This window comes from Kitasatospora aureofaciens (genome assembly GCF_001188955.3).
Classification (GTDB): Bacteria; Actinomycetota; Actinomycetes; order Streptomycetales; family Streptomycetaceae; genus Kitasatospora; species Kitasatospora aureofaciens.
This window is the reverse complement of the sequence record NZ_JPRF03000032.1, coordinates 1-57671: the sequence shown is the minus strand read 5'-3', so window position 1 is coordinate 57671 and position 57671 is coordinate 1. Positions and strand designations below refer to the sequence as shown.

Sequence of the window (57671 nt, the reverse complement as noted above, 5' to 3'; positions counted from 1 at the left end):
GAACACCTGCTCGGCGGTGCGCCGCACCACGTCGTAGGTGGTCTCGCGGTCGCCGGAGGAGGCGGTGATGTCGAGGAAGGTCAGCTCGTCGGCGCCCTCGGCGTCGTAGAGCTTGGCCATCTCGACCGGGTCGCCGGCGTCGCGCAGGTTCTGGAAGTTGACGCCCTTGACCACCCGCCCCGCGTCGACGTCCAGGCAGGGGATGACACGTACTGCAAGGGTCACGGCTGATTGCCTTCCGGGGCTTCCAGGGTCTTTGCCAGCCCGGTGCGGTACGCGTCGATCTCGACCTCGACCATCATCCGGGAGTCGATCAGCCCGTCGACCACCACCATGGTGGTCACCGGGCGTGCGGCGACGAAGAGTTCGCGGTGGGCGCGGCCCACCTCCTCGGCGTCGCGGGCGTGGGTGATGTACATCCGGGTGCGGACCACGTCGTCCGCGGTCAGACCGTACGCGGCCAGGGCCCGGAGCCCCACGCCGAACGCGGCGAGGGTCTGCCGGTACGGGTCGCCCTCGTGCTCGATCCGGCCGTCCACCCAGGCGGTGGAGCCGGCCACGTGCACGTGGTCGCCCGCGGCGACCGCCCGGGAGTAGCCGAACTCCTCCTCCCAGGGGGAGAACCCGGTGATCCGGCCGCGTACGATCCGACCATCGGTCATCCGGAAACCGCCTCCAGGGCCTCTTCGAGGGTGAACTTCTGCTCGTAGAGTGCCTTGCCCACGATGGCGCCCTCGACACCCTCGCCGACGAGAGTGGCGATGGCGCGCAGGTCGTCCAGCGAGGAGACGCCCCCGGAGGCGACCACCGGGCGGTCGGTGGCGCCGCAGACGTCGCGCAGCAGCTGCAGGTTGGGGCCGGTCAGGGTGCCGTCGCGGTTGACGTCGGTGACGACGTAGCGGGCGCAGCCCTCCTGGTTCAGCCGCTCCAGCACGTCGAAGAGCTGGCCGCCGTCGCGGGTCCAGCCGCGGCCGCGCAGGGTGGTGCCGACCACGTCCAGGCCGACGGCGATCTTGTCGCCGTGCTCGGCGATGGCCTTGGCGACCCACTCGGGGGCCTCCAGGGCGGCGGTGCCGAGGTTGACCCGGGTGCAGCCGGTGGCGAGCGCGCGGGCGAGCGACTCGTCGTCGCGGATGCCGCCGGACAGCTCGACCTTGATGTCCAGCTGACCGGTGACCTCGCGCAGCAGCTCGTAGTTGCTGCCGGTGCCGAAGGCGGCGTCCAGGTCGACCAGGTGCAGCCACTCGGCGCCGGCGTTCTGCCAGGCGAGGGCGGCGGCGAGCGGCTCGCCGAAGGAGGTCTCGGTGCCGGAGGCGCCCTTGACCAGGCGGACGGCCTGGCCGTCCCGGACGTCGACGGCAGGCAGCAGTTCCAGGCGGCTGTTCAGGCTCATCAGTTGCAACTCTCAGACGGTCAGAGGGTGTTGACCCAGTTGGTCAGCAGGGCGGCACCGGCGTCGCCGGACTTCTCGGGGTGGAACTGGGTGGCCCACAGCGGGCCGTTCTCGACGGCGGCGACGAACGGCTGCCCGTGGGTGGCCCAGGTGACCAGCGGCGGGTTGATCCGCGCGCTGTGGGTCTCCAGCTCCCAGTGCCGCACCCCGTAGGAGTGCACGAAGTAGAAGCGGGTCTCCGGGTCCAGGCCGGCGAACATCCGGCTGCCCTCGGGCACGTCCACCGTGTTCCAGCCCATGTGTGGGACGACCGGGGCGTCCAGCGGCTCGACGGTGCCGGGCCACTCGTCGCAGCCGGGCGTCTCGACGCCGTGCTCGACGCCCTTCTCGAAGAGGATCTGCATGCCGACGCAGATGCCCATGACCGGGCGGCCCCCGGCCAGTCGGCGGCCGATGATCCAGTCCCCGCGGACCGACTTCAGCCCGCGCATGCAGGCCTCGAAGGCGCCCACTCCGGGGACGAGCAGGCCGTCCGCAGCCATCGCGGTGTCGTAGTCGGAACTGACCGTGACGTTCGCCCCGGTCCGTTCCAGGGCGCGCTGCGCGGAGCGGAGGTTGCCGGAGCCGTAGTCGAGGACGACGACGTTCTTGCCCATGTTCAGGTGTCCAGTCTCTCTACAGGGCCGGGCGGTTCTACAGGCGCATGAGGCCGGAGCCCAGGCACATCACTGCGCCGATGGCCAGCACCAGGATGACGCCCTTCGGCAGCTTCTGCTTCCAGAAGGAGATCACTCCGCCGGCCAGGAAGAGGCCGACGAAGAGGAGGATCGTGGCGGACTTGCTCACAGCGCACCCTTGGTCGAGGGGAGGATTCCGGCCGCGCGCGGGTCGCGCTCGGCGGCGTAGCGCAGCGCCCGGGCCAGCGCCTTGAACTGGCACTCCACGATGTGGTGGGCGTTGCGCCCGTACGGGACGTGCACGTGCAGGGCGACCTGGGCCTGGGCCACGAACGACTCCAGGATGTGCCGGGTCATCGTGGTGTCGTAGCTGCCGATCATCGGCGCCATGCCCTCGGGCTCGGTGTGCACCAGGTAGGGCCGGCCGGAGAGGTCGACGGTGACCTGGGCGAGCGACTCGTCCAGCGGCACCGTGCAGTTGCCGAAGCGGTAGATGCCGACCTTGTCGCCGAGCGCCTGCTTGAAGGCGGCGCCGAGCGCGAGGGCGGTGTCCTCGATGGTGTGGTGGGTGTCGATGTGCAGGTCGCCGTCGGTCTTGACGGTGAGGTCGAACAGACCGTGGCGGCCGAGCTGGTCGAGCATGTGGTCGTAGAAGCCGACGCCGGTGGAGATGTCGGTCTTGCCGGTGCCGTCGAGGTCCATCTCGACCAGGACGGAGGTCTCCTTGGTGGTGCGCTCGACGCGTCCGATGCGGGACATGGGGTGGTTACAGCTCCTGACTGGCAGCGCGCGCGGAGCGAGCTCGATCAAGGGTGGGGGTGGGCCTGGGCCCCTCCTGTCCGATGGCGGGCAAGGAGGGAGGGAGGGCGGTTCGGACGGCGTCCAGGAAGGCGTCGTTCTCGGCGGGCGTGCCGGCGGTGACGCGCAGCCACCCGGGGACGCCGTTGTCACGGACCAGGACACCCTGGTCGAGGATGGCCTGCCAGACGGCGTGGGTGTCGGCGAAGCGGCCGAACTGGACGAAGTTGGCGTCCGAGTCGGTCACCTCCAGGCCCATCGCGCGCAGCGCGTCCACCAGCCGGTCGCGCTCCTGCTTGAGTCGGCCGACGTACCCGAGCAGGGTGTCGGTGTGCTCCAGGCAGGCCAGCGCGGTGGCCTGGGTGACGGCCGACAGGTGGTACGGCAGGCGCACCAGCTGGACGGCGTCGACGACGGCCGGGTCGGCGGCCAGGTAGCCCAGGCGCAGGCCGGCGGCGCCGAAGGCCTTGGACATGGTGCGGCTGACGACCAGGTTGGGGCGGCCCTCGACCAGCGGCAGCAGGGAGGCGCGGTGCGAGAACTCGACGTACGCCTCGTCCACCACCACCAGGCTGGGCCGGGCGGCCTGCGCGGCCTCGTACAGCCGCAGCACGGTGTCGGCGGACACCGCCGTCCCGGTCGGGTTGTTCGGCGAGCAGATGAAGACCACGTTCGGCCGGTGCTCGGCGATGGCGGCGAGCGCCGCGTCGACGTCGATGGTGAAGTCGTCGTGGCGCGGGCCGGAGATCCAGGCGGTGCCGGTGCCCCGGGAGATCAGCGCGTGCATCGAGTACGAGGGCTCGAAGCCGAGGGCGCTGCGGCCGGGGCCGCCGAAGGTCTGCAGCAGCTGCTGGAGGACTTCGTTGGAGCCGTTGGCGGCCCACACCTGCTCGCGCGCGACCGGGAAGCCGGTGGTGCGGGTCAGGTAGGCGGCGAGGCCTTCGCGCAGCTCGACCGCGTCCCGGTCGGGGTAGCGGTTGAGGCCGCGGGCGGCCTCGGCGACGCGCTCGGCGATCCGGGCGACCAGCTCCTCGGGCAGCGGGTACGGGTTCTCGTTGGTGTTCAGCTGGACGGGGACGTCCAACTGCGGCGCGCCGTACGGGGACTGGCCGCGCAGCTCGTCCCGGATGGGCAGGTCGTCGATGCGAGTCGTACGAATGGTCACGAGCCGGGAACCGTCCAGTCGAAGCGCGCCTTGATGGCGTCCCCGTGTCCGGGGAGGTCCTCGGCGTCGGCCAGGGTGACCACGTGCGCGGCGACCTCCGCCAGGGCGTCCCGGTCGTACTCGACGACCTGGACGCCGCGCAGGAAGGTCTGCACCGACAGCCCGGAGGAGTGGCAGGCGCAGCCGCCGGTCGGCAGCACGTGGTTGGAGCCGGCCGCGTAGTCGCCCAGCGAGACCGGGGTCCAGCGGCCGATGAAGATCGCGCCGGCGTTGACGACCCGGGCCGCCACCGCGTGCGGGTCGCGGGTCTGGATCTCCAGGTGCTCGGCCGCGTACGCGTTGACCACGGCGAGGCCCTGGGTCAGGTCGTCGACCAGGATGATGCCGGACTGCCGGCCGCCCAGCGCCTCGGCGACCCGCTCGGTGTGCTTGGTCCGCGCGACCTGCACGGCCAGCTCGGCCTCGACCGCGTCGGCCAGCTCCGGGGAGTCGGTGACCAGCACCGAGCCGGAGGTCGGGCCATGCTCGGCCTGGCTGATCAGGTCGGCGGCGACGTCGCTGGGCAGCGCGCTGTCGTCGGCGAGGACGGCGATCTCGGTCGGGCCGGCCTCGGAGTCGATGCCGATCCGGCCGGCGAACAGCCGCTTGGCGGCGGCCACGTAGATGTTGCCGGGGCCGGTGACCATGTTGACCGGCGCGCACTCCTCGGTGCCGAGGGCGAACATCGCCACCGCCTGGGCGCCGCCGACGGAGTAGACCTCGTCCACGCCGAGCAGGGCGCAGGCCGCCAGGATCGTCGGGTGGACCCGGCCGCCGAACTCCTTCTGCGGCGGGGAGGTGACCGCGATGCCCTTGACGCCCGCCTCCTGGGCCGGCACCACGTTCATCACCACGGAGGACGGGTAGACCGCCAGGCCGCCCGGCACGTACAGGCCGACCCGCTCGACCGGCACCCAGCGCTGGGTGACCGTGCCGCCCGGCACCACCTGGGTGGTGTGCCCGGTGCGGCGCTGGTCGGCGTGCACGGCCCGGGCCCGGCGGATCGACTCCTCCAGCGCGGCCCGCACCCGCGGGTCCAGCGTCTCCAGGGCGGCGGTCAGCTGCTCGGCCGGGACGCGGGTGGACTCCAGCCGGACGCCGTCGAAGCGCTCGGTGATCTCGATCAGCGCCGCGACCCCGCGATGGCGTACGTCCTCGGCGATCGGCCGCACCTTCTCCAGGGCGGCCGCCACGTCGAACTCGGCACGGGGCAGCAGGTCACGCGGGTCGTCGAGCGAGCCGCGGAGGTCGATTCGAGAGATCACGCCACCCAGTGTAAGGAGTGGCCGGAACGGGTGGTCGCACATTTCAGTCCGTGATACGAAAGGCGAGACGACCGGGGGGACGGGAAAACATGGCGGAAAGCGCTCCAGAAAGCTGGACCGACACGGAACGGGCGCTCTGGGCGGCCTTCCGCGAGGGCGAGGTCTTCGACCGTCGCTGTGGCCAGGACGACATCGACGACCCCTTCGGGGACGCCCCCTGGGGGCCCGGCCGGACGGTCGGCGCCGAGGTGCTCGCCCACCTGCTGCTGGCCGGCCCGCAGCCCACCGCCGGGCGTGTCGCCTCGCTGCGGATGAGCGGGGTGAACATCACCGGCTCGCTCAACCTGGCCGGCGGCCACATCGAGCGGTACGTCGAACTGCGCGGCTGCCGCTTCGAGCACAAGATCCTCCTCTCGGAGGCCTCCGCCACCACCGTGCGCATGGTCGACTGCCTGTTCCCCCGGCTCGAGGCCTCCCGGCTCTCCACCACCGGCGACCTCCACCTGGCCCGTTGCCGGATCCCCGAGGGCATCCGGCTCACCGACGCCAAGATCGGCACCGATCTGCTGCTCAACCTCGCCCACATCGGCGCCGACCGCTACGGCCGCGCGGTGTCCGCCGACGGGATGACCGTCCACCAGGACTTCGAGGCCGAACGCGTCGAGGTGCACGGCGAGTTGAGCGTCCGCACCGCCCGAATAGGCGGCCGCTTCTCGCTCCGCGGCGCCCAGCTGCACGCCGACCCGCAGAACCGGGTCTGCCTCAACGCCGTCCGGATCGTCGTCGGCCACACGCTCTACCTGACCAGCTCCTCCGACGACGGCTGGGCCGGCTCCCGCAGCTACTACGGCTCCGGCTACGGCGAGAACCCCCAGCCCGGCTCCACCAGCACCCCCTTCCGCGCCTTCGGCCAGGTACGGCTCTCCGACGCCCGCTTCGACGCCGCCTGCCTGATCTCCGGAGAATTCCACCTGGAGGGTGACGACGAGCTCTCGCTGCGCCGCATCCACACCCCCGAGCTCCGCTTCACCTGCGGCTTCCGGCCCACCGGCACCGTCTCGCTCTCCCGCGCCCGGGTCGGCAACCTGGTCGACCACCCGGAGTCCTGGCCGCTCGGGAAACACCTGGGCCTGACCGGCTTCGTCTACGAGAACCTCCGCCCGGTCGAACAGTTCACCGTCCAGCAGCGGATCGCCTGGCTGGAGGGCTCCGCGGTGGAGTTCCAGCCGGAGTCCTACGAGCAGCTCGCCGCCGCCCTTCGCCGTGACGGCGCCGACGACGACGCCCGCGAGGTGCTCTACGCCAAGCAGCGCCGCCGCCGGGAGACCCTTCCACTGCCCGCCCGGATCTGGGGCCTGGTCCAGGACGTCACCGTCGGTTACGGCTACCGCCCCGGGCGCGCCGGCCTGTGGCTCCTGCTGGCCTGGGCGCTCGGCAGCATCTGGTTCGACACCCACCGCCCGGACCCGCTCAAGCCCGACGAGAAGCCGCACTGGAACGCGGTGCTCTACACCCTCAACCAGCTGCTGCCGATCATCGACCTCAACCAGGGCGCCTGGAACCCCGGCGGGGCCGGCCAGTGGATCGCCGCCGGCCTGGTCGTGGTCGGCTGGCTGCTCGCCTCCACCGTCGTCGCCGGCGCCACCCGCCTCCTCCAGCGCGGCTGATGAGAACTTCGGTCGAAACGAATCTGCTGAGTGGTCTCTCAGGGACACCGGTTGCGGGCCAAGTGAATTCCCACATTCACGGTGAACAGATCTTCTTCGGGTGGGCCCGTGCCCAAGCACACGGGCCCACCCACACATCGGATTCCCTAAAACGCTGATCAGCGGGAGAGCGGCCGATCTGAGGAGTCCTCAGACCGGCCGCTCTCCCGCTGAACCCGGGCCCGTGTCCAGGGAGCCCCTTGGACACGGTCCGTGCAACCGTCGAGCGGCGAGACCGGACCGCTCTCCAGCGCGGCTGAGGCCGTCCACCACGTCAACCGGGCGACAAGGTGCGGCCCCGAAGAACTACGCTGTCGGCCGTGACAGAACGGCTGCCGCTCTTCCCGCTGAACACCGTGCTCTACCCGGGCCTCGTGCTGCCCCTGAACGTCTTCGAGGAGCGCTACCGCCGTCTCGTCGCCGACCTGCTCGAACAGCCCGAGGACGAGCCGCGCCGGTTCGGCGTGCTCGCCATCAAGGACGGCCGCGAGGTCGCACCGGTCCGGCCCGAGGACGGCCCGGCCGGACCGCTCGACGGCCTCGGCACCGCCACCGGGGACCCGCTGGAGGCGATCTACCACGTCGGCTGCGTCGCCGACGTCTCCTCGGCCCAGCCCCAGCCCGACGGCCGGTACGAGCTGCTGGTCACCGGCACCACCCGGTTCCGGCTGCGCTCGGTGGACGTCAGCGGGCCGTACCTGACCGGTGAGATCGAGCCGATCGAGGAACGCCCCGGCGAGGGCTCCGGCGCCCTCGCCTCCGAGGTCGAGCGGGCCTTCCGGGTCTACCAGAAGCGCCTGGCCGGCGCCCGCGAGGCCACCACCCACGGCCGCCAGCAGCTCCCCGACGACCCCCAGGTGCTCTCCTACCTGGTCGCCGCCGCCTCGGTGTTCGAGACCCCGGTCAAGCAGCAGCTGCTCGCCTGCCCGGACACCGCCCGGCGGCTGCGTGCCGAACTCGACCTGCTGCGCCGCGAGAGCGCCGTCCTCAGCTGGCTGCCCTCGTTGCCCGCGGTCGACCTCACCCGCCAGTCGTTCAGCCCCAACTGAAGCCCGGGACCGAAGCCCGGAACCGAAGCCCGAAGCCCGAAGCCCGACCGATCCAGGAACCGCCGCATGGCCAAGAAGCCGAAGAAGGGCGGCCAGGGCACCCCCGCCACCGTCGCCCTGGAGACCGCCGCCGTCCCCTTCACCGTCCACGCCTACGAGCACGACCCGGCCGCCGCCTCCTACGGCGGCGAGGCAGCGGAGGCCCTCGGGGTGGCCGCCGAGCGCGTCTTCAAGACCCTGGTGGCCGACGTGGACGGCACCCTGACCGTCGGCGTGGTCCCGGTCGCCGGGCAGCTCGACCTCAAGGCCCTGGCGGCCGCGGTCGGCGGCAAGCGGGCCGCCATGGCCGACCCGGCCGCCGCCGAACGCAGCAGCGGCTACGTCCTCGGCGGGATCTCCCCGCTGGGCCAGCGCCGTCCGCTACGGACCGTGATCGACGCCAGCGCCCTCACCCACCCCACCGTCTACGTCTCGGCGGGCCGCCGCGGCCTGGAGGTGGAGCTGACCCCCGCCGACCTGATCGCCCTCACCCGGGCCCGCACCGCCACCATCGCCCGCTGACGCGCCGGGGGCACGGGAGAGCACCGGGAAGCACAAGGGGCGGAGGGTCGGCGGCCTGTACCCGACCGCCGACCCTCCGCCCCACCGCGCTACCGCCCGACTCAGCTCTTGCCCTGCTCCTCCGCCCCCGGCCGCACGTCCACCGGAGCCGGACCTGTAGCGGGATCCAGACCCGGAGCCGGAGCCCCCTCCGCAGGAGGCCCGTACGTCCCCGCCGGCACCCCCCAGTACGGCGGCGGGTCCTCCTCCCGCTTCCCGAACGCCGCCGACAGCGCGAGCAGCACCACCATCGCCGCCATCGGCCACACCAGCAGCGCTCCCAGCGCCCCCAGGTCGATGCCGGCGTCGAAGTGCCCGCCGTTGCCGACCCGCCGGGCCTCCGCGATCAGGTTGTCGCTGGGCCCGAGCCACCGCCCGAGCTTCCAGGCGCCGATCGAGCCGAGCAGTCCGCCGATCGCCAGCCCCAGCGCGACCGAGATCCCGCCGCCGCGCTTGCGGGTCAGCAGGAAGGCGCCGAGCGCCGTGAGGATGCCCGCGCCCAGCCCGATCAGCACGAACACGGCGTCGGCGCCGGCCCGCTGTTCGCCCTCGGGGTCGACGTAGAGGATCCGGTCCCCGTCCACGACCAGCGGCACCTTGGGCGCGAGCCAGGCCCACAGCCCGGCCATCACCAGTCCGAGCAGCAGGCAGGCGAGCACGACCCCGGAGCCGATCCGCAGCTCGGCCGGCAGCGGGTGCTGCGCGGCGGGCGGGGCGGCCGGCAGGCCGGCGGGCGGTTCCCCGTCGGAGACCGGCGGCGGTGCGAACGGGTCGGGTGCGGCGCCCGGCTCGGCCGCCGCGTCGGCGCGGGCGGGTTCCGGAGGTGTGTTCGGTACGGTCACGCGCCCCATCGTTTCACGACGGCCGTCCGAACGGCCCACCCACCCGAGCGGCCGCCGGGCGGGCCCCCGGGCACGCCCTACCGGGCGACGGCCCGCCGGTAGGCCCAGGTGGCCAGGGCCAGCGACGCCACGCCGACCGCCGCGCAGACCCCGAGGTCGGCGAGCACCATCCCCCAGTCCGGGCGCGGCGCGAAGGTCCGGGCGAAGGCCTCGACGCCGTACGTCGAGGGCAGCAGGTCGCGCAGCCACACCACCGGCTGCGGCAGGTGGTCGACGGGCAGGACGCCGAGCAGCAGGGCCGCCGACATGCCGAGCTGCCCGAGCATGGTCGCGATCTCCTGCCGCGGCGCCAGCAGCCCGCAGGCGGCGCCGAGCCCGGACAGCGCGGCCCCGGCCAGCGGTACGACGGCGAGCAGCACCCACAGCTGGCCGAGCGGCAGCCCGAACATCACCGCGCCGATGCCGGCCGTGACGAGCGTCCCGGGCAGGGTGAAGGAGGCGTACGCGGCGGCCGCGCCGAGCACGACCGAGGCGGCGGGCACCGGCAGGGTCGCGTAGTGGTCGAGGCCCCCGGTGGCCCGCAGCTTCCCGAAGTACTGCGCCAGCAGGTTCAGTGCGACGAAGGCCACCACCAGCACGCTGGACCCGGCGACCACGGACCGCGCGGCCGAGGTCTGCCCGGCGTCCACGACGCCCCGCATCATGACCAGGATGCCGACGGACTGGAAGGTCGCCACGAACAGCAGCGGGATGCGCGCCACCTTGGCACGGGCGAGCTGCGCCCGGTACACGGCGGCGAGCGCGGGCAGCAGCCGCGCCGCGGGGGCGAGCGGCGCCGGGGAGACGGCGGACCGGCGGGCCTGCGGGGGCACAGAGAGCAGCGTCACTTGGCCAGTCCTCCGTGGCGGCCGCCCAGCTTGAGGTAGGCGTCCTCAAGGCTCGGGGTGGCGAGGGTGAAGTCGTCGAGGGCGGCGAAGGCCGGGCCGGTGGTGACGGCGGCGACCAGTTCGCGGGCCTGCTCCGGGGTGGTGCGGACGGTCCAGCGGCGCCCGGTGCGCTCGGCCCGGTCGGCCAGCTCGGCGACGGCGGGCACGCCGATCGGCGCCTCGTCCCGCCACACCAGGTCCAGCCGGACGTCGCCGTCGACCAGCGCCTTGAGGCCGCCGGGCGTGTCGCAGGCGATGACCCGGCCCTCGTCCACCACGGCGACCCGGTCGAGCACGGTCTCGGCCTCGATCACGTTGTGGGTGACCAGCAGTACCGTCGTGCCGTGCTCGGCCCGCCGCCGGTCGACGGCCGACCAGACGGCCCGCCGGGCCACCGGGTCCATGCCGGTGGTCGGTTCGTCCAGGACGAGCAGCGGCCGGTCCCCGACCAGGGCGGCGGCGAAGCAGGCGAGCCGCCGCTGTCCGCCGGAGAGCTTGGCGAGCGGCCGCGCGGCGATCGCCTCCAGCCCGAGTTCGGTGAGGACGTCCGCCGCGGCGGCCCGGGCCGCGGACCGGCTGAGCCCGCGCAGTCGCCCGGTGGTCTCGGCGGCCAGGGCGACGGTCAGCTCGTCCAGGGCGGTGGATTCCTGCCCGAGGTAGCCGAGCAGCCGGGCGGCCCGCTCCGGGTGGCGGACGATGTCGTGCCCGAGCAGTTCGACCGTGCCGGAGTCCGGCCGCAGCAGGCCGGTGAGCTGGCGGACCAGGGTGGACTTCCCGGCGCCGTTCGGCCCGAGCAGCCCGAAGATCTCGCCCTGCCGGACGGTCAGACTGATCCCGTCGTTGGCCCGGATCACGGTGGCGGCGGCGCCGCGCCCGCTGCGGTAGGTCCTGACCAGCTCGCGTACGGCGACGCACGGCGGGGTGTCGTGGGGTGCTCTCCCGGCCGTCTCGTTCACGACCGGAGACTTTACGCGCTCACACGGGCGAACCGGACAACGGGGGCTGATCACCGGCCCCCTGACCGAGCGGTGCGGCGCCGACGGTGGTCAGTCGTCCACCACCATCGACCCGCCCGGCACCCGGAGTGCGAGTTCCTTCCAGAAGCCCGCCCGGATGGCGTAGCGGTCGTGTTCGTCGATCTGGTCGTCCTTGTGCGCGAGCAGACCGAAGCGGGCCGCGTAGCGCAGCAGCTCCCCGTCGACCCGGTGCGGGATGCGGGGGTAGTCGGGCCAGAGCACGGTGAGCCGTTCGGGGTCGCCGAGCCGGTCGCTCCAGCGCCGGGCGAAGACCTGGCCGACCTCGTGGGCGTCACCGCCGATGGTGGTGATGTCCTCCTCCCGGTCGGCCCAGCGCTGTTCGGCGGTGGTCAGCTGGGCCAGCGTCGGCAGGCCGTCGCCGGCGGTGACGGAGGGCTCGGGCGCGGGCCGGTCGACCCAGCCCCGGTCGGAGGACCAGCGCAGCACCGGCCCGCCCGCGGCGTGCCCGTTGGCCGGCTGTCCGACCGCCGCGTGCCCGGCCGCGTGCCCGTTGGCCTGGCCGTTGACCGGCAGGCCCGCCGCCAGGTTGATCGGGGTGACGGCCGAGACCCGCCCGGCGAGGTCCTTCGGGGTGGGCACCACCCGCAGCGCCGCGGCCGGCTGCGGCCGCCCGTTGGCGGCGGGCTCCTCGGGCGCCGCCGCGGCGGCCGGCCGGACGACCGGGGGCACCACGCTGGGGAGGGAGGCGGGCGGGGCGGCGAGGATCTTGGCGATCTCCTGCCGGGCGCCGCCCGTTCCGGGGGCGGGGAACACGGTGGAGTGGTCGCGCAGCGAGAAGGACGCCTCGATCCACTCGCGGTCCAGCACCCGCCGTTCGTCGGCCTCGCCGACCAGGTCCTCGGACTGGTTGAAGTCGCCATCGGCGGCCTGCAGCGCCCACAGGTGCACGGCCACGCCGTGTTCCTTGGCGGTCATCATCCCGGGCAGCAGGTCGCCGTCGCCGGTGATCAGCACGACGTCGGCGCAGGCCCGGTTGCGGGCGAGTTCGGAGAGTTCGGCGTGCATCGCGGCGTCCACGCCCTTCTGCACCCAGCGCCCCTCGGCCCGGGTGAGGGCGCCCAGCCGTACGGTGACCCGGGGCAGCACGCGCAGCCGTCGGTGTTCGGGCATCGGGCGGCGGTCGGGGGCCGCGTCGAACCAGTAGATCCGCAGCAGGGGCAATCCGGTCTCGGCCTCGGCGCGTTCCCGCAGGGCGCTGATCAGCGCGGTGTGGTTGACGGTGACCTTGGAGCGGGAGGGGTCACCGGCGAGCAGACTGGCAGCGGCGCCCAACAGGTATCCGGCATCCACCAGGACGACACAGCGGTCCATCTGCGCACCTCTTTTCGCTCGCCCTCGAAGGTCGGTCTGGGTGGGCGGTCCGCCCGTCGTCCGAACGTGTGGGGTGAGGGGCCCCCGTGACCGCCCGATCGTTGGGTCACCTTTTCCCCACGGTTCGAGCGCCGAACCTCGGGGGATGTCCCGGTCCCGCAACAGCCGCCCCAACGAGTCGCAAAGAAACACGAAGGCGGGCCCCGTTCAACGACGGGGCCCGCCAAACGTCACGCGTGGCGGACCAGGGTCCCGGGTCGGCCCTCGTCAGCCCTTGAGCTCCTTCGCCACCAGCTCGGCCAGCTGGACGGCGTTGAGGGCGGCGCCCTTGCGCAGGTTGTCGTTGGAGACGAACAGCGACAGGCCGTTCTCCACGGTCTCGTCGGCCCGGATGCGGCCGACGTAGCTCGGGTCCCGGCCGGCCGCCTGCAGCGGGGTGGGGATGTCGGACAGCTCGACGCCGGGGGCGCCGGTGAGCAGCTCGACGGCCCGCTCGGGACTGATCGGGCGCTCGAAGCGGGCGTTGATCTGCAGCGAGTGGCCGGAGAAGACCGGGACGCGCACGCAGGTGCCGGCGACCTTGAGCGCGGGGATCCCGAGGATCTTGCGGCTCTCGTGGCGCAGCTTCTGCTCCTCGTCGGTCTCGTTGGAGCCGTCCTCGACGATGGCGCCGGCCAGCGGCACCACGTTGAAGGCGATCGGGCGCCGGTAGACCCTGGGCTCGGGGAACTCGACGGCGGAGCCGTCGTGAGCGAGCGCGGAGGCGCCGTCCACGACCTTGGCGGCCTGGTCCTGCAGCTCGGCCACCCCGGCCACGCCGCTGCCGGAGACGGCCTGGTAGGTGGAGACGACCAGGGCGGCGAGCCCCGCCTCCTCGTGCAGCGGGCGCAGCACGGGCATGGCGGCCATGGTGGTGCAGTTGGGGTTGGCGATGATGCCCTTGGGGCGGTCCGCGACGGCCTCCGGGTTGACCTCGGAGACGACCAGCGGGACCTCGGGGTCGCGGCGCCAGGCGGAGGAGTTGTCGATGACGACGGCACCGGCCGCGGCGACCTTGGGGGCCAGGGCCTTGGAGGTGGAACCGCCGGCCGAGAAGATCACGATGTCCAGGCCGGTGTAGTCGGCCGTGGCCGCGTCCTCGACGGTGATCTCGGTGCCCTGCCAGGGCAGCGTGCGCCCGGCCGAACGGGCCGAGGCGAACAGCCGCAGCTGCGCCACCGGAAAGTTGCGCTCGGCCAGGATCTCGCGGACCACGCCGCCGACCTGGCCGGTGGCCCCGACAATGCCGATCTTCATTCCGACTACTCCTCTGAATGGTGCTGTCTACAGCCGCACACTGCCCATCATGCCTTGTCACGGGCGCCGTACGAGCTGGTGTTCCAGGGTGTGAGAGGGACTCCGGACGCCGCTACTGGTCCAGACCACTTGCGAGGGCGAGCGCGGCTGCCACCTCCGTCTCCCCCGCCGGAAGCAGCGGCAGCCGTACGTTCGGGGTGGGGATCCGCCCCTGGGCGTGCAGCACGCCCTTGGTCACCGTCGGGTTGGGCGCCGTGAACGCGGACAGCGCGAGCGCGGTCAGCCGGTGCCCGAGCGCCCGGGCCCGCTCGACATCCCCGGCCTGCCAGGCCTCGTACAGCTCGACGAACCGGCGGGTCGCCAGGTGCGCGGAGGCCAGGATGCCGCCCGCCGCGCCGAGCGCCAGCATCGGCGCCAGGAACGCGTCCTCGCCGGTCATCAGCGCGAACCCGGCCGGGGTGTCGGCGAGCAGTTCGACGGCCGACCGGTCCAGTCCGCCGGTCGCGTACTTGACGCCCACCACGCCGTCGATCGCGGCCAGTTCGCGCATCGCGGCGGTGGAGAGCTGCTGCCCGGTGCGGTACGGGATGTGGTAGACGACCAGCGGCAGCGGGCTGCTCGCGGCCAGCGCCCTGAAGTGGGCGACCGTCCCGGCCTCCCCCGCCCGGACGAAGGCCGGCGTGGTGACCAGCGCCGCCGCCCGCGGCACCCGCGCGCCGAGCGCGGCCAGCGCCTCGCCGACGGCCCGGGTGTCTCCGCCGGAGGCGCCCACCGTCAGCTGCGCCCCGCGGTCGGCGCAGACGGCCGCGGCGACGTCCACCACCGCGTCCCGCTCCTCGGCGGTCAGCGCGGCGGGCTCGCCGGTGGTGCCGAGCGCGACCAGGCCGGCCGCCCCGGCGTCCAGGACCTCGTGCGCGAGCTTCTCCAGCGCGTCGAGGGCGACGCTGCCGTCGGCGGCGAAGGGGGTGATCAGCGGGATGTGGATGCCCTTGAGTTCCATGCCCATGATCCTGCGGCCCGCCGATCACCCAGGTCCAGTTCACATTTCCGACGCTTCTCGTAAGCTGAACCGATGCTCGACGTCCGACGCCTGCGCCTGCTGCGCGAACTCGCCCACCTCGGCACCATCGCGGCCGTCGCCGAGGCGCTGTCCTTCAGTCCTTCGGCGGTGTCCCAGCAGCTGTCCGTCCTGGAGAAGGAGGCCGGCGTCCCGCTGCTCGAGCGGACCGGGCGGCGGGTCGCCCTCACCCCGGCCGGACGGGGCCTGGTCCGCCACGCCGAGTCCGTGCTCGCCCTGCTGGAGCAGGCGGGCGCGGAACTCGCCCACGCCAAGCGGGGGTTGGCCGGACCGCTGCGGATCGGCACCTACCCCTCGGCGGCCCGCGCGATCATCCCGGTGGTGCTCGGCGGCCTGGCCGCCTGGCACCCTGGGCTGGAGCCGATGGTCACCGAGGTGGACCCGGCGGCCGTCGGGGCGGCGCTGCGCGCGGGGGAACTGGACGTGGCACTGGTCCACGAGTACGACCTCGTCCCGGCCGACCCGGAACCGGGCCTCGCGGTGACCCGCCCGGTCTTCACCGAGCCGATGTACCTGGCCGCCCGTGCGCCGGGGACGGTCGCCGAGCAGCGCGGGGCGCCGTGGATCCTGTCCCCGCCCGGCACCCTCTGCCACACCATGGCCGTCCGGGCCTGCGAGGCTGCGGGCTTCGCTCCCCGGATCCGGCACCAGATCGACGACTTCACCACCGTGCTCGCCCTGGTCGCCGCCGGTCAGGGCGTCGCCCTGGTCCCCCACCTCGGCACCGCCGAGCCCCCGCCCGGCGTCGTCCTCACCCGCCTGCCGATGTACCGCCGCACCCGCGCCGCCTTCCGGGCCGGGGCGGGCTCCCACCCGGCCATCTCCGCCTTCGTCTCCGCCCTGCACACGGCCGTCCCGCCGGGGCTCGGCAGCGGCGCCTGAGAACGCACGAGGCCCGGGGCGCCGGCACGGCCACCCCGGGCCTCCCGCGCTCCGGCTAGCCGGCCAGGCAGCTCGGCCCGAGCAGCTGCTTCAGGTCGCCGAACAGGGCCGGGTCCGACTTCACCCGGTGCCGGTCCAGCCGGAGCACCGTCGTCTTGGCGCGGCCCTCCAGCCGTACCCGCACCTCGGTGGTGCCCTTGTGGTGGGTCAGCACCTCGCTGAGCCGGGCGATCAGCGGCGGGGTGACCTTCCCGCTCGGGATGTTGATGGTGATCGGCGCCTCGGCGTGGGCGTTCGACAGGTCCGGGACGGACAGCTCCATGCCCATCAGCCGCGGCACGTCCTCCCGCTTGTCGAGCTTGCCGCGCACGAACACCACGGCGTCCTCGACCAGTTGGGAGGAGACCAGCTGGTAGCTGGCCGGGAAGAACATGCAGTCGATGGAGCCCGCCAGGTCCTCGACGGTGGCGATCGCCCAGGCGTTGCCCTGCTTGGTCATCTTCCGCTGGAGGCCCGAGATGATGCCGCCGATGGTGACGATCGAGCCGTCCGGCCGCTCGGCGAGGTCGGCGACCGCGCAGTCCGACTTGTCGGCGAGCACGTGCTCGATGCCGTGCAGCGGGTGCGAGGAGACGTACAGGCCGAGCATCTCCCGCTCCTGGGTGAGCAGGAAGGACTTGTCCCACTCCTCCTCGGAGAAGACGACGTCCAGCCCGAAGCCGGGCTCGTCCGAGGTGGCGTCGCCGCCGAAGAGGTCGAACTGCCCCTCGGCCTCCTTGCGCTTGACCCCGACGACGTTGTCGATCATCGGCTCGAACTGCGCGCTCAGGCCCTTGCGGGTGTGCCCGAGCGAGTCGAACGCCCCGGCCTTGATCAGCGATTCGACGGTCCGCTTGTTGCAGACCACCGACTCCACCTTCTCCAGGAAGTCCGGGAAGGAGCTGAACTTCCCCTTGGCCTTCCGGGTGCGGATCATCGACTCGACCACCGGCCCGCCGACGTTGCGGATGGCGGTCAGGCCGAACCGGACGGTGTCGCTGCCGTGCGGCGTGAAGTCGGAGTCCGACTCGTTGACGTCCGGCGGCAGCACCTGGATGCCCATCTTGCGGCACTCGTTGAGGTAGACCGCCGACTTGTCCTTGTCGTCCTTGACGGAGGTGAGCAGGCCGGACATGTACTCGGCCGGGTAGTTGGCCTTGAGGTACGCCGTCCAGTACGAGACCAGCCCGTACCCGGCGGTGTGCGCCTTGTTGAACGCGTAGCCGGAGAAGGGGACCAGGACGTCCCACACCGCCTGGATGGCCGCGTCGGAGTAGCCGCGCTCGCGGCAGCCCTTCTGGAAGGGGACGAACTCCGCCTCCAGGATCTCCTTCTTCTTCTTGCCCATCGCGCGGCGCAGCAGGTCGGCCTGGCCGAGCGAGTAGCCGGCCAGGATCTGCGCGGCCTTCTGCACCTGCTCCTGGTAGACGATCAGGCCGTAGGTGGGCCGGAGCACCTCCTCCAGGGGCTTCTCCAGCTCCGGGTGGATCGGGGTGATCTCCTGCTGGCCGTTCTTGCGCAGCGCGTAGTTCGTGTGGGAGTTGACGCCCATCGGGCCCGGGCGGTACAGCGCGAGGACGGCCGAGATGTCCTCGAAGTTGTCGGGCTTCATCAGCCGCAGCAGCGAGCGCATCGGCCCGCCGTCGAGCTGGAAGACGCCCAGCGTGTCGCCGCGGGCGAGGAGTTCGTAGGTGGGCTTGTCGTCGAGGGGCAGCTCAAGAAGGTTGATCTTGATGCCCTTGTTCTTCTCGATCGCCTTGACGGCGTCGTCCATGATCGTCAGGTTGCGCAGGCCGAGGAAGTCCATCTTCAGAAGGCCGAGGCCCTCACAGGTGGGGTAGTCGAACTGCGTGATGGTGACGCCGTCGGTGTGCCGGGTCCAGACCGGGATGTGGTCGGTCAGCGGCTCCGCGGACATGATCACGCCGGCCGCGTGCACGCCGGGCTGACGGATCAGGCCCTCGATGCCGCGTGCGGTGTCGATGACCTTCCGCACGTCCGGGTCGTTCTCGTACAGCCCCCGGATCTCGCCCGCCTCGCTGTAGCGGGGGTGCGTCGGGTCGGTGATGCCGGACAGCGGGATGCCCTTGCCCATGACGTCCGGCGGCATCGCCTTGGTGATCCGGTCGCCCATCGCGTAGGGGTAGCCGAGGACCCGGGAGGAGTCCTTGATGGCGGCCTTCGCCTTGATGGTGCCGTACGTGACGATCATGGCGACCTTGTCGGACCCCCACTTCTCCGTCACGTAGCGGATCACGTCACCGCGCCGGCGCTCGTCGAAGTCGATGTCGACGTCGGGCATGGAGATGCGCTCGGGGTTGAGGAAGCGCTCGAAGATCAGGCCGTGCGGGATGGGGTCGAGGTCGGTGATGCCCATCGCGTACGCGACCAGCGAACCGGCCGCCGAACCACGGCCCGGGCCCACCGCGATGCCCTGGCTCTTGGCCCACATGATGAAGTCCGCGACCACGAGGAAGTACGCCGGGAACCCCATCTGGATGATGGTGTCCATCTCGTACTCGGCGAGCTTCCTGTGCTCCTCGTCGTACCCGTTCGGGAAGCGCCAGTCCATGCCCTCCCAGACCTTGGACCGGAAGAACTCCGCCTCGGACTCGAAGCCCTCCGGGATCGGGAAGCGGGGCATCAGGTTCTTGAACTTGAACATGCCCTCGGTGTCGACCCGGGAGGCGACCAGCAGCTGGCTGTTGCGGCAGCCCTCCTGCCAGGCGTCCGAGGAGTCCAGCGCGTACATCTCGGCGGCGGACTTGATGTAGTAGCCGGTCCCGTCGAAGCGGAAGCGGTCCGGGTCCGAGAGGTTCTTGCCGGTCTGCACGCAGAGCAGCAGGTCGTGGGCAGCGGCGTCGGCCTCGGTGGTGTAGTGCGAGTCGTTGGTGACCACCGGGGGGATGTTCAGCTTCCTGCTGATCTCCAGCAGCCCGTCGCGGACCCGCTTCTCGATCTCCAGGCCGTGGTCCATGAGCTCCAGGAAGTAGTTCTCCTTGCCGAAGATGTCCTGGTAGTCGGCGGCGGCCTTCACGGCCTCGTCGAACTGCCCGAGCCGCAGCCGGGTCTGCACCTCACCGGAGGGGCAGCCGGTGGTGGCCATCAGCCCGCCGGACAGTTCGGAGATCAGCTCCTTGTCCATCCGGGGCCACTTCACCAGCCAGCCCTCGGCGTACGAGCGCGAGGTCAGCTTGAAGAGGTTGTGCAGGCCCTCCTTGTTCCGGGCCCAGATGGTCTTGTGGGTGTACGCGCCGGACGCCGAGACGTCGTCCTTCTTCTGGTGCGGCTGGCCCCACAGGACACGCTTGGTGTTCGACCGGGACTCGGGCGCGACGTACGCCTCGATGCCGATCACCGGAGTGATCCCCGCGTCGGTCGCCTGCTTGTGGAACTCGGCGGCGCCGTACATGTTCCCGTGGTCGGTCATCGCGACATGGGTCTGCCCCAGCCGCTCGACCTCCTTGAACATCTGCTTCAGCCGGGCGGCACCGTCCAGCATCGAGTACTCGGTGTGGACGTGCAGGTGCGCGAACGGCTGGTCGCTCAAGGCGGGGCCTCCGGAGGCTCTGGTGCTGATCTGGTGGGCCGGCGAACGTGCAGGTCACAGGAGTTTCCCCTGGAAATGGCGGTGGCCCGGAACACCTCTCGGGGTCCGGACCATCACTCACACGTTCACGCGTCCACTCTAGCCCGCCCCTCCCCGGGAGACGCACCCCCGCAACCCTCCGGCCGGAGCGAGCCCGGCCAGCCGCGCTCCGGCCGTGTTACTGACCTCCGGTTCCTCGATCGGGTCGTCCCGGAGGAACGCCAGCCGGGCCCGCACCTGTGGCGTGTCCGGGGCGTGTTCCGCCCCCAGCAGGCGCGCGTCCGCCTCGCAGTCCCAGAGCGACTCGGTGTACGCCTCCGCCATCCCGGCCGAGCCCAGGGCCGCCAGCGCTTCCAGGTACGCGGCCCGTTCGGACGAGTGCGGCGTCTGCAGCCAGAACCGGCGCAGCAGCGACACGGCGTCCGCCGCCTCGGGACCGAACCGTGCCAGCCCGCGTGCCAGGCGCGTCGGACCGCACCAGGCACGATCCACCCAGGCCCGCTCCAACTCGGCGACGAGGGCCGGAACGTCCCGCTCCTCACCGTGCCCCACCGCCGAACCCGCCCCAGCCCCTGCGCGCTCCCGCCACGCGGACGCGGACGCCCCCAGCGCCCCCAGCGCCCCGCGGGCTCCCAGCGCCTCCCGGGCCTCCGCCGAGCCGCCGAGCGCCAGCAGCCCCAGAACCCGGACAGCCCGCGCACGGGCCTCTTCGGCCCCGGACAACACCTCGACCACCGGCCCGAGCGGCAACTCCAGATCCCGGATCAACCGCGCGAGGTAGCGCCCCCGCTCGTCGACGCGCGGATCCCAGCGCCACTCCCACCGGATGCACCCGTACACCAGCTCCGCAGCCGCCCCCGGATCCTCCGCCGCCATCAGCGCACCCAGGCCCCGCCCCCGCTGCAACAACCCCGGCAGCGTCCCCGCCGGCGCGTACTCGTATCTCCGCTCTGCCACGCCCCCATCGTGCCCCAGCCCCCTTCGCCGGCGACAAAAGGCCGCCGCACAGGAAGTCGGCCCGCCCGACTTCCTGTGCGGCCCCGGTCAGCCGACCTCGCCGTCCCGTGGAGCGAACACGCAGAACTCGTTCCCCTCGGGATCCGCCAGCACATGCCAGTGCACCTCACCGCTGGGCCCCCGCACCACCGTCGCCCCGAGCGTCACCAATCGGGCCGCATCACCCCACACGTCCAGGTGCATCCGGTTCTTGACCGTTTTCGCCTCCGCCACCGGATTGATCCAGATCAGCGGTCCGTTCCCGCCCGGATCCACGATCGGAACACCCCATCCGTCCGGCAGTTCCACCCCGTCGATCGACTGCCTGCGCACGTACCCGATCGCCGCGCACCACCAGTCCGCCAACCCCTCGTGGTCCCGTGCGTCCAGTGCCAGATCCTTGAACCGCGCGGGCGCCCCGCTCTCGTCGCTCATGCGCTGCACCCAACCAGCAATCCCACGTCCCCGCATTCCAATTGCCCCCAGGCCAGGGCTTTCCGGGCACCCCGCCGGCCCGATGGACACGCCGCCGCGCGGATGGGTGCAACGTTTCGCCCCACTCACCGCATCAAAGTGATGACGGACCACGGAAGGGGGAGGGGCGACGCACTCCAGGGGGGCCTCAGCGAGTGCGCATTCAGCAGATCTCCAAATTCTTCCGCATTCATTGAGTTCGTACACGGACAATTTCCTCGAAGCCGAATTCCACCCCTGTTGCAAACCCGTGACACTTGCCCCCGGAAAATCGTTCGCCCCACAAGGACCGGGAGTTAGCATTCCGGAATGGAATCGAATCCCTCTCCGATACGGAATTCCTCCGACGACCACGCCGCCGACCCCCGCCCGCCCCGCAGGACGCCGCTCCGGCTGGCCCGCTCCGGTGCGACCTTCGTAGGGGTGAGCGTCGTGTCAGGCGTGCTGCTGGCGGGCCTCGCCCTACCGGTCGCCGGTGGCATCGGACTGACCGCCAAGAGCACGGCGGAGGGCTTCGACGACATTCCCGACGACTTCAAGACCCCGCCGCTCACCCAGGCCACCCAGATCTTCGACGCCAAGGGCGGCCTGATCGCGAAGGTCTACGAGCGCGACCGCACCGTCCTGCCCCCCGACCAGATGTCGCCGTACATGCGCCAGGCCCAGGTCGACATCGAGGACGCCCGCTTCTACGAGCACGGCGCCGTCGACCTCAAGGGCGTCCTCCGCGCACTGAGCAAGAACGCGGAGAGCGGCACCGCCTCCCAGGGCGCCTCCACCCTCACCCAGCAGTACGTGAAGAACGTCAACGTGGAGAAGGCCGGCGACAACAAGGGCGCCGTCCTGGAGGCCCAGCGCAAGACCCTGGGCCGCAAGATCCAGGAGCTCAAGATCGCGATCAAGCTGGAGGAGGACCTGCCCAAGGACCAGATCCTCACCAACTACCTCAACATCACGTACTACGGGAACGGCGCCTACGGCGTGGAGGCCGCCTCCCAGCGCTACTTCAGCAAGGACAACAAGGACCTGACCATCGCCGAGGCCGCCACCCTCGCCGGCCTCGTCCAGAACCCGTCGCAGTACGACCCGAAGCTGCACCCTCAGGCCGCGCAGAAGCGCCGGGACACCGTCATCGACAAGATGCTGGAGAACAGGCACATCACCGCCGGCCAGGCGAAGGAGGCCAAGGCCGCCCCACTGGGCCTCAAGTACAAGGAGCCGCACAACGGTTGCATCACCGCCAAGGCAGGCATGGGCTTCTTCTGCGACTACGTCCGCAACGTCGTCAAGCAGGACCCGGCCTTCGGCAAGAGCGCCGAGGACCGCAAGAAGCTCTGGGACACCGGCGGCCTGAACATCCACACCACCCTCGACCCGGACAAGCAGGCCGCCGCCCAGAACGCGGTGAGCAGCAAGGTGGCCGTCACCGACACCGTCTCCGCCGCCGCCAGCATGGTCGAGCCGGGCACCGGCAAGATCCTCGCCATGGCCCAGACCCGCCCGTACGGCCTGGACACGACCAAGAACCAGACCGTCGTCAACCTCAACGTCGACGCCGCGATGGGCGGCGGCAACGGCTTCCAGCCCGGCTCCACGTTCAAGCCGGTCGTCGCGGCCGCGGCGCTGGAGGCGGGACTGCCGCCGGTCCAGGAGTACACGACCCCGAACAAGATCGAGTACCCGACCATGAAGACCTGCGAGGGGACTTGGCGCAACGAGACCAGGCCCAGGACAGTGGTGCCCAACGAGTCCGCGAGCGAGAAGGGCACGTACCAGCTGAAGGAGGCGATGGCCCGGTCGGTCAACACCTACTTCGTGCTGATGGAGCAGGAGATCGGCCTCTGCGCGGTCAAGCAGATGGCCAACAAGCTCGGCATCACCGCCAAGGCCAGCGGCAAGCCACTGGAGGAGGTCCCCGCGATGGCCCTGGGCGTGGAGGAGATGAGCCCGCTGACCATGGCGGGCGTGTACGCCACCTTCGCCGCCGAAGGCACCCACTGCGACCCGATCGCCATCACCAAGATCACCACCGTGGACGGCAAGGACGTCCCCGTCCCGGCCGGCCACTGCGAGCGGGCCTTCTCCGAGACGACGGCACAGGAGATGAACACCGTCCTGAACGGCGTGACCAAGGACGGCGGCACCGGCTCGGAGCTCCACCTGGAGGACAACCGGCAGATCGCGGGCAAGACCGGCACCTCCGACCACAAGAGGGCCGCCTGGTTCGACGGCTACACCCCGCAGCTGGCCACCGCCGTCTGGCTCGGCGGCCCGGCGGGCGGCGTCGAGATGCGCGACATCACCATCAACGGGGACTACCACACCGAGGTGTTCGGCGCCGACGGCCCCGGCCCGATCTGGCGGGTCGCCATGAACGACGCCCTGCGCGGCACGCCCAAGCAGTCCCTGCCGATGGCTGACATCCCCGACCCGGTCACCAAGCCCGACCCGAGCACCACCGGAAGCCCCACCGGAAGCACCGACGCCCCGAGCACCACCCCCTCCGGCTCCCAGCACTGACCGGCCCCACCCCCACGGCACTTCACCCCGCCGAGCACCGGCTCGGCGGGGTGGAGCACCGGTGAAGCATCCGGGACCAGGGCGGCGCAGCCGCCGGGGCGTCCCCTCGCGCGCCCCGCCGACCGACCCGTCTCCCCCCTCACGCCCCGGTCCGCACCCCCGCGTTGGCCAGAACCTCGCCCACCGGCAGCGCCACGCTCTGCGCGGCGGTCAGCCCCGAGGCCGCCAGGTGCGCGTCGGCGATCCGCAGCCCGGCACCGTACCCGGCGAAGTCCGGCAGCCCGACCGGCTCGTGCCCCAGCCGCAGCGCGGTCGCGTCCCCGAAGACGTACGGCGGCAGGTTCCCCATCCCCGTCACGTCGATCGCGGCCGTGATCCGCTCGTACGCGCCGTCCAACTCGGGGCCGGTGAGCGCCGTCGACCACGGGCCCAGGGCGTCCTCCCCCGCCAACTCCCGTACGAAGGCCTCGGCCAGGCCCTCCGCCACGACCTGCTCGCCGACGGTGACCGTCGCCGGGTCCCACACCACGTTGGCGTACCGGACGTTGTGGTGGACCTCGTGCGCCGCGGCGTGACCGATCTTCGCCAGGCTCGTCTCGGTCGGCCACATCACCAGCTGGATCGCCCCGGGGATCCCGCCCATCCCGAAGTAGCCGCCGCTGCGGACGGTCAGGTGCTCGTCGTCCGGGTTGCCGAGCACCAGCACCACGTGCACCGTCTCGGCGTGCCGCACACCCGGCACCGCGGCGTCGATCCGCTGCCACGCGGCCCGGACCGACTCCTCGACCCTGCTCCACACCCCCTCCTCCCGCATCCGCCGCACCGCGGGCAGGTACCGCTCGTCGTCCCGGTCGAGCCGGAACCCGCTCCCCATCGCCTGGTGCAGCCCCACCAGATCCACCGGCCCCATCACCCGGGACATCGCGCCCTCCAGCGGCCGGTACATCTCCCGCAATGCGCCGGCCCGCTCGCCGACCGGTCGCCGCAGCAGTTCGAGCATCGCGCTCGCCGTGTCATGAACCACGATCTCCATGCCCCGAGACCGTAGGACCTCACGTCACGTGAGGGTCAACTCCCGCCCCCGCGTTCAGCCCTCCCGGTAGTACGCCTCGATCGGCCCCCGCGCCTCGTCGAACAGCGCCGGCCCGTCGTGCGCCACCACCGGCCAGGCCCCCGAGGCCGGGTTGAGCTCGACCAGTTGCGCGGTCGCCAGCGCGTACACGACCCGCCCGATGCCCGAGCGGACCAGTGCCCCCGCGCACATGCCGCACGGCTGGCAGCTGGTGTACAGGGTGGCACGCGCGGCCGCCTCCTCGTCGAGCACCCGGGCGGCCCAGCGGGCGAGCTTGAGTTCCGGGTGCGCCGTGATGTCGTCGTCCCGCCGGACGGTGTTGTGCGCCTCGGCCAGCACCGTCCCGTCCGGTCCGGCCAGCAGCGAGCCGTACGGCGCGTCCCCGAGTTCCACGGCCCTCGCGGCGATCCCGATCGCGCGCCGCAGCAGCGCCTCGTCAGCCGTCGTGATCACGAACTCCTCCTCCACGCCTCGGACACCGCCGTCAGCGCCCGCCAGGCGGTCTCGGGCCGCCGGGTCTCCTCCGGGTCGCCGTGGTACGGGTCCAGCACCACGGCCTCGGCCCCGAGTCCGTGCAGTTCCCGCAAGTCGGCCACCACCTGTTCCAGGTCGCCGACCCCGGCGGGCCGGTCCGGGCCGGGCACCGGTTCGTCCGTCAGCCGCAGGGCGACCCGCGGCGCGAAGCCGGGCAGCTCGTGCCGCTCCAGCACCGACCGCATCCGCTCCACGGGCAGCCGCAGCGGGTGCCAGGCGTCGCCGAGCTCCGCCGCCCGTCGGATCGCCGCCTCGCTGTGGCCCCCGACCCACACGGGAGCGGCGGCGCCGTCGCCCTGCTTCACCCAGGACTCCCGCACGGCCCACAGGTACTCGTCCGTCAGCCGGCCCCGCGCGCCGAACGGCACCCCGAGCGCCTCGAACTCCTGCCGCGCCCAGCCGAGGCCGACGCCGAGCACGAACTGGCCGCCGCTGAGCCGGTGCAGGCTGCTGGACATCCGCGCCACCAGCAGCGGGTTGCGGTACGGCAGCACCAGGACGGTCGTGCCCAGCCGCAGCCGTCCGTCGGTCACTCCGGCCAGCCAGGACAGCGTCGCGAAGGGGTCGTAGAAGGGTTCCGGGTAGCGCTCGGCCACGTCCGCCGTCACGGCGACGTGGTCGGACACCATCACCAGGTCGAACCCGAGCCCCTCGACGACCCGCGCCCAGTCGCGCAACAGTCCGGGGTCGGTTCCGGGCCCGAAGTTCGGTACGTTGACGCCAAGTTGCATGCCACGAGGCTATTCCCGGGCACATCGCGCGGGGAACCCGATCCTCCCGGTAGAGACGGCCTCCCGCCGCGAATGTCCCGGTAATATCGCCGGATGGCCGCGAATCTCGACGAGACCGACTGGGCGATCATCGAACAGCTCCAGCAGGAGGGCCGGATCTCCCTCAGCGAGCTGGGCCGACGCGTCAACCTGAGCGCGTCCGCCACCACCGAGCGGGTGCGGAACCTGGAGTCGCTGGGCGTCATCACCGGCTACCACGCCACCGTCGACCTGGCCAAGGTCGGCTACCCGGTGCTCGCCGTCGTCCGGCTGAAGTACCCGGGCAACCGCCACCAGCCGCTGCACGAGCTGCTCGCCCGGCGCCGCGAGATCCTGGAGTGCCTGCGCACCACCGGCGACGACTGCTACACCCTCAAGATCGCCGCGACCTCCATGGAGCACCTGGAGACCCTGGTGGACTCCCTCGCCGGCTTCGGCTCCACCACCACCAGCGTCGTCTACAGCCAGACCCTCCCCCGCCGCGGCCCGGTCCGGCCGTAGACCGCCCATTCCCTCCGGGGCCGCGGCGGGGGCCGGCGGGCCCGCTACTCCTCCAGGTCCGCGAGGAAGTCCAGCGCCGCCGCCCAGGCCCGCTCCGCCGCCTCCGCGTCGTAGTCGTCCAGGTCCGGGTCGGTGAACAGGTGCCCGGCGCCCTGGTAGCGGTGCACCTCGACCTCCGCGCCCGCCCGCCGCATCCGCAGGTACCAGGCGTTCAGCCAGTCCTCCGGCTCGTGCGGGTCCGGCTCCGCCATGTGCAGCTGCACCGGGACGCCGGTCACCGCGTCCTCACGCAGGTCCGAGGTGCCGTGCAGGAGCAGCAGTCCGCGCGCCTTCTCGTCCGCCAGCGCCAGGTTCTGCGCGATCGCGCCGCCGAGCCCGATCCCGGCGTACACCAGCCCGCCCTCGGACAGCGGGGCGGAGGCGGTCACCGCGCGCCGGAGCAGCTCGTCCCCGCCGCCGACCTCCTCCTGGTAGGTCCGGGAGGCCTCGGAGTCGTCGAAGGTGCGCCCCTCGAACAGGTCCGGCGTGTGCACGGTGTGCCCGGCGGCGCGCAGCCGGTCGGCGGCGCCGCGCACGGCCGGGTTCAGGCCGTGCGAGGAGTGGAAGAGGACGATCTGGGCCACGGTCGGGTCCTTCGGCAAACGAGGTCAGGGATACCCACCCATGATCCCGCACCGCACCCCGGTACCACGCCCGAGGCGGCGCGTCAGCCCTGCGGGGTCCAGGCGGCCACCAGGTCGAGCAGCCCGGGGAAGCGGGCGTCGAGGTCCTCGACCCGTACGTGGCTGCGCCGCTCCAGCCCGTACTGGCGCTGCCGGGTGATCCCGGCCTCGCGCAACGCCCTGAAGTGGTGGGTGAGCGAGGACTTGGGCCGGTCGAGCCCGAACCACCCGCAGGAGTGGTCGAAGTCCTCGGACTCCAGCAGCAGCTTCCGGACGATGGTCAGCCGCAGCGGGTCGCTGAGCGCTCCGAGGACGGTCTCCAGCCGCAGTTCGTCGATGCCCGGCTCGGGCAGCGGCGCCGGCAGGTCGGCCGGCTCGGGGAGCACCTTGACGGCGGGTGCACCGGCCGTGGTCACGGGCCTGGTCAACTCCTCGACTCCTCACGTTCCCAAGGCTTCGTCGGCGCGTGCGGCGCCGTGACTCGGCATCAGCAATCAGTACGACTCAAATCGTACTGCATGCTAGGTTCGACTCAACTCGTACTGCTGCGGACCAGCAGCGCACCTCGGGAGGGAACAGTCATGCCCGCGACCCGGACCACCCCCGACCGGCCGACGGAACCGCACCGGTCGGCCCCCACCGCACCCGCACCCGCACCCCCCACCGCATCCGCACCCCTGTGGTGGATCTGGCTGGCCGCCTACCCGGTCACCGCCGTGTTCGTGCTCTCCAACGCCGCCACCCCCCTGTACGTGCTGTGGCAGCACGACATCGGCTTCTCCAAGGGCACCCTGACCGTGGTGTTCGCCTTCTACATCGTCGGCCTGATCGGCTCACTGCTGGTCTCCGGAGTGGCCTCCGACCGGGTCGGCCGCAAGCCCGTCCTGCTGCCCGCCCTGGCGCTCGGCCTCACCGCCTGCCTGATCTTCGGGACCGCCACCAGCGTCGCCGCACTGATCGTGGCGCGGCTGTTCACCGGCATCGCGGTCGGCGCCGTGGTCTCGGCCGGGATGGCCGCGGTCACCGACGTCGCCGGGCCCGAGCGCAAGCGGACCGCCGCCCTGCTGGCCTCCTGTGCGATGGTCTTCGGCGCCGGCCTGGGCCCGCTGCTGGCCGGAGTGCTCTCCGAGCTGGCGCCCGCGCCGACCACCACCGTCTTCGTCGTCGAGGCCGCGGTCCTGGCCGGGGCGGTGCTGGTCGTGCTGCGGATGCCGGTGCGCCGGCCCGAGGGCGGCGGCCGGGGCGCCTGGATACGGGTGCCCGGCGTCCCGCGCGGCAACGGCCGTCAACTCGCCCTCGGCATCGCGGTGTTCGCGCCCGGCATCACCGCCACCTCGTTCGTGCTCTCGCTCGGCCCCTCGCTGCTGTCCGGTCTGCTCGGCACCACCAACCGGATCGTCGCCGGCGCCATGGCCTTCGCGATGTTCCTCGCCGCCACCGGAGTGCAGTTCGCCGTCCAGAGGCTGCGCCGCCGCACCGTCCTGACCGCCGGCGCAGCGGCCACCGCGCTGAGCATGGTCACCCTGGCCGTGGCCGTGCACACCGAGGCGGTGGCAGTGCTCGTCCTCGCCGCGCTGCTGGCCGGGGCGGGCCAGGGCATGGACCAGCTCGGCGGCCTGTCGCTGCTCAACGCCGGCATCCCGCCGCAGCGCCTCGCCGAGGCCAACGCCGCGTTCAACGTGGGCGGTTACGTCCCGGCCGGACTGCTGCCGGTCTCGGCCGGCTACCTCAGCGACGCGGTGGGCCTGACCAGCGGCGCCACCGTCTTCGCCGCCGTCCTGCTGGGCCTCGCCGCCCTCGGCGGCCTGGTGGTCCTCGCCACCGGGCGCACGGTGACGGACCCCGCCTGACGGGCCGCCCGCAGACCCGGACCGCCGCGTCGCTCACCTGTTCGCAAGATTCCTATAGGTATGTTTTTTGCCCCCTATGTCAGAACCATCAGCAGGGACATTCAAACTGCAAAGGAAGGCCTTGCAGCAACATTCCATCCCGATGGTATGTATGGGTTCCAGGCAACGACGGAGGGCAGGGCCATGGCCAAGCAGGAGCGGGCACGACGCACACGGGAGAAGGTCCTGACGGCCGCGGCCGAGGTGTTCGCCGTTCAGGGCTACGCCAGCACCACGCTGAACACCGTGGCCGAACGCATCGGCATGACCAAGGGCGCGCTCTACGGCCACTTCCCCTCGAAGCGCTCGCTGGCCCGGGCCCTGATCGACGAGTCCCGCCACACCTGGACGAGCCTGCACGCCGCGTACGACATCCCGGGCGCCGACGCCGCCGAGGTGCTCCAAGGCGTCGTGGTGGGCTTCACGGACCGGCTGCGCTCGGACGTGCGGCTACGGGCCGCGCTCCGGCTCGCGGTCGACCACCCCGACCTCGCCCCCGCCCGCTGCGACGTCCTCGCCGAGATGCACGACGCCCTGACCGACCTGGTCCGCCGCGCCCAGCGCGACAGCGGCTTCCCCGACCACTGCCCGCCCCTGGTCGCCGAACTGCTGCTGACCGTGATCCGGGGGCTGCTGACCACGGCCGAAGGCACCGCGGACAACACCACCCCGGACAACAGCACCGCCGACTGCGGCGGCGCCGCGAACACCGTCGCCGCCAACAGCCCCGCCGACAACAGCCTCGCCCCCCGCAGCGGTGAGCCCCTGTGGCGGCTGCTCTTCACCGCCCTGTCCGCCGACCCGGCCCCGACCCCCGCCCTCCCCTGACGGGCCCACCGGAGCGCCCCGCTAAGACACCACGTCCTTGCGAGCGAACCCGCGGAACGCCAGCACCAGCAGCACCACCGCGTACGACAGCGACAACGAGACCCCCTGCAGCATGCCGCCCCACTCCAGCTGCGGCTGCAGGGCGTCCGCCCAGGCGTACTGCCAGTGCGCCGGAAGCCACTCCCGCAGGTCGCCCAGTGCGGTGACCGCGTCCAGCACCCCGGTGATGATCGACAGGAACACCGCCCCGCCGACCGCCCCGAGCGGCGCGTCCGTCGCCGTCGAGAGCCAGAACGCCAGCGCGGCGATCACCAGCTCGCTCAGGAACACGAACGCCACCGCGATCGCGATCCGGGGCAGCGCCTCCCCGGCCGGCAGGCTGGCCCCGGCGGGCAGCTTCAGGTCACCCCAGCCGTACGCCACCGTCCCCACCACCAGCCCGATCGCGGGCAGCATGACGATCGCCACCGCCGAGAACGCCAGCCCGACCGCGAACTTGCGGGCCAGCAGCCGCGCCCGCGGCACCGGCGCGGCCAGCAGGTAGCGCAGCGAGGACCAGCTGGCCTCCGAGGCCACCGTGTCCCCGCAGAACAGCGCGACCGGGATCACCAGCATGAAACCGGTGCCCACGAACAGCATGGTGACCGCGAAGTTGGCCCCGGAGGCGGTGGCCAGGTCGATGAAGGTGGTCCGGTCCGGACGCCCCGGGGTGCCGCCGATCTGGAACGCCGCCAGGATGACGAACGGCATCGCGGCCAGTACCCCGCCGATCACCAGCGTGCGGCGACGGCGCAGCTGACGCATCGCCTCCACCCGCAGCGGCAGCGTCCGGCCCGGACGGTACCCCTCGGCATGGTCCGCCCCGGCGTGGTCCGACCCAGCGTGGTCCGAGGAGACCCCATCCGTAGTAACACCAGCGCTCACGCCGCACCTCCGATCAATGACAGGAACGCGTCCTCCAACCGCCGCTGCGGCCCGGCGCTCTCCACCGGCACCCCCAGCCGCACCAGCTCCGCCAGCAGCTCGCTCGCCGCGAGCCCGTCCAGCCGGACCAGCAGCCCGCCCCCGACGGCCTCCGCCGAGCCGACCCCGGCCAGCGCGCCGACCTTCTCGACCACCGACTCCGGGGCGTAGGACGCGGCCACCCCGATCATCAGCAGCTCACCGGCGCCGACGATCTCACCGACCGGCCCGGCCGTCACCAGCTGCCCGCGGTCCATCACCACCAGGTCGGTGCAGCTCTGCTCGACCTCGGCCAGCAGGTGGCTGGAGACGATGACGGTCCGCCCGCCCGCCGCGTACCGGATCATCACCTCGCGCATCTCGCGGATCTGCGGCGGGTCCAGTCCGTTGGTCGGCTCGTCCAGGATCAGCAGGTCCGGCATCCCGAGCATCGCCTGCGCGATGGCGAGCCGCTGCCGCATGCCCTGGGAGTACGTGCGCACCGCGCGGTCCAGCGCCTCGCCGAGCCCGGCGATGGCCAGCGCCTCGTCGAAGCGCGCGTCGGCCTCCGGGCGCCCGGTGGCCTGCCAGTACAGCCGCAGGTTGGCCCGCCCGGTGAGGTGCGGCAGGAAGCCCGCGCCCTCCACGAAGGCGCCGACCCGCGAGAGCACCGGCGCCCCGGGGCGGATCAGGTGCCCGAAGACCCGGATCTCCCCGGCGTCCGGCCGGATCAGGCCCATCAGCATCCGCAGCGTGGTGGTCTTGCCCGCGCCGTTCGGCCCGAGCAGGCCGAGCACCTGGCCCTGCTCCACCCGGAAGCCCAAGTCCCTTACGGCGTAACGGTCCTGGGAACCCTTGTAGCGCTTGCTCAGCCCGCTGATCCGCAGCGGCACCCCGGCCAGTTCCGGATCGAACTCGGGGCCCGAGGACGTACCGGCCACCGAACGCCGCCGCCGCGCCCACGGCACCAGCACCAGCCCCGCGGCCACCACCACGGCCGCCACCGGCAGCATCCAGGTCCGCGCGGGCAGCGGAGCCGCCTCCGTGACCAGCTCCCGCACCGTCGGCGCGGCGAGCGCCCCGGCCACGGCCACCCGGTAGGTGGCCGGCTCGTTCGGCGAGGCGTACGCGAGGTCGGTGGAGGCCAGCACCAGCCGCAGCCGGTGCCCGGCCGGGAAGTCGTGGTCCACGGCGGGCAGCCGGACCGTCACCGTCTTCCCCTCGTCCGCGCCCGTCACCCGCAGCGGAGCCGCGAGCTGCTCCGGCAGCACCGCCTTGCCGTCCGGGCCGACGTCGTACACCTTCGCGAACAGCACCGCGTCCGGCCGGTCCGCCTTCACCCGCACCGGCACGGTCGGCTGTCCGGTCAGGTGCAGCGAGGTGTCCAGCGGCGCCGAGTCGAAGGCGGCGTTCTGCCCGGGGAAGTCCAGCGACAGCCCGGCCCCGAGCGCGGCCGCCTGGCTCAGCGCGCCGATCCCCGGCAGCGTCGAGATCCCGGGCGGCGCCCCGCCGGGCGGGTTGGCGACGGTCCTCTCCCCACCCGCCAGCTCGACGGACCGCGTTCCGGTGCCGCCGAGCCCCGGGTAGCGGTCGGCGTCGGCGCCACGCAGCACGGCCTGGAAGCCGGTCGAGTCGACGCCGCCGGTCCGGGTGACCCGGAAGCCCGGGCCGGTGTCGTTGCCGAGCCCCTTCAGGTAGTGGTCGAACCAGGCGGTCACCCGGTCGTCCACCCGGGCGCTGGTGTCCGTGCCGCCGTCGTGCCCGCCCGCGAACCAGTCCACCGAGACGGGCGCGCCGTTGGCCGCCACCGCCCGGGCGATCCGGTCGCCCTGGTCCAGCGGGAACAGCGAGTCCTGCTGCCCCTGCACCACCAGGGTGGGCGCCTTGAGCTGCGCCGCCACCGAGGACGGGCTGGACCTGTCCAGCAGTGCCACGGCCTCCGGGTCGGCGTGGCCGGCGGTCGCGACCCGGTCGTACATCTGGCACAGCGACTCCAGGAACCGCCCGCACCCGACCTGCCCGTCCGCCACCGCCGGATCCGGCTTTCCGGCGTCCGGGTTCGCCCCGCTGCGCGGCGCACCGCCCGAGGGCCCGAGACCGCCCGCCGAACCGGGGGCCGCCGAGCCGGTGGTGAAGAAGATCCCGGCCCACAGCTTCTTGAACACGCCGTCCGCCGCGCCCGAGCCGTCCACCCCCTGCGGGAACAGCGCGTCGGCCAGGTTCCACCAGGTGATCTGGGTGGCCACCGCGTCGATCCGGCGGTCGTACGCCGAGGCCAGCAGCGAGATCGCCCCGCCGTACGACGCCCCGGTGATGCCGACCCGCGGGTCGCCGGGCCCGTCGAGCTCCACCTCGGGGCGCTGGGCCAGCCAGTCCACCAGGTGCCTGACGTCCTCGACCTCGCGGTCGGGCGCGTTCAGGCCGATCTTCCCGCCGGAGTGTCCGAAGCCGCGCGCCGACCAGGTCAGCACCGCGTAGCCCTGCCGGGCCAGCTGCTCGGCGCGGTCCCGCTCGCCCTCCTTGGAGCCGCCGAAGCCGTGCGCGAGCAGGACGGCCGGTCGCGGGCTGGTGCCGGTGGTGAAGAAGGAGGTGTCCAGCTGGACCTGCTGGGTGCTGCCGGGCGTCTCCGGCATGCCGAGGAACCGGTCCTCCTGATGGACCGCCTGTTCACTGCCGGACGCCACCGTCGCCGTGCCGACCCCGGCGACCGCCACCAGGGCCACCGCCCCGGCCAGCACCCTGCGCCGCACCGACGTACCCCGGCCGCGCCACCGGCGCCATGCCCCACCGAACTCCATGGGGGCTGATCGTATCCGTCGTCCGGGTAGGCGTCCGATAAAGCCATCGGCCCTTTCCGCCCGGTTCGCCCCGTTCAATCCCGGTATCGCACGGCTCACCCGGCTCTCCCCCGGCCCGGACGACACCCCGAGAAGGCCCCTGTGCTCCGGCCGCCGCTCATCCTGCTCGTCACCGTCGCCGCCACCCGGGCGGTCGGCCGGATCGTCGACCAGGCCCTCCGGCGGATCTTCCACCTGTCCGACGACGCGAGCGCCCCGCGCCCCGGAAGGGGCGCGGGGCGCTGTGTGAAGCGGGGGGAGGCCGCAGGCGCCGGAGCGCCGGAGCCCACCCGCTACAAAACCCTCGTCATCGTCCGGTGCGGAATCCCGGCGTCGTCGTACACCGGCCCCTCCGCCACGTACCCCAGCCGCTCGTAGAACCCGAGCGCCCGCACCTGCGCGTGCAGCTCGACCTCGACTCCGCCGCGCTCCCGCCCGGCCGCCTCGATCGCCCGGACCAGTTCGACCCCGAGCCCCGTCCCCCGGGCCGCCGCCAGGACCGCGAGCCGCCCGAGCAGCACCCGCCCCTCGACGCCTCCGGTCAGCTTCAGGGCCTCCTCGCCGAAGATCAGCCGCCCGGTCCCCAGCGCGGCGCCGTCCGCGCCCACCGCCAGCACGTGCACCGAGGTGGCGTCGTACTCGTCGTACTCCAGTTCCTCCGGCACGTTCTGCTCGACGACGAACACCTCACGCCGCACCGCCCGCACCTGCTCCAGGTCGGCCTCCCCCTCGGCGACCCGCACGGAGACCGTCATCTCAGCTCTCCGACGCGATGACGTCCAGCGCCTTCTGCAGGTCGGCCGGGTACTCGCTGCTGAACTCGACCCACTGCCCGTCCGCCGGGTGCTCGAAGCCGAGCGACACGGCGTGCAGCCACTGCCGGGTCAGCCCGAGCCGCTTCGCCAGCGTCGGGTCGGCGCCGTACGTCAGGTCGCCCACGCAGGGGTGCCGCAGCGCGGACATGTGGACGCGGATCTGGTGGGTGCGGCCGGTCTCCAGCTTGATGGCCATGAGCGAGGCCGCCCGGTACGCCTCGATCAGGTCGTAGTGGGTGACGGACGGCTTGCCCTCGCGGGTCACCGCCCACTTCCAGTCCGAGCTGGGGTGCCGGCCGATCGGCGCGTCGACCGTGCCGCTCAGCGGGTCCGGGTGCCCCTGGACCAGCGTGTGGTAGCGCTTGTCCGTGACCCGGTCGTGGAACTGCCGCTTGAGGTCGGTGTAGGCCCGCTCGGACTTGGCGACGACCATCAGCCCCGAGGTGCCGACGTCCAGCCGGTGCACGATGCCCTGCCGCTCGGCGGCACCGGAGGTCGAGATCCGGTAGCCGGCCGCGGCGAGCCCGCCGATGACGGTCGGGCCGGTCCAGCCGGGGCTCGGGTGCGCCGCGACGCCGACCGGCTTGTCGATCAGCACGATGTCCTCGTCGTCGTGGACGATCCGCATGCCGTCGACCGGCTCGGCCACGATCCGCACCGGGGCGGCGGGGGCGGGGATCTCGACCTCCAGCCAGGACCCGGCGGTCACCCGGTCCGACTTGCCGGCCACGGCGCCGTCGAGCGTCACCTTGCCCTCGGCGGCCAGCTCGGCGGCCTTGGTCCGGGAGAAGCCGAACATCCGGGCGAGGGCGGCGTCGAGACGCTCGCCCTCCAGACCGTCGGGAACGGGGAGGCTGCGGATCTGCGCTGCGGTACTCACCCGTACGAGTATGCCGGAAACCCGACCGCGCCCCGCCCGCCGGCCGCCCGGCCCGGGGTCGGGCCCTACTTCTCGCCCTTCTCCGCCGGCTGGTGCACGCTCCCGTCCGGGTTGCTGCCCCGGAAGGAGAGCAGCACGACGAGGATGCCGCCGCAGACGATCGCCGAGTCCGCGAGGTTGAACACCGCGAAGTGCTGGACCGAGATGAAGTCCACGACGTGCCCGCGGAAGACGCCCGGCGCACGGAACAGCCGGTCGGTGAGGTTGCCGAGGGCGCCGCCGAGCAGCAGCCCGAGCGCGATCGCCCACGGGAGGCTGTACAGCCGGCGGGCGATCCGCCAGATCACCACGATGACGGCCGAGGCGATCATCGTGAAGACGACGGTCAGGGCCTGCCCCATTCCGAAGGCGGCGCCGGAGTTGCGGATCACCTGGAGGGTGACGACGTCGCCGATCACCTTGATCGCCGCATGGTTCTCCAGCCTGGCGACGACCAGCAGCTTGCTGCCGAGGTCGATCAGGAAGGCGAGCACCGCGACGACCAGCAGCACCCCGACCCGGCGCCGGCCCGCGGGCTTGTCCGCCGCGGCGGCGCCGGACGCGGAGTCCGCCTCCGCGGGCCCGGTCGGCTCCACGGAATCGGCCACGGCCACCTCCACGCCATCGGCGGGGTTCGGGACGGCGTCGTCCCTGGTCTGGGGGGAACCTTGCGTACTGATGATCCGCTCCGCTGCCGATATGAGCCGGTGAGGGCCTGAACGCGTCCGTACCGACGAGTCAGGCGACGTTACGGGGTCGAGCGTACGGCAAGCCCGACCCCCCGCGTCGCCCCGATGGCGCGGCCGGTCGGCCGCTCGGTGCCCCGGTTCAGCGGCGTTCCTGCTTGGCCTTGCACTGCACGCAGAGCGTGGCCCGCGGGAAGGCCTGCATCCGGGCCTTGCCGATGGCCTGTCCGCAGGACTCGCAGGTGCCGAAGCCGACACCCTCCAGCCGCGCCAGGGCGCGTTCCGTCTGGGCGAGGCTGTCCCGCGCGTTGTTGGCGAGCGCCAGCTCACTCTCCCGCGAGATGTTCTTCGTACCGGCGTCCACCTGGTCGTCACCGGCTCCGTCGTTGGAGTCGCGCATCAGGCCGGCGATCGCGGCGTCGGCGGCGTCGATCTCGCCGCGCAGCCGCTCCAGGTCGTTGATCAGCTCGTCGTGCAACTCGTGGACCTCGTCCGAGGTCCAGGCCTCCTCACCCGGCCGGACGGGCAGTGTCGCCGGGTCGACCGACTCGGCTCCGCGCGTCACGGTGACGGTGTCGGCGCTGCTCTTCTGAGGTGCGGTAGTGGTCACGGTCCCCTCCCCTGGATCGGCCGCCACGGCCTTGCGTGCCCGCTTGGTGGCGGTACCCGCGCCGGTTGCCTTCTCAGCCATGGCTTCGACCCCATCTACGAACGAATCGAGCCGCCGGTTCCCGGCGGCCTCCAGTGCCGGAACGATAATCCCGATCAAAACCGGTCACAACATGACATACCGATGCCTCACGATGATCCCACCCAGGCAGCCGCCCCAACCGCCACGCCCCGCGCGCTGACAGACTTGTGCCCACCTCGCCCCCGCCTAATCGCCCCCGCTAATCGCCCCCGCCGACCGGCCCGGACCGCACCCCGGACCCGCTCCCCCGAATCCCCTTGGACAAACCGTCTGGCCCGGCCGATACACTGGCCCTGCAAGGCGCAGATGGGACGAGTACCGACGTACGCAGCCACCAGCGACCCGGGGACGGTGCGAGCCCGGGGGTGTGCACGGCGGGAAGATCACCCCGGAGCCGCCGGAAGAACAGCCACCGCGGTGGCCCACTAGACCCGGCAGCAAGCCCAAACAAGAGGGCCGCGAACGCAGCACCGCGGCCAAGGAGGGTGGTACCGCGGGGCGGCTGGTCCGTCTCGTCCCTCCGGAGGATCCAGTCCCAGCATCCGCCGGAGGTAGACGCCCGCGATGACCACCTACAACCCCGTCCCCGCACAGGTGGACCTCCCCGCACTCGAACACCAGATCCTCTCCTTCTGGCAGGACAACAAGGTCTTCCAGCGCAGCCTGGAGCAGTCCGAGGGCCGCCCCGAGTGGGTCTTCTACGAGGGCCCGCCGACCGCCAACGGCATGCCCGGCGCCCACCACATCGAGGCCCGCGTCTTCAAGGACGTCTTCCCGCGCTACCGGACGATGAAGGGCTACCACGTCGCCCGCAAGGCCGGCTGGGACTGCCACGGCCTCCCGGTCGAGCTCGCCGTCGAGAAGGAGCTGGGCTTCTCCGGCAAGCAGGACATCGAGGCGTACGGCATCGCCGAGTTCAACGCCAAGTGCCGCGAGTCGGTGACCCGCCACACCGACGCCTTCACCGAGCTGACCACCCGCATGGGGTACTGGGTCGACCTCGACGAGGCCTACCGGACGATGGACCCGTCGTACGTCCAGTCCGTCTGGTGGTCGCTCAAGCAGATCTTCGACAAGGGCCTGCTGGTCCAGGACCACCGGGTCGCCCCCTGGTGCCCGCGCTGCGGCACCGGCCTGTCCGACCACGAGCTGGCCCAGGGCTACGAGACCGTCGTCGACCCCTCGGTCTACGTCCGCTTCCCGCTCACCAGCGGCCCGCTGGCCGACCGGGCCGCCCTGCTGGTCTGGACCACCACCCCGTGGACCCTGGTCTCCAACACCGCCGCCGCCGTCCACCCGGAGGTCACCTACGTGGTGGCCACCGACGGCAACGAGCAGCTGGTCGTCGCCGAGCCGCTGGTCGCCAAGGCGCTCGGCGAGGGCTGGGAGACCACCGGCGAGTCCTTCACCGGCGCCGAGATGGAGCGCTGGGCCTACCGCCGCCCCTTCGACCTGGTCGAGATCGAGAACGCCCACTACGTCCTCAACGCCGACTACGTCACCACCGAGGACGGCACCGGCATCGTCCACCAGTCCCCCGCCTTCGGCGCGGACGACCTCGCGACCTGCCGCAAGTACGGCCTGCCGGTGGTCAACCCGGTGCTCGGCGACGGCACCTTCGCCCCCGAGGTCCCGCTGGTCGGCGGCCAGTTCTTCAAGAAGGCCGACGAGGCCCTGGTCGCGGACCTCAAGGAGCGCGGCCTGCTCTTCCGCCACCTGCCGTACGAGCACAGCTACCCGCACTGCTGGCGCTGCCACACCGCGCTGCTCTACTACGCGCAGCCGTCCTGGTACATCCGGACCACCGCCGTCAAGGACGCGATGATCCGCGAGAACGAGGCCACCAACTGGTTCCCGGACACGGTCAAGCACGGCCGCTTCGGCGACTGGCTCAACAACAACATCGACTGGGCGCTCAGCCGCAACCGCTACTGGGGCACCCCGCTGCCGATCTGGCGCTGCGAGGAGGGCCACCTCACCTGCGTCGGCTCGCTGGCCGAGCTGTCCGAGCTCACCGGCACCGACCAGAGCGCCCTCGACCCGCACCGCCCGTACATCGACGACGTGACCTTCGCCTGCCGCGACTGCGGCGGCACCGCCACCCGCGTGCCCGAGGTCATCGACGCCTGGTACGACTCGGGCTCGATGCCCTTCGCCCAGTACGGCTACCCGTACCAGAACAAGGAGCTGTTCGAGAAGCGCTACCCGGCGCAGTTCATCTCCGAGGCGATCGACCAGACCCGCGGCTGGTTCTACACCCTGATGGCCGTCGGCACCCTGGTGTTCGACAGGAACAGCTACGAGAACGTCGTCTGCCTGGGCCACATCCTGGCCGAGGACGGCCGCAAGATGTCCAAGCACCTGGGCAACATCCTCCAGCCGATCCCGCTGATGGACCAGCACGGCGCCGACGCCGTCCGCTGGTTCATGGCGGCCGGCGGCTCGCCCTGGTCGGCCCGCCGGGTCGGCCACGGCACCATCCAGGAGGTGGTCCGCAAGACCCTCCTCACCTACTGGAACACCGTCGCCTTCCAGGCCCTGTACGCCCGCACCTCCGAGTGGGCCCCCTCCGCGAGCGACCCGGCCCCGGCCGACCGCCCGCAGCTGGACCGCTGGGTGCTCTCCGAACTGAACACCCTGGTCCGTGAGGTCGACGCGGCCTTCGAGGCGTACGACACCCAGCGCGCCGGCAAGCTGCTCTCCGGCTTCGTCGACGACCTCTCCAACTGGTACGTCCGCCGCGGTCGCCGCCGCTTCTGGCAGGGCGACGCCGCCGCGCTCGCCACCCTGCACGAGGCGCTGGAGACCGTCACCCGTCTGATGGCCCCGCTCACCCCCTTCATCACCGAGCGGGTCTGGCAGGACCTGGTCGTCCCCGTCACCCCGGACGCCCCGACCTCGGTACACCTGGCCACCTGGCCCGAGGCCGACGAGACCCTGATCGACACCGAGCTCTCCCGGCACATGGCCCTGGTCCGCCGCCTGGTCGAACTGGGCCGTGCCACCCGCGCCGAGTCCGGCGTGAAGACCCGCCAGCCGCTCTCCCGCGCCCTGGTCGCCGCCCAGGGCTGGGAGGAGCTGCCCGCCGACCTGCGCGCCCAGATCGCCGAGGAGCTCAACGTCTCCACCCTGGAGTCCCTCGCCGAGGTCGGGGGCTCGCTCGTCGACACCACCGCCAAGGCCAACTTCCGCGCCCTGGGCAAGCGCTTCGGCAAGGGCGTCCAGGACGTCGCCAAGGCCGTCGCCGCCACCGACGCCGCCCGCCTGGCCACCGAACTGCGCGCCGACGGCCGGACCAGCATCGACCTGAACGGCGAGACGATCACCCTCTCCCCCGACGAGGTGATCATCACCGAAACCCCGCGCGAGGGCTGGGCCGTCGCCAACGAGTCCGGTGCCACCGTCGCCCTCGACCTGACCATCACCCCGGAACTCAAGCGCCTCGGCATCGCCCGCGACGCGATCCGCCAGATCCAGGAAGCCCGCAAGAACTCCGGCCTCGACGTAGCCGACCGCATCATCCTCCGCTGGCGCGCCACCACGGAGGAAACCGCCGAAGCGATCGCCGAACACGGCCCCCTCGTCGCCGAAGAGGTCCTCGCCACCGACTTCGCCGCCGGCGAAGCCGACTGGACCTCCGACACCTTCACCGACGAATCCCTCGGCCTCGCCTTCCAACTCCGCAAGGCCTGACCCCCCGAAAGCCGCCGCCCAGCTCCCCCGAGCCGGGCGGCGGTTTCCTTTTTCCCCAACCCCCTCACCGGCGCCCACACCCCTCGTGGGCGCGCAGGCAACGCCCCGCGCGCCCACGGGAAGCCGTACTCCTCGCCCGACCAGGCGAGAGGGAGCCGCCCCGGCGCCACCCACCCTCCCGAGAGCCCCACCACCAGCCCCCCACGGAACACAAAAAAGGGCGCCCCCTCCCCGACCCGGAGGTCGGACAGGGGACGCCCTCAACAAACCCGGCTACAACCTCAGTTGTCGCCGTCCTCGTCAATCAGGAAGCCCCGCATCGGCGCCGGAGCCTGCTGCATCGGCTGCGGCGGCTGCGGCCGGACGGCCGCCATCGGCTGGGTCATCCCGGCCGGCTGCATCTGCGGCGCACCACTGTTGCCACCGCCCTGCCCGCCGAAGCTCGGCGCCGGCGCGTTCCCTCCGAAGGAGCTCTGCCCACCGAACGACGGCGAGTTGCCACCGAACGAAGGCTGGTTCCCACCGAAGGAAGGCGCGGAGCCCATCGAGCCCCCACCGGCCGGCGCCATCGACGACGCCGCCGGCGGCAGCGACGCGGTGGCGGGGATCCGCGGCGGCGCGAGCGAGTCGTCGGCCTGCGACTCCAGCTGACGCAGCTGGGTCTCCAGGTACGACTTCAGACGCGTCCGGTACTCACGCTCGAACGCCCGCAGGTCCTCGACCTTGCGCTCCAGCGTGGCCCGCGCGGACTCCAGCGACCCCATCGCGACGCGGTGCTTCTCCTGCGCGTCCCGCTCCAGGGCGTCGGCCTTGGCCCGGGCGTCGCGCTCCAGACCCTCGGCCCGGCTGCGCGCCTCGCCGACGATCTTATTGGCCTCGGAGCGGGCCTCGGAGATCGCCTGGTCGGCGGTCTGCTGGGCGAGCGCCAGGACGCGGGCGGCGCTGTCGCCACCGGGACCCTGCTGCTGCATCGGGCCGCCGAGCGGGCCGCCCATCTGCTGCGGCGGGCCACCCATGGGGCCGCCCATCGGCTGCATCTGCTGCTGCTGGCCCATGCCCTGGCCCATCGGGTTGCCCATCTGCTGCGGGCCACCGGGACCGCCCATGGGCTGGAGCATCTGACCACCCATCGGCTGGACCAGCTGCTGCTGGCCGCCCATGGTCTGGTTCATCTGCTGCGGGCCACCGGGGCCCATCGGACCGCCCTGGCCGGCCGGGAGCTGCGGCGCACCGGAGGGCAGGCCGAGCGGCTGGTTGCCCATCTGCTGCTGCTGGGGACCACCGGGGCCCATCTGCTGCGGGCCGCCGGGGCCCATCTGCTGCTGGCCACCCGGACCCTGCTGGCCGGGGACCGGCGGGCCGGATATGGCGGCCGGGACGGGAGCGGCCGGACGCTGGGCGTCCTGCGGCGGCTCCTTCCGCATGTTGGCCTGGTTCTGCGCGGCGGCGCGAGTCGCGGCGGCCAGCTTGGCGCGCAGGTCCTCGTTCTCCCGGAGGAGGCGGGTCAGCTCCGCCTCGACCTCGTCGAGGAAGGCATCGACCTCGTCCTCGTCATAGCCTTCACGCAGGCGGACGGTCGTGAACTGCTTGTTCCGAACGTCCTCGGGGGTCAATGGCATCTCTTCACCTCAACGTGATCGTCGGCACACCGGCATCCTGTCGCATCGCTCACCTACGACTAGGGGTGCACAAGCGAGATCAGGACATACACAATGATCATCAGTACGAAGAAGGACAGGTCGAGCGCCACGCCCCCGAAACGCAACGGCGGAATGAACCGCCGAAGAAGCTTGAGCGGCGGATCCGTGACAGTGTACGTGGCCTCCAGGACCAGGACCATGGCCTTGCCGGGCCGCCACGAACGCGCGAACTGGAAGACCCAGTCCATGACCAGTCGAACGAGCAGGAACACCAGGAAGACGGTCAGGGCGTAGTAGAGCACCGCCCACACGATGTCCATCGCGTTTCCCTCTCCCCGGTCCCGGGCCCTAGGGCCTGCCGCTCGTCACCTGTCGCCAACCACTGTTGATCAGATCCACACGTAAAGTCGTGGCCGGGTCAGCTCTGGTTGAAGAACCCACCCTCGGCGATCCGAGCCTTGTCCTCCGCCGTGACATCGACGTTAGCAGGCGACAGCAGGAACACCTTCTGTGTCACGCGCTCGATACTGCCGTGCAGACCGAAGACGAGTCCAGCGGCGAAGTCTACGAGTCGCTTCGCGTCCGTGTCGTCCATCTCGGTCAGATTCATGATCACGGGGGTACCGCCGCGGAACTGTTCCCCGATGGTACGGGCCTCGTTGTAGGTCCGGGGGTGCAACGTGGTGATGCGGTAGGGCTCTCGTTCGTTCACTACCTTGGGCATGATCACCGGTGCGCTCTTCTCCAGGTTGTGGCGGCGTTCGGGTGTGATGGACGACACGGGGGCCATCCTCGGGGTCTCCTGCCGGATCGGCACCGCGGCCGGGACCGGCTGCGGGGTGATCGAGGAGACCGGAGCGGGGGCGGGAGCGGCTGCCGGCCGGGGGATGTCCTCGGTCCGCTGCCCGGTACGGATCGGCTCGGGGTCCGCGTCGTAGTCGTCGTCGGGGTCGTACCCCTGGCCGTCGTACGTCTCGTCCTCCACGAGGCCGAGGTAGACCGCCATCTTGCGCATTGCGCCGGCCATGCTCCTGTCTCCTCCGCTCATGGCCACCTCGCTGGCGCTCGGTGGCTGCTTCGCGAAGCCGCGCACCTTCCATCGGTCGCGCGCTCCGCTCGCTCCGTGCGAACCGTCCCCGCGGCCGGGGCCACGGCCCTGCCTGCGGATTCCCCGGCCGGCCCGCGACGGCCCGTCAAGGCGACGCGCCGTCAGAGTCCGTGGGCTGGAGGCCGCGGAGCTGCGATCCACGGTTGGCTAGCGCTTCTGAAAGCTGCTAGTTTCTGTCCTATTTTGTCCTGCAGTCTGATCTACTACCCGGTGACGTTACCCGAGGGGTGACCTCACTCCGAGCACCGCCGTTCCGACGCGCACATGTGTCGCTCCGGCGGCAATCGCCTGCTCAAGGTCACCGCTCATGCCTGCGGAGACCATGGTGGCAGCCGGATGGGCCGCCCGTACGGCGGTTGCGATTTCCGCCAGCCGCTCGAAGGCGCGGGCCGGGTTCCCGGCCAGCGGACCGGCCAGTGGAGCGACGGTCATCACACCGTCCAGGCGAAGGCCGGGCGTGTCGGCGATCGCGTTGGCGAGTTCCGCGACGTCCTGGGGGGCGACCCCGGCCCGGTGCGCGCTCTCGCCGCCCGCGGCGGCGCCGCTGATCGACGCTTCCTTGTCGAGGGCCACCTGCACCAGGCAACCGAGCTCCGGCCGCCCGGACTTGAGCACGGCCGCCGAGAGCGACTCGACCAGCCGCAGCCGGTCGACCGAGTGCACGTGGTTCGCGTACCGGACGACCGAGCGGACCTTGTTGGTCTGCAGCTGTCCGACGAAGTGCCAGTCAAGAGGAAGGTTTCTGCACTGCTCGGCCTTGGGCGCGGCGTCCTGGTCCCGGTTCTCCGCGACGTCCGTCACACCCAGTCCGGCCAGCAGTGCGGTGTCCTCGGCCGGGTAGGTCTTGGTGACGACGATCAGGGTGACGTCCTCGCGCGGACGTCCGGCGGCCGCACAGGCGTCCGCGATCCGCCGCTCGACCACTTCGAGGTTGGTGCCGAGTTCCTCGTACCGGGCCAGCTGGCTCTCCGTCAGAGCCTGCGAGAACGCGGCGCTCCCCGGGAACGGTCCGTAGATGTCGTTCGTCATCAGTGATCAGAGCCCAACCAGACGTAGCTCGCGAGCCGGCCCGTGCGCTGCTCGCGGCGATAGGAGAAGTGATCGGCGGATTCGAGGGTGCAGACCGGGGAACGCACCAGCTCGGTGACCCCTGCCGCGGCCAGCTGGGCCGCGACTCCCTCCGGCACGTCCAGCGCCGGGGTCCCCCAGGAGGTCTCGGCGAAGGCCGCCGGGACGACCCCGGCGACCTCGGCGCGCAGCTGGGCCGGCACCTCGTAGCACCGACCGCAGACCGCGGGGCCGGTGGCGGCGGTGATCCGCGCCGGCTCGGCCCCCAGTTCGACCATCGCACTGACGGCCGCGGCCACCACTCCGGCCGCCAGTCCGGGCCGGCCCGCGTGGGCCGCGCCCACCACGCCCGCCACCGGGTCGGCCAGCAGCACCGGGGTGCAGTCCGCGGTCAGCACCGCGAGCGCGAGCGGCCGGTCGGTGACCACCGCGTCCACCGTCGGGGCCTCGCCCAGCGGCTGGCGCTCGGTCACCACGGCCACCTCGGCGCCGTGCACCTGGTTCATCCAGACCACGTCGGCCGGGTTCAGCCCCAGCTCCCGGGCCGCGATCTCCCGGTTCTCCCGGACGGCCTCCGGGTCGTCCCCGACCGCGCCGCCGAGGTTGAGCTCCCCGTACGGCGAAGTGCTCACCCCGCCCCACCGATCGGTGAAGGCGAAGTGAGCACCCGCGCGGACAGCGTGATCGATCACTTAAGGAAATCCGGGACGTCGAGCTCCTCGGCCGGGCTCTCCACGAACGGCTGCCGGGTCGACTGCTGCACCTGCGGCGGCACCGAAGCGGCGGTGGTCGTGGCGGCCTGGGTCTCGGCCGAACGGGTCGGGGCGGCCTGGGCCTCCCCCTCGGACCGGGACGTCACCGAGCCGATGCTCCCGTACGACGGACGGCCGGCCGGGCGCTCCGGGGCGGCCGGCGGGGTGGCCGGGGCGGCGGGGGTGGTGGACTTCACCACCGGGTCGCGGACGATCGCCGGCGGCTGACCGCCGTCGAAGCCGGCCGCGATGACGGTGACCCGCACCTCGTCGCCGAGCGCGTCGTCGATGACCGCACCGAAGATGATGTTCGCCTCGGGGTGGGCGGCCTCGCTGACCAGCTGGGCCGACTCGTTGATCTCGAACAGGCCGAGGTCGGAGCCGCCCGAGATGGACAGCAGCACGCCGCGGGCGCCGTCGATCGAGGCCTCCAGCAGCGGCGAGGAGATCGCCATCACGGCGGCCGCCTTGGCACGGTCCTCGCCGCGGGCCGAGCCGATGCCCATGAGCGCCGAACCGGCGTCCGACATGACGGACTTGACGTCGGCGAAGTCGAGGTTGATCAGACCCGGGGTGGTGATCAGGTCGGTGATGCCCTGGACACCGGAGAGCAGGACCTGGTCCGCCGAGCGGAACGCGTCGAGCACACTGACCTGGCGGTCCGAGATGGACAGCAGCCGGTCGTTGGGGATCACGATGAGGGTGTCGACCTCTTCGCGCAGGGCGGCGATGCCGTCCTCGGCCTGGTTGGCCCGGCGACGGCCCTCGAAGGTGAAGGGGCGGGTGACCACGCCGATGGTCAGGGCGCCCAGCGAGCGGGCGATGTTGGCGACGACAGGCGCGCCGCCCGTGCCCGTGCCACCGCCCTCGCCGGCGGTCACGAAGACCATGTCGGCCCCCTTGAGGACCTCCTCGATCTCCTCGCGGTGGTCCTCGGCGGCCTTGCGGCCGACCTCGGGGTTGGCGCCGGCGCCGAGGCCCCGGGTGAGTTCACGGCCCACATCGAGCTTGACGTCGGCGTCGCTCATGAGGAGGGCCTGCGCATCGGTGTTGATCGCGATGAACTCGACGCCCTTGAGACCGACCTCGATCATCCGGTTGATGGCGTTGACACCACCGCCGCCGATTCCGACGACCTTGATGACTGCGAGGTAGTTCTGCGGTGCTGCCACGTCGAAGGCCTCTCGCCTCGAATTTCCGGGTCGGTGCGGCCCGACGGTGGGCCGTACCGACGGATGTCGATGGGTAGGGAGCCTGGTTTCTGACTGAATGTCCGAAATGCCGACCGCCGACCCCAACCCTAAACTTGACCTTTAGGGTTAGTCCTGTGCCTCCGTCACATCACCAACGGACACAGTCTGGTGACACAGGACACTAGGTGGCTCCGGGCACGCGTTTCAACGAACACGCCGAGCTTCCCTTTTTCTTTTGAGCCTATGTGATCATCGGCCGGCAATGGAAACCGGGGTGACCACCAAGGGTCGGGCCGACACTTCGAGGCGTCAACCCCTCCCTCGGGCACAGAATCTAGCGGATCAACCCGACACCGCCGGCGCCTCCGGCGCGGTCACGTCGAACACGGTGCCCTTCTGCTTCATCAGCGCCAGCAGCACCCGGGCCTTCCGGTCGGTCTGTTCGGGACTCCCCCAACGCACCGTCGCACCCCCGCTGAGCTGCAGTTCGATGTCGTCGTAGGAATGCACGAGGAGCGATCCGGCCCGCTTGGCGATCTCCGGCGGGAGCCCGGCGGCCACCGCCACCGCGCCCTGCACCAGCTGCGCCCGGGAGATCACTCCGTCCACGTCCTTCGCGGGCTGGCTGAGGCGCAGTTCCACCACCGGCACGCCCTGCGGCGGGGTCGCCTCGGTGGCGAAGCTCACGCCGACGGCATCCACCTGGGTGAACTGGCCGTCGTCCCCCTTGACGGCGGCCACCGCGGTCCGCTGCACCACCTTGACCTGCAGGGTGTGCGGCCAGCCCCGCCAGACCTCGGCCTTCGCCACCCGGGGGATCGCCTCCACCCGGTGCCGGACGGCGTCCAGGTCGACCCGGGCCAGCGGGCCGTCGGCCAGCCCGCCGACCGCGCCGCGGACCTGGTCCGCCGTCAGCTTGTCGTCCGTCGGGCCCTGGACGGCGACGTCGCGCACGTCCAGCACCGACGAGAAGAACACCACCCAGGCCAGCACGCCCAGCACCGCTGCGCCGAGCACGCTCAGCACCACGATGCCCCGCCGGGAGAGCCGGAGGCGGGGAGCGGACTCCTCCCCCTCCAGCTCCTCCTCCAACGGGTCGGCGAGCCGGCCGTCAGCCACGGCGGCGACCGCCGCGGTGTGCCTGGATCGCCTCGTACACCATCCCGACCAGCAGGTCGTCGGCGTCCCGGCGGCCGAACTCGGCGGCGGCGCGGCTCATGTCCCACAGCCGCTGGGGGTCGGTGAGCACCGGCAGCACGTTCTGCAGCACCCAGTCCGGGGTCAGCTCGGCGTCGTCCACCAGCAGGCCGCCGCCGGCCTTGACCATCGGCTGGGCGTTCAGCCGCTGTTCGCCGTTGCCGATCGGCAGCGGTACGAAGGCGGCGGGCAGACCGACGGCCGCCAGCTCGGCCACGGTCATGGCACCGGCCCGGCAGAGCATCAGGTCGGCCGCCGCGTAGGCGAGGTCCATCCGGTCGACGTACGGCACCGCGCGGTACGGCGGCATCCCGGGGACGTCGGCGACCTGCGGCAACTCGTTCTTCGGGCCGACCGCGTGCAGGATCTGCACGCCGTACTGCTGCAGTCGCGGGGCGATCGCGGTGATGGTCTCGTTGAGCCGGCGCGCGCCCTGGGAGCCGCCGGAGACCAGCAGGGTGGGCAGCCGCTGGTCGAGGCCGAAGTACTGGCGGGCCTCCGGCCGGGTGGCGTTGCGGTCCAGGGTGGCGATGGTCCGGCGCAGCGGGATGCCGATGTACCGGGAGTCGCGCAGCTTGCTGTCCGGGGTGGAGACCGCGACGAAGTCGGTGTAGCGGGCGCCGATCTTGTTGGCCAGACCCGGACGGGCGTTGGCCTCGTGCACCACGATCGGCACCCCGGCCCGCTTGGCGGCCAGGTACGCGGGCATCGCGACGTAGCCGCCGAAACCGACCACGGCGTCGGCGTTGACCCGCTCGATGATCTCCTGGGCAGCCCGCACGGTGCCGCGCAGCCGGCCGGGGACGGTGATCAGCTCGGGGGTGGGCTTGCGGGGCAGCGGGACGGCCGGAATGAGCTCCAGCTGGTAGCCGCGCTCGGGTACCAGGCGGGTCTCCAGCCCCTTCTCGGTGCCCAGGGCGGTGATCCCGATGGACGGGTCGTGCCTGCGGAGGGCGTCCGCGAGGGCCATGGCCGGCTCGATGTGACCGGCGGTCCCCCCGCCGGCGAGTACGACATGCACCGAAATTCACCGCTCCCTGCGTGCCGGCCCGGGGGCCGGGCGCGCTGTGGTTCGTCGTCGTGGCAGCACCCGGGCCAGTCGCTTCCTGATCCGGGAGTTCTTGCTCCGGGCGGCCAGGGCCGCCTTCGCGCCCGAGGAGCTGCGTGCCAGGCACAGCAGCACCCCGATCGCGGACATGGCCGACAGCATGGCGGAACCGCCGTAGGAGAACAGCGGGAGCGGGACCCCCGCGATGGGCAGCAGTCCCAGCGCCGACCCCAGGTTGATCATGGCCTGCGCCATGATCCAGGTGGTGGCGGCTCCCGCGGCGTACCTGACGAAGGGATCCTTCGTACCGATGGCCACACGGATACCCGCGTAGCCTAGTGCCGCAAAGAGACCGATCACCGACAGCGTCCCCACCAGGCCCAGTTCCTCGCCGGTCGCGGCGAAGATGAAGTCGGTGTGCGCCTCGGGCAGCTGGCCCCACTTCTCCACGCCGGCGCCCAGGCCGGTGCCGAATCCGCCGCCGAGCGCGAACGAGTACACGCCGTGCAGGGCCTGGAAGCAGGCGCCCTCCGGATCGAGCTTGGTGACGCCGATGCAGCCCAGCCGCTCGGCCCGGTGCGGGACGGTGATCACCAGGGCGGTGCAGACCACGACCGCCACCCCGAGGGTGGCCACGAACAGCCGCAGCGGTGCGCCGACCATCCACAGCAGCGCGAACACCATGGCCACCAGGATCATCGAGGTGCCCATGTCGCCGCCGATCATGATCAGCGCGAGCAGCAGCAGGGCGCCCGGCACCAGCGGCACCAGCAGGTGCTTCCAGGAGGTGAGGGTGCCGGCCTTCTGCTTGCGGGCGAGCAGGTCGGCGCCCCAGAGCACCAGTGCGAGCTTGGCGAACTCGGACGGCTGGAACTGGAAGAAGCCGAAATCCAGCCAGTTCTGGTTGCCGTTGATCCGCACCCCGATACCGGGCACGGCGACCAGCGCCAGCGCGCCGATCACCCCGAACATCACCGGGTAGACGATCACCCGCAGCACCGCCACCGGGACGGAGGCGAAACCGATCAGCAGGACCAGGCCGAGGATGGCCGCGATCAGCTGCTTGAGGAAGTAGTACTGCGCGGTGTGGTGCTGGTTCAGCGCCAGGATCTGCGAGGCCGAGAAGACCATCATCAGGCCGAGCACGACCAGCAGCAGGGTGGTCCCGACCACCAGCAGGTAGGGCGTGAGCGGCCGGTCCAGCCAGTACCGGACGCGGGCCCGGAAGGCCCGCAACCGTCCCAGCGGACCGGCCGACTTGTACTTGGTCGTGGTGGCGGAGATCACTCGCCACGGCTCGGCGGCGTCCTGCTTCGTCACGCCGGAATCCGCCCTGCCCTGCCCCGCCACCGCGCTCCGCTCCTTCTCTCCGAGGCCCGTTCGCCTCCGGACCGCTCCGCGCCGAGGCCCAGGGCTCGGCCCAGGCTCACTCGCCGGAGTCGGCCAGCTCCCGGACGGCCGCCGCGAAGAGGTCGCCGCGCTCGCCGTAGTTGGTGAACATGTCCATCGACGCGCAGGCCGGAGCCAGCAGCACCGTGTCACCCGATCGGGCGAGCGATGCGGCCGTTCGAACGACCGCGGTCATCGCCACCGCGCCAGTCTGGCCCTCGGCCGCATCGATCACCGGCACATCCGGAGCGTGTCGCTCCAGCGCCTCGCGGATCAGCGCCCGGTCCTGCCCGATCAGCACGACCGCCCGCAGCCGCTCGGCCGCGCCCTGGACCAGGTCGTCGAAGGTCGCGCCCTTGGCCAGTCCCCCGGCGATCCAGACGATCGGCCGGTAGGCCGCCAGCGAGGCCGCGGCGGCGTGGGTGTTGGTGGCCTTGGAGTCGTCGATGTACGTGACCTCGCGGACCGTACCGACCTCGGCGATCCGGTGGGCGTCCGGGCGGAAGGCCCGCAGGCCCTCCCGGACGGCCTTCGGCTCGACCCCGTACGCCCGGGCCAGCGCCGCCGCGGCGAGCGCGTTGGCGATGTTGTGCGGGGCCGGCGGGTTGACGTCCTCGACGGCGCCCAGCTCGGCCGCGTTCCTGGCCCGGTCCTCGACGAAGGCGCGGTCGACCAGGAGGCCGTCCACCACGCCGAAGTTCGACGGGCCGGGCGCGCCGAGGCCGAAACCGATCGCCCGGCAGCCCTCCTCGACGTCGGCCTCCCGGACCAGCGCCTCGGTGGCCGGGTCGGCCAGGTTGTACACGCAGGCCACCACGTTGCCCTCGTAGATCCGGCCCTTGTCGGCGGCGTACGCCTCCATCGAGCCGTGCCAGTCGAGGTGGTCCGGGGCCAGGTTGAGCACCGCCGCCGAGTACGGGCGCAGCGAGGGCGCCCAGTGCAGCTGGTAGCTGGAGAGCTCGACGGCGAGCACGTCGTACGGCTCCTCGGCGAGCACCGCGTCCAGCACCGAGACCCCGACGTTGCCGACGGCGGCGGTGCGCTTGCCGGCCGCGGTGAGGATCGAGGCGAGCATCTGGACGGTGGTGGTCTTGCCGTTGGTGCCGGTGACGGCCAGCCAGGGGGCGGGCTCGCCGGTGCCCGGCAGCGGCTTGCGCAGCCGCCAGGCCAGCTCGACGTCGCCCCAGACCGGCACCCCGGCCGCCTCGGCGGCGGCGAACAGCGGGCTGTCGGGCGCCCAGCCGGGCGAGGTGACGACCAGTTCGGTGCCCTCGGGCAGGCTCGCGCCGTCGCCCAGGCGCACCGCGACGCCGAGCGCCTCCAGCTCGGCGGCGCGGGCCCTGAGGCCCTCGCCGCCGCCGCCGTCCACCACGGTGACGCGGGCGCCGAGGCCGTTCAGGACGCGCGCGGCGCTGATGCCCGAGACGCCGAGGCCCGCGACCACCACGGGCAGGTCATTGAGCTGTGACTCGATCATCTGGGGGTTCGTCATCCGGTCCGGTATCCCGCGTAGAAGAGGCCGAGGCCGACGGCCACGCACAGGCCCTGGATGATCCAGAAGCGGACCACGACCAGGACCTCGCTCCAGCCCTTGAGTTCGAAGTGGTGCTGCAGTGGTGCCATCTTGAAGACGCGCTTGCCGGTCATCCGGAAGGAGCCGACCTGGATGATCACCGACAGGGTGATGATCATGAACAGGCCGCCGAGCATGATCAGCAGCAGCTCGGTGCGCGAGCAGATCGCGAGGCCGGCCAGGGCGCCGCCGAGGGCGAGCGAGCCGGTGTCACCCATGAAGATCTTGGCGGGCGAGGTGTTCCACCACAGGAAGCCGAAGCAGGAGCCCATCAGGGCCGAGGCGACCACCGCGAGGTCCAGTGGGTCGCGCACGTCGTAGCAGGCGCCGGTGGCGGAGATGAAGTAGGCGCAGCTCTGGGTGTACTCCCAGACGCCGATGAAGGTGTAGGCGCCGAAGGCCATCACCGAGGCGCCGGTGGCGAGGCCGTCGAGACCGTCCGTCAGGTTCACGCCGTTGGAGGTCGCCGCGATCATGAAGTACGCGAAGATGACGAACAGCACCGGGCCGATCGACCAGCTGAAGTCGCGGACGAAGGACAGCTTCTCGGAGGCCGGGCTCAGTCCCCGGTCGTCGTGGAACTGCAGCGCCAGGACGGCGAACACCAGACCGACAATCGACTGGCCGGCCAGCTTCGCCTTGGCCCGCAGGCCGAGCGAGCGGCGCTTGACGACCTTGATGTAGTCGTCCAGGAAGCCCACCAGGCCGAGGCCCGCGGTCAGGAAGAGCACCAGCAGCCCCGAGGCGGTCGGGGTGTCGCCCGTTATCGCCTTCGTGGCGAAGTACGCGATCAGGGTCGCCAGGATGAAGGCGATGCCGCCCATGGTGGGCGTGCCCTTCTTGCTGTGGTGCGCCTTGGGGCCGTCGTCACGGATGTACTGGCCGTAGCCCTGCCGGGCGAGCAGCTTGATCAGGGCGGGCGTGCCGACCAGCGAGAGGATCAGGCCGATCATCCCGGAGAAGAGGATCTGCTTCATCATCGGGCAGCACCGTCCGCCAGGAGGGCCTCGGCCACCTTCTCCAGCCCCACCGAACGGGACGCCTTCACCAGGACCACATCCCCCGGCCGAAGCTGACTGCGCAGCAGTTCGACCGCCGCGTCCGCGTCGGACACCAGCACCGACTCCTCACCCCACGAACCTTCGTTCCTCGCGCCGAGTTCCATGCAGGCCGCCTCGCGTCCGCCGACCGCCACCAGCTTGGTGACGTCCAGCCGGACGGCGAGCCGCCCGATGGCGTCGTGCTCGGCCAGGCTGTCCTCGCCGAGCTCCCGCATCTCGCCGAGCACCGCCCAGGTGCGGCGGCGCTCCGGACCGCGGCCGCCCATCGAGACCAGCGCCCGCAGCGCGGCCCGCATCGAGTCGGGGTTCGCGTTGTAGGCGTCGTTGACGACGGTGACACCATCGGCCCGGTCGACGACCTCCATGCGCCAGCGGGACAGCGCACCCGCCTCGCCCAGGGCTGCCGCGGTGTCGTCGACGGTCATCCCGAGCTCCGTCGCCACCGCGGCGGCGGCGAGGGCGTTCGAGACGTGGTGCTCACCGTACAGGCGCAGCTGCACGGGCGCGGAACCGGCCGGGGTGGTGAGCGTGAACGACGGCCGACCGGTGGCGTCCAGGCGAACGTCGGTCGCCCGGACGTGGGCGTCCGGGGACTCCCCGAACAGGACCACCTTCGCCTTGGTGCGCGAGGCCATCGCGCGCACCAGCCGGTCGTCCGCGTTCAGGATCGCGGCGCCGTCGGCGGGCAGCGCCTCGACCAGCTCGCCCTTGGCCTCGGCGATCGCCTCCTGGGAGCCGAACTCGCCGACGTGGGCGGTGCCGACGTTGAGCACCAGGCCGATCCGCGGCGGGGTGATCGAGGTGAGGTACTCGATGTCGCCCTTGTGCCGGGCGCCCATCTCCATCACCAGGTGCCGGGTGCTCTCCTCGACCCGCAGCGCGGTCATCGGGTGGCCGATCTCGTTGTTCAACGAGCCGGGCGGGAAGACGGTCTCGCCGTGGCGCCGGAGCAGCTGGGCGATCAGGTCCTTGGTGCTGGTCTTGCCGGCCGAGCCGGTCAGCGCGACCACGGCGGTGCCCTCGGCGCGGGCGACCACGGTCCGGGCCAGCCTGCCGAGCGCCTCCACCACACTGTCGACCAGGACGGCGGGCACGCCGACCGGGCGGGAGGCCAGCACCGCGACGGCGCCGGCCTCGACCGCCGTGGCGGCGTAGTCGTGGCCGTCCACGTTCTCGCCGACGAAGGCCGCGAACAGGCCGCCGGGGCTCACCTTCCGCGAGTCGACCTCGACCGGGCCGGTGACCACGGTGTCCGGGTCGGCGCCGTCCAGGGTGCCTCCGACGGCGGCGGCCACCTCGGCGAGGGTCAGTGCGATCACTGCTGCTCTACTCCTCGGTCGCCCCGCGCGGCCGTGGTCCGCGCGATGGATTCGCGCAGCACCTCCCGGTCGTCGAAGGGGCGGATCTCGTCTCGTACGTACTGGCCGAGCTCGTGGCCCTTTCCGGCCACCAGCACGGTGTCCCCCGCCTGGGCGCGGGCCACCGCGAGCTCGATCGCCTCGGCCCGGTCGGGCACGACCAGGACGTCCCCGCGCTCGGCCTCGGGCACCGCGGCGGCGCCGGTCAGCATGCTGGCGAGGATCGTCAGCGGGTCCTCGCTGCGCGGGTTGTCGCTGGTCAGCAGGGCGGTGTCGGCGAGCCGGGCGGCGATGGCGCCCATCGGGCCGCGCTTGTGCGGGTCACGGTCGCCGCCACAGCCGACGACGACGTGCAGCCGGCCCTTGGTGACCTCGCGCAGCGATCCGAGGACGGCCTCCAGAGCGTCCGGCTTGTGGGCGTAGTCCACCACGGCGACGAACGGCTGTCCGGCGTCCACCCGCTCCAGCCTGCCCGGCACGCCGGCCACGGCGGCGACACCGGCCACGGCCCGCTCCAGCGGCAGCCCGGCGGTGACCAGCACGGTGATCGCGGCCAGCGCGTTGGCGACGTTGAACGGGCCGGGCAGCGGGACGGAGGCATCCGCCCCGGCGCCGTCCGGGCCGACCACCCGGAAGGTGGAGCCGGTCGGGCCGAGCTGGACGTCCAGGGCCCGCCAGTGCGCACCGGCGTCGCCGGTCGCGGAGAAGGTGGTCACCGGGATCTTCGCCTCGGCGGCGAGCCGGCGCCCGTACCCGTCGTCCAGGTTGACCACGCCGTGGCGGGACTTGCCGGGCTGGAAGAGCCGGGCCTTCGCCTGGAAGTAGTCCTCCATGTCCGGGTGGAAGTCGAGGTGCTCGGGGGTGAGGTTGTTGAACAGCGCGACGTCGTACGCCACCCCGTCGGTGCGGCCGAAGACCAGGGCGTGGCTGGAGACCTCCATGGTCACCGCGTCCGCGCCGCGCTCGGCCATCACGCCGAGGATCGCGTGCAGGTCGGTGGCCTCGGGGGTGGTGCGCTCGCTCTTGATCCGCTCCTGGCCGACCCGCATCTCGACGGTGCCGATCACGCCCGGGCTGCGCCCGGCGCCACGCAGACCGCCCTCGACCAGGTACGAGGTGGTGGTCTTGCCGTTGGTGCCGGTCAGCCCGATCATCAGCAGCCGCTCGGACGGGTGGCCGTAGACGATCGCGGCCAGCTCGCCCATCCGGGCCCGCGGCCGGTCGACGACCAGCAGCGGCAGGCCGGTCGGGGCGGCCAGCTCGGCGCCCGCCGGATCGGTCAGCACGGCCACCGCGCCGGCCTCCGCGGCCTTGCCGGCGAAGGCCGCGCCGTGGTGGTTGGCGCCCGGGAAGGCCACGTACACGTCACCGGGGCGTACCGCGCGGGAGTCGTGGGTGACACCGGTGACGGCGCCGCCCTCGACGGGCGGCAGACCCAGCCGGCCGGCCAGCTCGGCGAGCGGCAGGGCGGCGGTCCCGGTCGGGCGGGGCGGACTCACGGGGGTTTGATCGGGTTTCGGCACGGCGGGAAGGCTATCCGCCGAAGGGTGCCCAGGGCCAAACCGGGCCTCCTCCGCGCCGCTGTCCAGACCGGCCCGCTGGTTGCTCATCCTCGCTCACGGCTTCCACTCGACGGGCAGGTTCGGCGCCTGGCTGCCGCTCGGCGGGACCTGCATGGTCTTCAGGGTGAACTCCATCACCTGCTTGAACACCGGGCCGCACAGCTGTCCCCCGAAGTGGCCGTTGACCGGCCCCTGGAGGGTGCAGGAGACGGTGTAGCGGGGGGCGTCGGCCGGGGCGAAGCCGATGAAGGAGGCGGTGTAGCCGTCGTAGCCCTTGCCGTCGGCGGCGCCCCGGTTGGCGGTGCCGGTCTTCCCGGCGACCCGGTAGCCGGGGATGGCGGCCTTGCCGCCGGTGCCCTGCTCGTCGTCGACGACCGACTCCAGCATCGAGGTGAGGGTCTTCGCGGTTTCCTCGCTGACCACCCGGGTCTGCTCGCCGGGCGGGGTCGCGGTGTACTTGCCGTCCGGCCCGGTAATGCCCTGGACGATGCTGGGCGCGACCCGGACCCCGCCGTTGGCGATGGTCGAGTACACCGAGGTCGCCTGCAACGCGTTCATCTGCAGCGGGCCCTGGCCGAAGGAGATGTTGTACTTCTCCGAGGCGACCAGGTCCTCCGGTTTCTTGAGCATCCCGGGAGTCTCGCCGGGGAAGTTCAGGCCGGTCGGCCGGGCCACCCCGAACTTGCGCATGTAGCCGTCGAGGATCTGGTTGGCCTTCAGCTGGTCACCGTCGCCGAGGGTCTCGACCGCCTCGATGGTGCCGATGTTGGAGGACTTGGCGAGCACCCCGGCCAGGGTCAGGTACCAGTCGCCGTGCTCGACATCGTCCTTGAACTGCTGCCCGGCCCGGACCAGCCGGTTGGGCACGGTGACCCTGGTGTCCCAGTTGGCCTTCCCCGAGTCCAGGACGGCGGCCAGGCTCATCAGCTTGGCGGTGCTGCCCGGCTCGTAGGCGTCCACCAGGGCCGGGTTGCCCATCTGGGACTGCTTGGAGAGGCTCAGGTCGTTGGGGTTGAAGCCGGGCGCGCTGGCCATCGCGATGACCTGGCCGGTCTTCACGTCCTGGACCACCACGTAGCCCTTCTCCGCGCCGGAGTTGGCCACCTGGTCGGTGATCGCCCGCTGGGCCGCCCACTGGACGTCCCGGTTGATGGTCAGCTTGACGTCGCTGCCGGGCACGGCCGGGTCCATCGAGCCGCCGGCGGTGGGCACCAGCCGGCCGCCCGCCTGGGCGTAGCTGCTGTGGCCGTCCTTGCCGGCCAGCTGCTTCTGGTACTGCAGCTCCAGCCCGCCGGCGCCCTCGCCCTCGCCGTTGACGAAGCCGACGAGGTTGGCGGCCAGCCCGTCGGCCGGGTAGATCCGCTTCTGGGTCTCCCGGTTGAACACCCCGGCCAGCGGGTTGGCGCACTCGTTGTCCACCCGGGTGCGCCCGCCCTGGTCGGCGGGCTTGCCGAGCAGCTTCTTCTGGGCCTGGCAGGCGCGCGAGCCGGCCTGCTTCTCCAGGCTCGACTTGAGGTCGCTGATCTGGTTCTTGGCGGCCGGGGTCTGCTGGGAGGCGAGCCGCTTGTAGCGGGTCTTGGGGGTGTGGAGGTCGGCGGCGATCCGGTCCTTGGCGACGCCGATGATCGGCGACAGCAGGGCGGCCGCCTGCTCCGGCGCGTCCGGGATGCCGGTCGCCGCGGGGGTGAACATCGCCGGGTCGGCGGTGATGTCGTACGCGTCCACGGTGGCGGCCAGCGCGACGCCGTCGGAGGACATTATCGAGCCGCGCTCGGCGGTGATCGGGATGTTCTGGTAGCGGTTGGTGTTGGCGTCGGCGGCCAGCGCGTCGGCGTCCACCAGCTGCAGCTGCACCAGCCGCCCGGCGAAGACCGAGAACACCAGCGACAGCGCCACCGTGATCACCCGCAGCCGGCGCTTCGGCTCGGCCAGCTTCAGCGGTCTCGGGCGCTGCGGCAGCCGGGACTTCGGGCGCGGCCGCACCGCCGCCTGGCTGCGGGCCGGCGGACGGCCCTCCGGGCGGCGCTGCTGCGGCGCGCGCGGGGTACGGCCCACGGCGGCGGACTTGGCGGGCTGCGCCTTGGCGGACTGGCTCCGCACGGGCTGGGCCTTCGCGGGCTGGGGTTTCGCCGGCTGACCCTTCGGGGCCTGAGGCTTGGCGGCCTGGCCGCGGGCGGCGCTCTGGCCCTTCGCGGGCTGGC

The 57671-nt window shown here is 72.2% G+C and carries 51 protein-coding genes (1 of these 51 running past the window's edge); 9 read left to right on the top strand and 42 right to left on the bottom strand.

The genetic code is table 11. The features are described from left to right. The 8 genes in view from hisF to hisD are tightly spaced (at most 37 nt apart) and all read right to left on the bottom strand, a layout consistent with a single transcriptional unit that may run on beyond the window. Positions 1–225, bottom strand: the start of a protein-coding gene (gene hisF, locus HS99_RS20750; RefSeq protein WP_030280443.1) for an imidazole glycerol phosphate synthase subunit HisF. It extends 546 nt beyond the left edge of the window; 225 of the gene's 771 nt are visible here — the first part of the coding sequence; its start codon is at positions 223–225; the stop codon falls past the left edge of the window. Then, the gene (locus HS99_RS20745) at positions 222–662 is read right to left on the bottom strand and encodes a RidA family protein (protein ID WP_030280441.1); all 441 of its coding nucleotides are present in this window, start codon (positions 660–662) and stop codon (positions 222–224) included. Before HS99_RS20745 ends, hisF begins: the two co-directional genes overlap by 4 nt. Further along, the gene (gene priA / locus HS99_RS20740; RefSeq protein WP_030280439.1) at positions 659–1393 is read right to left on the bottom strand and encodes a bifunctional 1-(5-phosphoribosyl)-5-((5-phosphoribosylamino)methylideneamino)imidazole-4-carboxamide isomerase/phosphoribosylanthranilate isomerase PriA; all 735 of its coding nucleotides are present in this window, start codon (positions 1391–1393) and stop codon (positions 659–661) included. The genes HS99_RS20745 and priA overlap by 4 nt, the downstream gene beginning before the upstream one ends. 20 nt (positions 1394–1413) lie before the next feature. Further along, positions 1414–2049, bottom strand: coding sequence for an imidazole glycerol phosphate synthase subunit HisH (gene hisH / locus HS99_RS20735; protein ID WP_030280437.1), 636 nt, complete (start codon positions 2047–2049; stop codon positions 1414–1416). Positions 2050–2086: 37 nt separating this feature from the next. Further along, positions 2087–2239 carry a CG2302 family histidine operon protein gene (locus HS99_RS45085; protein WP_030280435.1) on the bottom strand — a complete coding sequence of 51 codons (153 nt, stop codon included), beginning with the start codon at positions 2237–2239 and terminating at the stop codon, positions 2087–2089. After that, entirely contained in the window at positions 2236–2829 is a 594-nt protein-coding gene (hisB, locus tag HS99_RS20730; RefSeq protein WP_030280433.1) for an imidazoleglycerol-phosphate dehydratase HisB, read from the bottom strand. Before hisB ends, HS99_RS45085 begins: the two co-directional genes overlap by 4 nt. 7 nt (positions 2830–2836) lie before the next feature. Then, positions 2837–4033 carry a histidinol-phosphate transaminase gene (locus tag HS99_RS20725; protein ID WP_078867136.1) on the bottom strand — a complete coding sequence of 399 codons (1197 nt, stop codon included), beginning with the start codon at positions 4031–4033 and terminating at the stop codon, positions 2837–2839. Further along, on the bottom strand, positions 4030–5337 hold the full coding sequence (hisD, locus tag HS99_RS20720; protein ID WP_030280428.1) for a histidinol dehydrogenase: 1308 nt from the start codon (positions 5335–5337) through the stop codon (positions 4030–4032). Before hisD ends, HS99_RS20725 begins: the two co-directional genes overlap by 4 nt. A gap of 89 nt (positions 5338–5426) precedes the next feature. Between hisD and HS99_RS20715 the strand changes: the two genes are divergently transcribed. The 3 genes from HS99_RS20715 to ybaK all read left to right on the top strand — a co-directional run bounded on the left by HS99_RS20715 (position 5427) and on the right by ybaK (position 8653). Beyond that, positions 5427–7004, top strand: a complete 1578-nt coding sequence (locus HS99_RS20715) for a hypothetical protein (protein WP_030280426.1) — start codon at positions 5427–5429, stop codon at positions 7002–7004. A 359-nt stretch (positions 7005–7363) separates the two neighbouring features. Then, positions 7364–8092 carry an LON peptidase substrate-binding domain-containing protein gene (locus HS99_RS20710; protein ID WP_030280424.1) on the top strand — a complete coding sequence of 243 codons (729 nt, stop codon included), beginning with the start codon at positions 7364–7366 and terminating at the stop codon, positions 8090–8092. A gap of 66 nt (positions 8093–8158) precedes the next feature. Beyond that, the gene (gene ybaK / locus HS99_RS20705; RefSeq protein ID WP_030280422.1) at positions 8159–8653 is read left to right on the top strand and encodes a Cys-tRNA(Pro) deacylase; all 495 of its coding nucleotides are present in this window, start codon (positions 8159–8161) and stop codon (positions 8651–8653) included. 101 nt (positions 8654–8754) lie between these two features. Here the strand turns inward: ybaK and HS99_RS20700 are convergent, their stop codons facing one another. The 6 genes from HS99_RS20700 to HS99_RS20675 form a co-directional block, all read right to left on the bottom strand. Next, positions 8755–9534 (bottom strand): hypothetical protein, encoded by a 780-nt coding sequence (locus tag HS99_RS20700; RefSeq protein WP_050366828.1) that lies wholly within the window; start codon positions 9532–9534, stop codon positions 8755–8757. 77 nt (positions 9535–9611) lie between these two features. Continuing rightward, positions 9612–10421 carry an ABC transporter permease gene (locus HS99_RS20695; protein ID WP_030280417.1) on the bottom strand — a complete coding sequence of 270 codons (810 nt, stop codon included), beginning with the start codon at positions 10419–10421 and terminating at the stop codon, positions 9612–9614. Beyond that, positions 10418–11416, bottom strand: coding sequence for an ABC transporter ATP-binding protein (locus tag HS99_RS20690; RefSeq protein WP_046386933.1), 999 nt, complete (start codon positions 11414–11416; stop codon positions 10418–10420). The genes HS99_RS20695 and HS99_RS20690 overlap by 4 nt, the downstream gene beginning before the upstream one ends. A 90-nt stretch (positions 11417–11506) precedes the next feature. Then, positions 11507–12808 (bottom strand): NYN domain-containing protein, encoded by a 1302-nt coding sequence (locus HS99_RS20685; RefSeq protein WP_030550063.1) that lies wholly within the window; start codon positions 12806–12808, stop codon positions 11507–11509. 267 nt (positions 12809–13075) lie between these two features. Next, positions 13076–14104 carry an aspartate-semialdehyde dehydrogenase gene (locus HS99_RS20680; RefSeq protein WP_030280411.1) on the bottom strand — a complete coding sequence of 343 codons (1029 nt, stop codon included), beginning with the start codon at positions 14102–14104 and terminating at the stop codon, positions 13076–13078. Between the two features lie 112 nt (positions 14105–14216). Further along, positions 14217–15104: a dihydrodipicolinate synthase family protein gene (locus HS99_RS20675; protein ID WP_030550061.1), complete on the bottom strand. Its 888-nt coding sequence runs from the start codon at positions 15102–15104 to the stop codon at positions 14217–14219. A gap of 72 nt (positions 15105–15176) precedes the next feature. Between HS99_RS20675 and HS99_RS20670 the strand changes: the two genes are divergently transcribed. Further along, complete coding sequence (locus HS99_RS20670) at positions 15177–16064, top strand: LysR family transcriptional regulator (RefSeq protein ID WP_030550059.1); 888 nt, start codon at positions 15177–15179, stop codon at positions 16062–16064. Between the two features lie 55 nt (positions 16065–16119). Here HS99_RS20670 and dnaE read toward each other — a convergent pair whose 3' ends face one another. The 3 genes from dnaE to HS99_RS20655 form a co-directional block, all read right to left on the bottom strand. After that, entirely contained in the window at positions 16120–19653 is a 3534-nt protein-coding gene (gene dnaE, locus HS99_RS20665) for a DNA polymerase III subunit alpha (RefSeq protein ID WP_030280404.1), read from the bottom strand. Between the two features lie 138 nt (positions 19654–19791). Further along, positions 19792–20649, bottom strand: coding sequence for a hypothetical protein (locus tag HS99_RS20660; RefSeq protein WP_030550057.1), 858 nt, complete (start codon positions 20647–20649; stop codon positions 19792–19794). A gap of 87 nt (positions 20650–20736) precedes the next feature. Further along, positions 20737–21123, bottom strand: a complete 387-nt coding sequence (locus HS99_RS20655) for a VOC family protein (RefSeq protein WP_030280400.1) — start codon at positions 21121–21123, stop codon at positions 20737–20739. A gap of 462 nt (positions 21124–21585) precedes the next feature. Here HS99_RS20655 and HS99_RS20650 point away from each other — a divergent pair, with 462 nt between their 5' ends. Beyond that, positions 21586–23682, top strand: coding sequence for a transglycosylase domain-containing protein (locus HS99_RS20650; protein WP_223886091.1), 2097 nt, complete (start codon positions 21586–21588; stop codon positions 23680–23682). 139 nt (positions 23683–23821) lie between these two features. Here the strand turns inward: HS99_RS20650 and HS99_RS20645 are convergent, their stop codons facing one another. From HS99_RS20645 to HS99_RS20635, 3 genes are read right to left on the bottom strand one after another with little or no spacing between them, the layout of a single operon-like run. Continuing rightward, positions 23822–24715: a DUF2268 domain-containing putative Zn-dependent protease gene (locus HS99_RS20645; RefSeq protein WP_030550055.1), complete on the bottom strand. Its 894-nt coding sequence runs from the start codon at positions 24713–24715 to the stop codon at positions 23822–23824. Between the two features lie 54 nt (positions 24716–24769). Continuing rightward, positions 24770–25207: a nucleoside deaminase gene (locus HS99_RS20640; RefSeq protein ID WP_030550053.1), complete on the bottom strand. Its 438-nt coding sequence runs from the start codon at positions 25205–25207 to the stop codon at positions 24770–24772. Then, on the bottom strand, positions 25204–26019 hold the full coding sequence (locus HS99_RS20635) for an LLM class flavin-dependent oxidoreductase (RefSeq protein ID WP_030550051.1): 816 nt from the start codon (positions 26017–26019) through the stop codon (positions 25204–25206). The genes HS99_RS20640 and HS99_RS20635 overlap by 4 nt, the downstream gene beginning before the upstream one ends. Positions 26020–26112: 93 nt before the next feature. Here HS99_RS20635 and HS99_RS20630 point away from each other — a divergent pair, with 93 nt between their 5' ends. Beyond that, on the top strand, positions 26113–26559 hold the full coding sequence (locus HS99_RS20630; protein WP_030280390.1) for an Lrp/AsnC family transcriptional regulator: 447 nt from the start codon (positions 26113–26115) through the stop codon (positions 26557–26559). A gap of 44 nt (positions 26560–26603) precedes the next feature. Here HS99_RS20630 and HS99_RS20625 read toward each other — a convergent pair whose 3' ends face one another. Continuing rightward, on the bottom strand, positions 26604–27200 hold the full coding sequence (locus tag HS99_RS20625; protein WP_267883934.1) for a dienelactone hydrolase family protein: 597 nt from the start codon (positions 27198–27200) through the stop codon (positions 26604–26606). Positions 27201–27265: 65 nt separating this feature from the next. Then, a complete protein-coding gene (locus HS99_RS20620; protein WP_223886090.1) occupies positions 27266–27649 on the bottom strand; it encodes an ArsR/SmtB family transcription factor in 384 nt (127 codons plus the stop codon). 153 nt (positions 27650–27802) lie between these two features. Between HS99_RS20620 and HS99_RS20615 the strand changes: the two genes are divergently transcribed. Next, entirely contained in the window at positions 27803–29071 is a 1269-nt protein-coding gene (locus tag HS99_RS20615) for an MFS transporter (RefSeq protein WP_078958622.1), read from the top strand. A gap of 183 nt (positions 29072–29254) precedes the next feature. Then, positions 29255–29938, top strand: a complete 684-nt coding sequence (locus HS99_RS20610; RefSeq protein WP_050366826.1) for a TetR family transcriptional regulator — start codon at positions 29255–29257, stop codon at positions 29936–29938. Positions 29939–29959: 21 nt separating this feature from the next. On the opposite strand, the gene HS99_RS20605 is transcribed toward HS99_RS20610, so the two are convergent. From HS99_RS20605 to HS99_RS20580, 6 genes are all read right to left on the bottom strand, one after another. Continuing rightward, the gene (locus HS99_RS20605; RefSeq protein ID WP_167344901.1) at positions 29960–30742 is read right to left on the bottom strand and encodes an ABC transporter permease; all 783 of its coding nucleotides are present in this window, start codon (positions 30740–30742) and stop codon (positions 29960–29962) included. A 116-nt stretch (positions 30743–30858) separates the two neighbouring features. Continuing rightward, positions 30859–33678, bottom strand: coding sequence for an alpha/beta fold hydrolase (locus HS99_RS20600; RefSeq protein WP_043387713.1), 2820 nt, complete (start codon positions 33676–33678; stop codon positions 30859–30861). 332 nt (positions 33679–34010) lie between these two features. Then, positions 34011–34472 (bottom strand): GNAT family N-acetyltransferase, encoded by a 462-nt coding sequence (locus HS99_RS20595; RefSeq protein ID WP_030280375.1) that lies wholly within the window; start codon positions 34470–34472, stop codon positions 34011–34013. A gap of 1 nt (position 34473) precedes the next feature. Then, the gene (locus tag HS99_RS20590) at positions 34474–35412 is read right to left on the bottom strand and encodes an RluA family pseudouridine synthase (protein WP_030280373.1); all 939 of its coding nucleotides are present in this window, start codon (positions 35410–35412) and stop codon (positions 34474–34476) included. A 65-nt stretch (positions 35413–35477) separates the two neighbouring features. Next, complete coding sequence (gene lspA / locus HS99_RS20585; protein ID WP_063737910.1) at positions 35478–36152, bottom strand: signal peptidase II; 675 nt, start codon at positions 36150–36152, stop codon at positions 35478–35480. 127 nt (positions 36153–36279) lie between these two features. After that, entirely contained in the window at positions 36280–36828 is a 549-nt protein-coding gene (locus tag HS99_RS20580; RefSeq protein ID WP_094742833.1) for a TraR/DksA family transcriptional regulator, read from the bottom strand. Positions 36829–37392: 564 nt separating this feature from the next. Here HS99_RS20580 and ileS point away from each other — a divergent pair. Further along, positions 37393–40521: an isoleucine--tRNA ligase gene (gene ileS, locus HS99_RS20575; protein ID WP_030280369.1), complete on the top strand. Its 3129-nt coding sequence runs from the start codon at positions 37393–37395 to the stop codon at positions 40519–40521. A 281-nt stretch (positions 40522–40802) separates the two neighbouring features. Here ileS and HS99_RS20570 read toward each other — a convergent pair whose 3' ends face one another. The 14 genes from HS99_RS20570 to HS99_RS20505 all read right to left on the bottom strand — a co-directional run bounded on the left by HS99_RS20570 (position 40803) and on the right by HS99_RS20505 (position 57570). After that, on the bottom strand, positions 40803–42140 hold the full coding sequence (locus tag HS99_RS20570; protein WP_030282905.1) for a DivIVA domain-containing protein: 1338 nt from the start codon (positions 42138–42140) through the stop codon (positions 40803–40805). Between the two features lie 59 nt (positions 42141–42199). Next, positions 42200–42481 carry a YggT family protein gene (locus HS99_RS20565; RefSeq protein ID WP_030282903.1) on the bottom strand — a complete coding sequence of 94 codons (282 nt, stop codon included), beginning with the start codon at positions 42479–42481 and terminating at the stop codon, positions 42200–42202. A 98-nt stretch (positions 42482–42579) separates the two neighbouring features. Further along, positions 42580–43188: a cell division protein SepF gene (locus HS99_RS20560; protein ID WP_030282899.1), complete on the bottom strand. Its 609-nt coding sequence runs from the start codon at positions 43186–43188 to the stop codon at positions 42580–42582. Positions 43189–43485: 297 nt separating this feature from the next. Continuing rightward, positions 43486–44298: a YggS family pyridoxal phosphate-dependent enzyme gene (locus HS99_RS20555; RefSeq protein WP_078938957.1), complete on the bottom strand. Its 813-nt coding sequence runs from the start codon at positions 44296–44298 to the stop codon at positions 43486–43488. Beyond that, positions 44298–45029 (bottom strand): peptidoglycan editing factor PgeF, encoded by a 732-nt coding sequence (gene pgeF / locus HS99_RS20550; protein WP_030282896.1) that lies wholly within the window; start codon positions 45027–45029, stop codon positions 44298–44300. Before pgeF ends, HS99_RS20555 begins: the two co-directional genes overlap by 1 nt. Beyond that, positions 45026–46261, bottom strand: a complete 1236-nt coding sequence (ftsZ, locus tag HS99_RS20545) for a cell division protein FtsZ (RefSeq protein ID WP_030282894.1) — start codon at positions 46259–46261, stop codon at positions 45026–45028. Before ftsZ ends, pgeF begins: the two co-directional genes overlap by 4 nt. A 363-nt stretch (positions 46262–46624) precedes the next feature. Then, the gene (locus HS99_RS20540; RefSeq protein WP_050366825.1) at positions 46625–47401 is read right to left on the bottom strand and encodes a cell division protein FtsQ/DivIB; all 777 of its coding nucleotides are present in this window, start codon (positions 47399–47401) and stop codon (positions 46625–46627) included. After that, complete coding sequence (gene murG / locus HS99_RS20535; protein WP_030282889.1) at positions 47394–48500, bottom strand: undecaprenyldiphospho-muramoylpentapeptide beta-N-acetylglucosaminyltransferase; 1107 nt, start codon at positions 48498–48500, stop codon at positions 47394–47396. The genes HS99_RS20540 and murG overlap by 8 nt, the downstream gene beginning before the upstream one ends. A 6-nt stretch (positions 48501–48506) precedes the next feature. Next, a complete protein-coding gene (ftsW, locus tag HS99_RS20530; protein WP_030597102.1) occupies positions 48507–49847 on the bottom strand; it encodes a putative lipid II flippase FtsW in 1341 nt (446 codons plus the stop codon). Between the two features lie 106 nt (positions 49848–49953). After that, entirely contained in the window at positions 49954–51408 is a 1455-nt protein-coding gene (murD, locus tag HS99_RS20525) for a UDP-N-acetylmuramoyl-L-alanine--D-glutamate ligase (RefSeq protein ID WP_030282885.1), read from the bottom strand. Beyond that, positions 51405–52466, bottom strand: coding sequence for a phospho-N-acetylmuramoyl-pentapeptide-transferase (gene mraY, locus HS99_RS20520; RefSeq protein WP_030282883.1), 1062 nt, complete (start codon positions 52464–52466; stop codon positions 51405–51407). Before mraY ends, murD begins: the two co-directional genes overlap by 4 nt. Beyond that, positions 52466–53869 carry a UDP-N-acetylmuramoyl-tripeptide--D-alanyl-D-alanine ligase gene (locus HS99_RS20515; protein WP_030282882.1) on the bottom strand — a complete coding sequence of 468 codons (1404 nt, stop codon included), beginning with the start codon at positions 53867–53869 and terminating at the stop codon, positions 52466–52468. The genes mraY and HS99_RS20515 overlap by 1 nt, the downstream gene beginning before the upstream one ends. Next, positions 53866–55431 (bottom strand): UDP-N-acetylmuramoyl-L-alanyl-D-glutamate--2,6-diaminopimelate ligase, encoded by a 1566-nt coding sequence (locus tag HS99_RS20510; RefSeq protein ID WP_030597105.1) that lies wholly within the window; start codon positions 55429–55431, stop codon positions 53866–53868. Before HS99_RS20510 ends, HS99_RS20515 begins: the two co-directional genes overlap by 4 nt. Before the next feature lie 93 nt (positions 55432–55524). Further along, entirely contained in the window at positions 55525–57570 is a 2046-nt protein-coding gene (locus HS99_RS20505) for a peptidoglycan D,D-transpeptidase FtsI family protein (RefSeq protein ID WP_030282880.1), read from the bottom strand. Positions 57571–57671: the final 101 nt, after the last annotated feature.

Bases quoted from the DNA above. Each gene is read 5' to 3' on its own strand.
- HS99_RS20745 (WP_030280441.1), bottom strand. From the start codon at position 662: ATGACCGATGGTCGGATCGTACGCGGCCGGATCACCGGGTTCTCCCCC.
- priA (WP_030280439.1), bottom strand. From the start codon at position 1,393: ATGAGCCTGAACAGCCGCCTGGAACTGCTGCCTGCCGTCGACGTCCGG.
- hisH (WP_030280437.1), bottom strand. From the start codon at position 2,049: ATGGGCAAGAACGTCGTCGTCCTCGACTACGGCTCCGGCAACCTCCGC.
- hisB (WP_030280433.1), bottom strand. From the start codon at position 2,829: ATGTCCCGCATCGGACGCGTCGAGCGCACCACCAAGGAGACCTCCGTC.
- HS99_RS20715 (WP_030280426.1), top strand. From the start codon at position 5,427: ATGGCGGAAAGCGCTCCAGAAAGCTGGACCGACACGGAACGGGCGCTC.
- ybaK (WP_030280422.1), top strand. From the start codon at position 8,159: ATGGCCAAGAAGCCGAAGAAGGGCGGCCAGGGCACCCCCGCCACCGTC.
- HS99_RS20685 (WP_030550063.1), bottom strand. From the start codon at position 12,808: ATGGACCGCTGTGTCGTCCTGGTGGATGCCGGATACCTGTTGGGCGCC.
- HS99_RS20680 (WP_030280411.1), bottom strand. From the start codon at position 14,104: ATGAAGATCGGCATTGTCGGGGCCACCGGCCAGGTCGGCGGCGTGGTC.
- HS99_RS20675 (WP_030550061.1), bottom strand. From the start codon at position 15,104: ATGGAACTCAAGGGCATCCACATCCCGCTGATCACCCCCTTCGCCGCC.
- HS99_RS20670 (WP_030550059.1), top strand. From the start codon at position 15,177: ATGCTCGACGTCCGACGCCTGCGCCTGCTGCGCGAACTCGCCCACCTC.
- HS99_RS20655 (WP_030280400.1), bottom strand. From the start codon at position 21,123: ATGAGCGACGAGAGCGGGGCGCCCGCGCGGTTCAAGGATCTGGCACTG.
- HS99_RS20645 (WP_030550055.1), bottom strand. From the start codon at position 24,715: ATGGAGATCGTGGTTCATGACACGGCGAGCGCGATGCTCGAACTGCTG.
- HS99_RS20635 (WP_030550051.1), bottom strand. From the start codon at position 26,019: ATGCAACTTGGCGTCAACGTACCGAACTTCGGGCCCGGAACCGACCCC.
- HS99_RS20630 (WP_030280390.1), top strand. From the start codon at position 26,113: ATGGCCGCGAATCTCGACGAGACCGACTGGGCGATCATCGAACAGCTC.
- HS99_RS20615 (WP_078958622.1), top strand. From the start codon at position 27,803: ATGCCCGCGACCCGGACCACCCCCGACCGGCCGACGGAACCGCACCGG.
- HS99_RS20610 (WP_050366826.1), top strand. From the start codon at position 29,255: ATGGCCAAGCAGGAGCGGGCACGACGCACACGGGAGAAGGTCCTGACG.
- HS99_RS20605 (WP_167344901.1), bottom strand. From the start codon at position 30,742: ATGCGTCAGCTGCGCCGTCGCCGCACGCTGGTGATCGGCGGGGTACTG.
- HS99_RS20600 (WP_043387713.1), bottom strand. From the start codon at position 33,678: ATGGAGTTCGGTGGGGCATGGCGCCGGTGGCGCGGCCGGGGTACGTCG.
- HS99_RS20595 (WP_030280375.1), bottom strand. From the start codon at position 34,472: ATGACGGTCTCCGTGCGGGTCGCCGAGGGGGAGGCCGACCTGGAGCAG.
- HS99_RS20580 (WP_094742833.1), bottom strand. From the start codon at position 36,828: ATGGCTGAGAAGGCAACCGGCGCGGGTACCGCCACCAAGCGGGCACGC.
- ileS (WP_030280369.1), top strand. From the start codon at position 37,393: ATGACCACCTACAACCCCGTCCCCGCACAGGTGGACCTCCCCGCACTC.
- HS99_RS20570 (WP_030282905.1), bottom strand. From the start codon at position 42,140: ATGCCATTGACCCCCGAGGACGTTCGGAACAAGCAGTTCACGACCGTC.
- HS99_RS20565 (WP_030282903.1), bottom strand. From the start codon at position 42,481: ATGGACATCGTGTGGGCGGTGCTCTACTACGCCCTGACCGTCTTCCTG.
- HS99_RS20560 (WP_030282899.1), bottom strand. From the start codon at position 43,188: ATGGCCGGCGCAATGCGCAAGATGGCGGTCTACCTCGGCCTCGTGGAG.
- HS99_RS20555 (WP_078938957.1), bottom strand. From the start codon at position 44,298: ATGACGAACGACATCTACGGACCGTTCCCGGGGAGCGCCGCGTTCTCG.
- murD (WP_030282885.1), bottom strand. From the start codon at position 51,408: ATGACGAACCCCCAGATGATCGAGTCACAGCTCAATGACCTGCCCGTG.
- mraY (WP_030282883.1), bottom strand. From the start codon at position 52,466: ATGAAGCAGATCCTCTTCTCCGGGATGATCGGCCTGATCCTCTCGCTG.